Origin of the sequence: Amycolatopsis sp. NPDC101161, from assembly GCF_044768185.1 — a bacterium.
Classification (GTDB): domain Bacteria; phylum Actinomycetota; class Actinomycetes; order Mycobacteriales; family Pseudonocardiaceae; genus Amycolatopsis.
In genome coordinates this window covers 1-57,671 of sequence record NZ_JBIWPI010000004.1, presented here as the reverse complement: position 1 = coordinate 57,671, position 57,671 = coordinate 1, and the positions used below count along the sequence as shown (strand labels likewise).

The following is a 57,671-nucleotide window of genomic DNA, read 5'->3' as shown; positions in this document are numbered from 1 at the left end:
AGGATCGAGTTGCGGACGAACGGGTAGGTCAGCGTCGGGGCGTTGCTGTTGTTCAGCACGTGCAGCCGGACCATGGTGTCGATCGCCTGCAGCGCGTCGAACTCGTCGACGCCGGCGAGCTGGGCCAGCAGGTCGAAGCCGGCGTCCTCGCCGAGGATCGCGGCCGCGTGCAGGATCTCCGGCGCGTGCGGGAACTCCTCCATCCGCCTGTGCAGCACCTGGCCGATCAGCGACGAGCCGAGCTCGTGCGGGTCCGCGCCGGGCAGCAGCCGCGGCCGCAGCGCGTGCAGCAGGTACGGGTTGCCGCCGGTCGCCTCGCGGCACGCGGTCGCGAGCTCGCCCTGGGCGAGGCCGAGGATCTCGGCCGCGCCCGCGTCGCCGAGGCCGTTGAGGGTGATCGTCGCCGGCGTGCAGCCGGCCATCTCCAGCAGCGCGACCTCGCGGTGCGGCGGGTGGCCGATCAAGGACGTGAGTATGATCAACACCGGCAGGTCGAGCACGCGGTGCCGGATGTAGGCGAGGCACCGCATGGACCAGGCGTCGGCGAGGTGCACGTTGTCGATGCCGAGGAACAGCGGACCCCGCTCGGTCGCGTCCCGGACGATCCGGAAGAAGCGGTCCAGCGCTTCGCTCTCGCCGGCCGGGCCGCACTCGGCGGGGAGGCTCGCCGAGCCGGGGTCCAGCGCCTCGGCCAGCTGGCGGGCGAGCCCGCCGGGCAGGTGGCTCTCCAGCCGCGACCCGGTGGCGATCGCGACGGTGAAGCCGGCGTCCGCGGCCAGCGCGGCGGTGGTGTGGAGCGTGGCGCTCTTGCCCATGCCGAACTCGCCGACCAGCACCGCGCTCGCGGCCGTGCCACCGAGCGCGAGGGGGAACAGGCTGGTCAGGCGGCTGAGCTCGGGCTCGCGGCCGGGGAGCCGCGGGGCGGGGCGCTTCGGTACCGAAGCCCCGCTGACGGGGTGCTCGGGATTTACTTCGGTATCCACCGTAAGGACTTTCATGTTGGGTTCGGGCAGACTACTGGAAACCGGCTGACCACGGGAGATCCCGCAGGTCACCGCCGGTACCGGCCACGACCTGAGCAGGGGAGACGATGGACGCAGCGGATGCGAACCAGGTTCTCGCGGTGGCCGGCCGGGCAGCGCGGGCGGCCGTGACGGCCGCGCCCAGCGCGAGCAGCACCAGTGCTCCGGTGACCATCCCCCGCCGGCCGGAAAACCCGCCCGGCTTCGGACCAGGGGCGGCCCCGTCGCCCGGCGGCGGGTAGCCGCGGTCCGCGCCGGTTCGCTCACGGGCGGAGCCGGCGGGCGCCGGGTCGCCGGCTCCGGCCGGGCCACCCGGGGAACCGCCGCCCGGCAGGTACCCGAGCCGGGCCGCCGCCTCGAGGGCCTCGGACACCGGGTGGAACCCCTCGAGGAGCTCCCGGCAACGGGGACACCCGCGCAGGTGGGTTTCGAACTCTTCCGAATCGTCGAGGACACCCAGTTCGTAGGCCGCCGCCTCCCGGTGTTTCCCCTTCACCGGGCCGCTGCTTCCCCGAGCGCTTTCCGCAATTGCCGCATCGCCGTGTACAACCGCGATTTGACGGTTCCCTCGGGAATTCCCAGAATTGTCGCCGCCTGCCGGACCGTGTTTCCGGCGAGGTACGTCTCGACGATGACGGCCTGATATTTCTCGTCCAGTTCCGACAATGCCCGGCTAATCGTTAGTGCGGCTAACGAACTGTCCGCGCGGTCGGTGGACTCGGCGTTTTCCGGGATCTCCAGAGCGACCTCCTGCGGGCGGACCCGGCGATTCCGCCAGCCGTCGATGACGATCCGGCGCGCCACCGTGAGCAGCCAGCCGCGCAGCATTCCGGGCTCGCGTTCGAGCGTGCCGGAGTGCTGCCACGCGCGGATCATGGTCTCCTGCACGACGTCTTCGGTCCACTGTCGATCATGGTTGGTCAGGGCCAGTACCTGGGCGAACAGGGTTGCGCGGAAGTCCTTGTAGAGCAACGGGACGAGATCGTCTCCCGCGTCCGGGCGCGGCGCGACCGCGGTCGCGGACGAGGCGTAGCCGACGGAGCCGCGACTTTCTCTGCCCAGTGCTTCCATAAAGCTCGCAACCTCACCTGACTGGCGGACCGTGGGGCCTCCGGAGCGTAGCGCACAACCACTTAATAGGCCATATGCATTAGTTTCCGCGCCCCATTAGTCCCGGCCCGAACCGCACTGGTTCATTTTCTGTCTTGTGACCCATGTCACAGTCACTAAAAGGTGACGGCGAGAACCGGATCACTCCTTTTCTCCGTAACCACCGGTGAGGACTACTTCGCGAAGGGAGAACGGATGCCGTTCCGATTCGTGGCCTTGTTCGCCGCCACGACCGCGTTCGTGCTCGGCTGCGTTCTCCCCGCTTCCGCCGGCGAGCTGCAGCAGACCGACCGCACCCTGCTGACGCGCCTGAAGCAGCACACGCTGTGGGCGACGCCGGCGAGCCGGCAGGCCGCCGAGCGCGCCACCAACCGGCGCGTGCGCGCGGTCGCCGTGCGCATCGCCGACGACCAGGCGCGCCTCGGCGTCGCCCTGCGCGCGGTCGCCGACCGGCTCGCCTTCACCCTCCCCGGCGAGCCGACCGAGCAGGAACGCGCCTGGGCGGGCGAGCTCGCCGCGGACTCCGGCGACGCGTTCGACCACGCCTACGTCAACCGCCTCCGCGCCGAGTACGGCACCCTCTTCTCCCTCGCCTCCGCCGTCCGCGCCGGCACCCGCGACGACGACGTCCGCGCGTTCGCCCAGACCGCCGTCGACACCGCGCTCGGCCACCTGACGCTCCTCGAAAGCACCGGGCTCGCCGACACCACGTCCCTGCTCGTCTCCGCCACCGAGGCCGACACCCTCGGCGGCGGGGACGTCGCCCTCGGGGCCGGCTTCGTGGCCGTCGCCGCCGTCGCCACGTTCGGCCTGCTCCGCCTGCTCGGAACCCCCGGCAGGACCCAGCCGCGCACCCGGAGGTAAGCCCGCCCATGTCCCCGTCCGCCGCGCTGTTCCCGGTGTCGCCGCACGACACCGGGATCGCCGAGGCCGCCGCGCTGTCCGGCCGCCTCACGTACTTCTGCATGTGCCTGACGCTGTGCTGGGGCGTCCTGGCCGCCACCGGCTGGGTCCGCCGGTTCAACGGCCGGGACGCGCTGCGCACCGGTCACGTGCTGCTCGCCGCGTTCACCCTCGTCACCGGCACCGTGCACGGGCTGACGTTCCTCTTCCTCGAGGACGACCCCTTCGGCGTCGCCGACCTGCTGCTGCCCTTCTACGACGGCACCCCGCGGCACGCGCTGGGCATCCTCGGCCTCGAGCTGGTCATCGCCGTCTCGGTCACCGCGGGCCTGCGCCGCGGCGCGCGCGAAGGCCGCTGGCTGCGCTTCCACCAGTTCGGCTACCTCGCCATCGGGCTGCTCGCCGTGCACGCCTGGCTCGGCGCCGTCTCGAGCGGGCACCTGGCGGTCGTCTGGCTCGCCGGGATCACGCTGCTCGTCCCGCCGGTGCTGCTCTCGGCGCTGCGCGTGCTGCCCGCGTCCGCTCTCGTCCGGGCCGGGCTGATCGAACCCGAGCCCGAAGTCGCCGCGCTGCGCGTCGACGTCGACAGCCACCGCTGCCACTCCTACGGCGTCTGCCAGTCCGAGGCGCCCGGGGTCTTCCAGCTCGGCCACGACGGGCAGCTCGAGTACGAGAAACGGCCCGGTGCCGGGGAAACGCCGAACGTCCGCGCGGCCGCGCGCGCCTGTCCCATGAGAGCCATCCACGTGTTGGGAGCCACCCGATGAGCGAACGCATCGTCATCGCCGGAGCCGGCCTCGCCGGCCTGCGCGCCGCCGAACGGCTGCGCGAACTCGGGTTCGACGGCGAAGTCGTCGTCCTCGGCGCCGAGCCCGACATCGCCTACCACCGCCCGGCGCTGTCCAAGAGCCTGCTGACCGGCGCGGTCAGCCGCGCGCAGACGCTGCTCGCCGACCCCCTCGAAGTCGACGCGGAGTGGTACTTCGACAGCCCGGTCACCGCGTTGTCGCCGAACCGGCAGGTGGTGCACCTGCGCGACGAAGAGGTCCGCTACGACGGCCTGATCATCGCCACCGGCGTCGAACCCCGCCGGATGCCCGGCGCGCCGCACGGCCACCCGCGGGTCGTCGTCGTCCGGACCCTGTCCGACACGACGGCGCTGCAGCGCGCGCTGGCCACCAACTCCGGGCCGGTGGCGGTCATCGGGGACGGCTTCATCGGCTGCGAGGTCGCTTCGAGCCTGCGCGAGATGAACCGCGACGTGGTGCTGATCGGCCGGGCGCGGGCGCTGATGGCCGACGTCCTCGGCCCCGACATCGGCGACTGGCTCACCGCGCTGCACACCGCCCGCGGCGTCCGGCTGGAGCTCGGGACGACGATCCGCCGGTGGCACCCGGGGACCACGTCCGTCGGCCTGGAGTTCGCCGACGGGCGGGCGATCGACGTCGCGTGCGTCGTGGTCGCCGTCGGAAGCGTGCCGGCGGTGTCGTGGCTGCGCGGGGCGAAGCTGCCGCTGGACGACGGCGTCGTCTGCGGGCCGACGTGCCACGTCCTGGGGTCGGACACGATCGTCGCGGCGGGCGACGTCGCCCGCTGGCCCAACCTCCGCTACGACGCGACGCCCCGGCGTGACGAGCACTGGCTCAACGCGGTCGAGATGAGCCGCGCGGCGGCCGAGAACCTGCTGGCCGGGCCGGCCGGGTCGCCGGCGTACACGCCGGTGCCGCGGTACTGGTCGGAGCAGCACGGCGTCCGCATCCAGGTCGCGGGCCGGCCGATGCTCGGGACGGACACGGTGCTGCTGGAGTCGCCGGTGCAGGGGACGCGACCGATCACGGGCTCCGTCCGCGACGGGCGGTTGGTCGGGCTGATCGGCCTCGACAGCCCGGCGGCGGTGCTGCACTGGACGGCGGAGCTGGCCCGCCAGCACCCGGCGCCGGCGGCGGTGCCGCCGCAGCGGCCCCCGGAACTCGACCGGCCCCGCCACCACAGCCGAGCCGCGGCCGGGTACTGACGAGGGCCGGGTCCGAGCCCGGACCCCCGACTCGGGCCCACCGGCGCCCGCCCCTTGCCGACCGGCGCTCGCCCTTGCCGGACCCGCGCTCGCCTTTGCCGATACGCGCTCGCCCTGCCCGACCGGCGCTCGCCCCCTTGGCGACCGGCGCACCCGTGCCGACCCGGTGCCCACCGGCGCCGACCGGCGCCCGCCCTTGGCCGCCCGCCCTTGGCGGCCGGCGCCGGCCAACCCGCGATCGCCCTTGCCGACCCGCGCCGACCGGCGCCGGCCGGCGCACGCCCCTGCCGACCCGCGCACGCCAACCCGCGCCGACCGCCCCACCGGCCCGCCCACGCGGTCTTGAACGACTCCATCAGCACCGCGGAGAACCTGAACGAGTCATTCAAGACGTCCGCAGCCGAGCCGGGCCCGGGCGCTGGGCTACCATCCTCTCCGCGGACGAGCAGGCAGGGCGGTCGCGGGCCGGGGTGACCCGGCCCGAGGAAAGTCCGGACTCCGCAGGGCAGGGTGGTTGCTAACGGCAACCCGGGGTGACCCGCGGGAAAGTGCCACAGAAAACAGACCGCCACGGCCCGCGAGGGCCGGGGTAAGGGTGAAACGGTGGTGTAAGAGACCACCAGCGTCCCGGGTGACCGGGACGGCTGGGTAAACCCCACCCGGAGCAAGGCCAAGAGGAAGCCCCCGGGCTTCTGCGCAGGCGTTCGAGGACGGCCCGTCCGAGCCTGCGGGTAGGCCGCTGGAGCCTGCCGGCGACGGCAGGCCGAGATGGATGGCCGCCGCCCCGCGAGCCGTGAGGCGACCGGGGAACAGGATCCGGCTTACATGCCGGCTCGTCCGCCCCGGGCCGAAGGGGACGCGATGTCCCCTTCGGCCTGTCCCCGCGTGGTTACCCGGTAGTAGGGTGCGCCCATGGCGGGTGACGAGAAGCGGTTCAAGTCGGCGTTCGACTCCCTTCACGCTCTGGCGTACTTCGCGCCCGAGGTGGACCAGGCCCTCACCGGCATCGGCCTGCGGCCCGGCCGGATGCCGTACTTCGCGAGCCGGTCCGCGGCGATGGGCGCCGTCGGGCCCGAGGTCGTCGCCGCCACCTTCTACAACTTCAACCCCGAGGTCGTCGCCCGCGTGATCCCGCGCGCCTGGACCCTCGCGTCGCCCGAGCAGGTCCTCGTGGCCCGGCTCGAGGGCGTCGACCATGCCCTGACCCGGCTCCTGGGCGAAGGCGAGCTGAAGAGCGACCAGGTCGTCGAGGCCGCCGAGCTCGCCCGCGAGGCCACCGCCGGGTGCGCCGTCGAAGGACGGCCCCTCTACGCCGCCCACGCCGGCCTGGACTGGCCCGAGCCGCCGCACCTGTCGCTCTGGCACGCCATCACGCTGCTGCGCGAGCACCGCGGCGACGGCCACATCGCGGCTCTCCTCCTCAACGGCCTGAGCGGCGTCGAAGCGCTCGTCACGCACGTCGCCACCGGTGCCGGCTTCACCGTCGACTCCGCCAAGCTGACGCGCGGCTGGAGCGACGAGCAGTGGGCCGCCGCCGAGCAGCGCCTGCGCGACCGCGGGCTGCTCGACGGCGAAGGCGCGCTGACCGACGAAGGCGTCGCGGTCCGTGACCGCGTCGAGGCGGCCACCGAAGCCGCCGCGCGCGGCCCGTGGGACCACCTCGGGCCGGAGAAGCTGGCCCGGCTGGAGGAGCTCGGCCGGGACCTCACGCGGCGCGTGGTAGCTGCCGGTGCGTTCCCGAAGGGCGTTTTCGCCCGGCGCCGCTCCTGAGCACCAAGATCACGCTATGTAGTGAAAGGCGTGTGAGGTTTTGAGCGCCGTGTGACGGACCGTTCGGAGCGGCAAGATCGACATGGTCGCCGACCGGCCGGAGGACGGTCACAGAGCGGACTCGCGCGACGGGGCCGTTCGGGTCATGTCACACTGTCCCAGGCCGCACGACGGCCACGGTGCCAGTACCCACAGTGAGCAAATCCCGAGCAATGGGGTGAGTTCGTCAGCACACTGAGAATGATGGGTGCCCGGGCTTTAACCCGAGGGCCCTTGCCGCGATGATGGTGGGCGTGGAGTTTTCGTGTGCCGTGCGCGCCACACCGGTTGACACCCCAGCCGTCATCTACGCAGCGCGCTTTGACCACTACCCCTCGTAGCCTCCATTATGTTCGAAGCACCGCCTGAGCCAGAGCCGCGCGGGCCCCACCGCGCACCGGGAGTATCGCGATGATGACCTTGACCACCCTCGACACGCTGGCCGCCGGCGGCGAACTGGGCACGGGAAACGTGCGCCAGTGGCTGCTCGACAACGTCATCCCCCTGGTGCTGCTGGCCGTTGCCCTCCTGCTTCTCTGGCTGGGCGGCGGCAAGGGCGACAACGCCGGTGTCATGCGCCGGCTCGCCGGCGTGGTCATCGCGCTCGCCATCATCGGTCTCGCGGTCAGCGGCGCGGGCGTGAACGTGGGCCAGTGGATCGCCGGCCTGTTCACCGGCTGAGGCGGCGGCGTGCGGATCAGGACTGATGACGAGGTCTACCGGGTCGACGCCGTGTGGCTCGGCCCGCCGAAAGCGACTTTTCCCTGGAGAGCCCGCTACGTGGCGTGGCTCATCGGCATCCCGGCGTTCTTCGTCGTCCTCGGCATCGAACGCTGGGCGGGGTGGAGCTTCGGGTTCTTCTCGACCGCTTGGGCGTTCGTCGCCACCATCGCGATCACGCGGCTGCTCACCGCCAAGATCAGCCACGAGCGCCCGCTGGGCACCGTGGTCGCGATGGCCGGGCGCGAGCTCAACACCCCCAGAGAGGTGACCACGGGCACCGGTGGCGCGGTCAGCGCCAGCCGCGTCCGGGTACGGGCCGAGCGCCCGCTGCCGAAGCACCGCCGGAGGCGGCAGTACCAGCACCACGGCACGCCGCCGGGTGCTGCCTTCACCCAGGGAACACCACGAGCGCGCCGGAGCCGCGGCAACGCGGCTCGGGCCGGGAGGTAGTCGTTGTTCGGTCGCGGCGGTAGCCGAGGAAAACGGGGTCGGGAGACGCACTCGGGCGCATGGCAACCGCCCGAGCAGGTCCGCGCGGCGCGGAACGGCTCGGGGGGCGGCAACGGCCGTCGCCTGACCGGCGAGCAGGCGATCCCCGCGTATACCCCGTCGATCGCGGTGCGAAGCATCGACGGGCACCTCGTCCGCACGGGGTACGAGGTCTACGCCTGGTACCGGCTGGCGCCGCAGCGCTGGTCGTTCCGGTCGGACTCGCAGCGGCGCGACCTGATCGCGGCCATCGCCGGCCAGTACGCCGAGCTGCAGGGCCGCTGGCTGCACCTGCGCGTGACGAACCGGCCGTACCCGATCCGGATGTGGGCCGAGGCGCACGTCTACAACGCCCACGGCCGCCCCGGCGACGTCCCGGGCGCGCTCTCGTTCGACGACTACCTGATCGGCGAGCAGCAGCAGCTGATGGGCCGCTCGATGGCCGAAAAAGAGGTCTACCTGGGCGTCCAGGTGCAGACCCGGCGAATGGTCGACCGCGCGGTCGAGCGCGCCGCGCCGGTGCTGCGCAAGATCCTGCCCGAGGCCGTCGACGCCGAGCTGACCGCGCTGGACTCCGAGGTCGAGCACCTCGACCAGGTCATCGGCAGCGCGGGGCTGGAAGGCCGGCCGGTGCACGCCGAGGAGATGTCCTGGCTGATGCACCGCTCGTGCTCGCTCGGCCTGCCCGCGCCGCGGAACATGCCCGCGGTGCCCGGCGCGGCCTGGGAGCCCGAAGACCTGGCCAGCTTCACCGACGCCGCCGACTACTACGCCGACCCGTACGCGCCGACGGTCACCGTCCGCGGCCGCACCGGCTCCAACGCCGGCGTCTCGCGGCACCTGGCGGTCCTGACCGTCGGGCAGATGCACGGCCTGCAGATCCCCGAGGTCGACGACCCGTGGATCCAGCACGCCGACCGCCTGCCGGCCGCGGTCGAGGTGTCCGCGCGCATCTACGTCCGGCGGCCCGAAGAGGTCGCCGGCGAGCTGCAGCGGCAGATGAACAAGGTGCGGTCGCAGGTCAAGCACTACACCGACGAACACGAGCTGGAACCACCGCAGTCGCTGTCCCGGCAGGCCGGGCGCGTGCTGGAGATCGACGACGAGATGACGTCGGGCTTCACCGCGCTGGCCACCCGCGTCCGGTCCTGGTGGCGGCTGGCGGTGTCCGGCCCGACCGAGCGCGACGCGCTGCGCCTGGCGCAGCAGCTGCTTGACCTCTACAAGCCGAAGATCGCCATCGAGCACCCCGAGGCCCAGTACGCGCTGGCCCGGGAGTTCATCCCGGGCGAGCCGCTGGCCTCGGCGGCGTACATGCGCCGGGGCTCGGTGGTCTGGGCGTCCTCGGCGGTCCCGACCGCGACGGCGGAGGTGGGCGACCGCCGCGGCATCCTGCTCGGCGAGACGTGCACGGCCACGCGGCGCCCGGTGGCCTGGGACCCGTGGATGGCCCAGGAGATCCGCGACGGCTCCGGCCTGACGGCCATGGTGGCGGGCCTGGGTGGTGGTAAGTCGTTCCTCGGCGGCGGCATCGTCTACAAGACGCTGCGCGCGGGGGCGAACTGGACGATCCTCGACCCGTCCGGCCCGCTGTCGCGGCTGTGCGACCTGCCGGAGCTGCGCCCGTACGCGCGGCCGATCAACCTGCTCAACGCCCAGCCGGGGATCCTGAACCCGTACCGGGTGGTCGCCGAGCCGCTGATCGAGCACTTCATGGACGAGGACGACCCCGAGCGCTCCTGGCGCCGCGAGAAGGCTCTCGCGGGCGCGACCCGACGGCGTCTGGTGCTGGACGTCCTGACGGGTGTCCTCCCGTACGAGGTCTCGCGGATGGCCCAGACCCGGATCGTGCTGCTGCGCGCGGTGCGAGCCGTCGGTGGCCGCTTCGACGCGGATCCCGGCCAGGTAATCGATGCGCTCCGGCGGGATTCGTCGGAACACCACGAGCACGCGGGCGTCGTCGCGGACTTCCTCGACGAGATGCGCGAGCGGATGGCGCTGCTGATCCCCGAGACGGACGCGGACCCGTACTCCGAGACGCGCGACGACCGCCTGACGGTCCTGACGATGGCCGGCCTGACCCTGCCGAAGGACGGCGTCCCCCGCGAGTACTGGACGGACGCGGAGTCCCTCGGCGTCGAGATGCTGAACTTGGCGGCGTGGCTGACCCAGCGGTCGGTGTACGAGAAGCCCAAGGAGATGCGCAAGGGCGTCTGGATCGACGAGGCGTTCTTCCTGTCGGAGGTCCCGACCGGGCGCGTGCTGATGAACCGCTTCGCGCGTGACTCGCGGAAGTGGAACGTCCGGGTGCTGCTGTCGTCGCAGATCCCGGCGGACTTCTTGAAGATCCAGGGTTTCGTGACGCTGCTGGACTCGGTGTTCGTCGGTCGTCTCGACGACGACGACGCCCAGGCCGACGCGTTGCGGCTGTTGAAGGTCCCGGTGGGCGTGGGCTACGAGCAGGTCGTCGCGGCCCTTGGTCGTCGTCCTGGTGCACAGCGAAGCGGCCTGGAGCGGGACGTGGAGCCCCGCCAGTTCATCTTCGGCGACGGCGCGGGCGGCGTGGAGCGCATCCGCGTCGACTTCTCCGGGCCGCACTTGGACCACCTGCGGGCGGTCATGGACACGACCCCGGGTTCCAAGGACGCGGCGCCTTCGCGCCGGCCGGGGAACGAGCTGGCGTTGCCGGCGGAGGAGAAGAAGCCGTACGTCGCGGTCCCGCCGGAGGACGACATCGAGCTGGAGCAGGACTTCGAGCTGGCGGCGGAACTGGAGGTCGGCCTCGCCGACGAGAACCTCCTGGGAGCGCCCGATCCATTGGCGTCCGAGACGGGCGAAGTGGAGGGCGGGGTGTCCTCCAACGGGAACGGAAACGGCAACGGCGGGCAGCAGCACGCCCGCACGGGCGGAAAGGGCGGCACCGGCCGGGACGCCGCATGAGCGCCGCCCGGAGCCGAAGTAGCCGCACCGCCTCCGGCAGCGCGAGGCGGACCCGCCGTTCCTCGGCACCCACGCGGGCGACCGCGGAGGGTGCCGCATGAACACCTTGCTGACGTTGGCGGTGCTGCTGACGCTGGCCGCCGCCTGGCACGCGCTGAAGCGCCGGATCAAGGAAGGCCCGAAGGCGCGCCGCGTCCCGAGCCGCAAGGCGACGATGTTCGCCGTCATGCTGGTGCTCGGCCTGCAGGCCATCGCCACGGCGCCCGCGGCCAGCGCGGCGGCGTGCGGCGAGGCGCCGAACCCGGAGCGGCCGGGCGCGGGCATGGTCGGCGCGATCGACCCGCCGGAGGGCCACGGCGAACCGAACAGCGCCTACATCGACTACAGCTACGCGGGCATGGTCTGGAACACCTTCGAGACCAACTGCTCGGGCCTCAACCTCACCCCGGCGGGGTCCACTTTGGACACCTGGGGTGGCAACCAGCTGTTCAACCTGGGCAAGAACATCGTCGGCGCGACCAACTCGCTGCACTACACGGTGCTCGAGGGCGGTCTGCTGAACCCGATCTACGCCGCGGTGAAGTCGGGTGCCGAGAAGGTCTACAACAACATCTACGCCCAGTTGTTCGGCCTGGTCGCGCTGATCCTGTCGATCATGCTGTTCCGCAACATCTGGCGCGGTGACCTCGCCGCGGTCAGCAAACGGGCGCTCTACGCGCTGGCCGGAGTGTGGCTCGCCGCGTCGTCGCTGGCGATGCTGCGCTACTTCGACCCGATCGACAAAGCGATCGTCCAGACCACCACGAACATCCAGGCGGGCTTCGTCGACGACAGCGGCGACCGGATCATCCGCGACATCCTGCCCACCCAGCTCCACACGCAGATCGTCTACAACAACTGGCTGCGCGGGGAATTCGGCACGCCGACGGCGCCGCAGGCGGAGCAGTACGGCAAGCCGCTGCTCGACGCCCAGGCGTTCACCCGCAACCAGCTGGTGAACGGCGACGACGCCAACCAGTCGGTCATCGACGGCAAGAAGAACGCCTACAAGGACATCTCCACCAAGCTCGGCCCCGCCACCGGCTACTTCACCGGCGAGGCGGGCGGCCGCACCGGCGCGGGCTTCCTGTCCCTGGGCCAAGCCCTCGTCTACTCCCTCTTCCAGCTCCTGGCCAAGGCAAGCGTCCTCCTGGCCCAAGTCCTCATCCGCCTCTTCGCCCTCACCGCCCCCCTGATCGGGCTCATCGCCTTGCTGCACCCGGAAATCCTCCGCCGCGTGCTCAAGGTCGCCGGCGGGGTCGCCTTCAACCTCGTCGTGCTCTCGGTCCTCGCCGGCGTGCACGCCCTGCTCCTGCAAGCCATCTTCGACGCCGGGAACTCGCTCAACATGCTCACGCAGATGGTCCTCGCCGGGCTCATCACCGTGCTGCTGTTCATGGTCGGACGGCCCGTGCGCCGCCTGTGGCAGATGGTCGAGATGTCGGTCAGCATGGTCGGCGCCGCCGTGCCGTCGCCGGGCGGCGGGATCTTCTCGCGGTTCCGGCGCAACAAGAACGGCCCCACGCCGCAGGACGAGTTCTGGCAGACCGTGCGCGACACCGACGACGTCGTCGACGGCGAGCAGCGCGGCCCGCTCGGCGCCACCGCCGGCGGTGGCCGGTTCCGGCCCGAAGCCACGATCTTCGCCAACGCCCAGCGCCTCGACCACACCTCCGGCGCGGCCCGCCCGGCCGCCGCCTGGTCCGGCGCCTGGCCGGGAGCCGTCGGAGGCGGCGGTTCCGCGGGCGCGCTGCCCGCCGGCGGCCGTCCGGGCGCCCCCGTGTTCGGCCAGTACAACCCCGCCAACGGCGACCCCGGCGACTACGTCGTCGTCGGCGCCGGCGGGCGGCCGACCACCGCTCGCGAGGAAAGCCGGCGCGTCGACACCTCGCCGGTCGCCGACCGGCGCTGGAACGACGAGCCCGAACCCGTTGTGGTGCCGTCCGATCTGCGCACGCCGGAGTCCGGTTTCAGCGACTACGCACCGCAGGACGTGCCGCGGACGCCGGGAGTGCGGGCACAACCGCGGCGCGTCGACCCCGAAGTCGTCGCGGGCAAACCGGTTTTCGTGCTGTACCGGCCGTCGCGCGGCATCGAGGTCCGCGAAGAGCCGCGGGACACCGACCAAGTCATGGGGCGGTGACCGATGCCGATCCGCACCAACCGCGGCCGCGCCGCGGTCTACCGCCGCCTGTGGGGCTGGCCGCTGCGCTCGCCCCGCCACCTGATGGGGACGCTGGTCGTCCTCGCGATCCTGGTCACCGCGCTCGGCATCGTGCTGCCGAAGGTGGTCGGCAAGCCGCAGGCCAAGGCGTCGCCCACCACCGGGACGCCGACCACGTCCGTCACCGCGACCCCGCCCGGCGTCGCGGCGCCGGTCCCGACGTCGAACCTGCCGACGCGGCTGTCCGCGCCGCTGGCCACCCCGACCACGGCCGCGCCGAACGGGGACGCCGTCCGCGTCGCCAAGGAGTGGGCCGCGGCGTGGGTCAACCACCCCGCCGGCATCACCTCCGAGCAGTGGCTCGCGCAGCTGAAGCCGTTCACGACCGAGGAGTACCTGCCGGTGATGGCGTCGGTCGACCCGGCGAACATCCCGGCGACCAAGGTCACCGGTGAGCCCGTCGTCGGGACGTCGTACACCAGCTCGGTGCAGCTGACGATCCCGACGGACGGGCCGAAGCTCGCCATCACGGTCGTGAACACCAACGCCGGCTGGCGGGTCGCCGACTACGACCAGGCGAGCTGACCGTGCGGCGGCTGGGGCTGTGGCTGGGGCTGGTCGTGTTCGTCGCGATCGGCGCCCTGGTCGTCACCGCCGTCGCCGCCAAGGTCGTCATCGACAACCAGCAGGCGCAGGCCCGGGGTGTGTCGCTGATGAGCTGCGACGCCTCGGTCGGCCCGACCCAGCCCGGCCAGGGCGACCGCGGCACGGTCGACGCGTCGAAGCTCGACGACGAGCAGAAGGGGACCGTCGCGCTGATCATCTCGGTCGGCAAGCAGCGGTCCCTGGCGCCGCGCGCGTGGCAGGTCGCGATCCAGGCCGGGATGACCGAGTCCGGGCTGCACAACCTCACCTACGGTGACCGCGACTCCCAGGGCATCTTCCAGATGCGCCCGTCGATGGGCTGGGGGACGGTGTCGCAGGTCACCGACCCGACGTACGCGGTCAACAAGTTCTACGACGTGCTGCTCGCGGTGCCGGACTGGGAGAACAAGCGCCCCGGCGACGCCGCGCAGGCCGTCGAGCGCTCGGGTTTCCCGGACCGGTACCACAAGTGGGAGCCGATGGCGGCGACGCTGGTGGAGAACGTCGGCCAGGTCGTCGACGTCGTCGCGTGCGGTACCGGTCTCGGCCAGCTGCTGCCGCCGAGCCAGGCCGCGGGGAAGGCGATCAGCTTCGCGCTGGGCGAACAGGGCAAGCCGTACGTGTGGGGCGCCACCGGCCCGAACTCGTACGACTGCTCGGGCCTGATGCTGCGCGCGTACGAGTCGGCGGGGATCATCCTGCCCCGGGTTTCGCGTGACCAGTACCACGCGGGCGCGTTGCTGCCGGTGCGCGAGGCGCAGCCCGGTGACCTCGTCTTCCTGGCCACGGACCCGTCGAACCCGGACACGATCCACCACGTCGCGATGTACCTCGGCGACGGCAAGATCGTCGAGGCCCAGCAGACGGGCGTGCCGGTGCACACGCGGCCGTTCTCGTTCGACGAGGCGGAAGTCGTACCGCAGGCGGTCCGGCCCGGCGTTTAGCATGGGTCGAGAGCCCTTGACCCGAACGGGGCCGGCCGATTCACCCGACGTCGCGGCGCTTCCACGAGCAGGTGGCCGCGTACTGGCAGAGGATGAGCACGTGGGACGCAAATTCGGCAAACGAGGCAAGCCCGGCACGGGCTCGCCCCAGGACCCGGCGGCGCTGTTCGGCGCACCCCAGCCGCCGAGGCAGTCGGCGCGCCCCGCGTCCAGCACGCCCCTGGCCGACCAGCTGGCCCAGGGCTACCCGGGCGTGGACCCGGGGTACGTGGTGTTGCCGAGGTCGTTGGCGGAGGGCATGTCGCTGCCGTGGCAGCACCAGATGGCGGCGTTGCTGGCCCAGTTCCACGCGGAGCACGCTTCGTTGGCATGGCCGATCTACCGGGTGGTGCCCTCGCGGTACGAGCGGTTGGCGGACTTGGACGAGGAGCAGCTAGCGGAGGCGGGCTACCTGGTCGAGATGGACGCCGACGGCGAGATGGTTTACCGCGAGCGGAGTGGGCGGAAGGTCGACGACCCGGAGAACACGTCGGTTCTGGTGTCGTGCCTGGACCCGATTCCCCGGCCGGCTGCGCGTCCTGCGCCGCCTCCTCCCGGGGCTCCGCCGGCGCCTGGCCAGGCGCCGGCTCCGATGAACATCGGTCCGGCGCCGGTGTGGCGGACGGTGCCGCAGCCGCCTCCGGTGCCGCCGTCGGGGTGGGGGCGTTCGTCGGAGGAGGGTGCTTCTGGGTGGTCTGGGCGCCCTGTTGAGCCGGTGAAGGCGCCTCGCCATGCGGCGCCGGAGCCGTCTTCGCCGTTGATTGGGGGCGAGGAGGAGCACCCGCCTGTAGGGGCGCACGATCAGCCTTTCGTTGCACCGGATCCTGCTCATCAGCAGCCATCGACCGAGCGGCAGGCATCTGTTGCGTCGCGGGAGCGGCTATTTGCCGAGACCGAGGAGGAACCCGCCGATGGCGGGCAAACGGTCGCCGGTGCCAAGCAGCAAGCGCCTACCGAGCCGGAGGCGCAGTCGCCTGCCGCGGACCAGCGGCAGTCGCCCACAGAGTCGCAGCTACAGCCGCGACCGGAGTCGGCGGCCGACCAACGGCCATCGGCGGTGGAGTCGCCGCAATCGGCGGCGGCGGAACAGCGGCAATCGGCTGTCGAGTCGGAGTCCCAGCCGCAATCGGTGACCGCGGACCGGCACCAACCGCCCACTGAGCCGGAGTCGCAGCCGCACTCGCTGGCCGAGTCAGAGCTGCGGCGGCAGCCGGCTGTCGAGCCGCAGTCCTCGGTGCTCCCGGAACCGGTCGCCGAGTCGCTGGTCCAGCCGTCGGCCGAGTCGGAGACGCAGCCGCACTCGTCGGCTGAGTCGGAGCTGCCGCAGTCAGCTGTCGAATCGGAGTCACCGGCGCAGCCGGCTGCTGAGTCGCAGCCACGGTCGCCCGCCGAATCGGCGGGGGAGTCGCAGTCGCCATCTGTGGTTCAGCCGGAATCGCCTGTCGAACCGCTGGCAGGAGCGCAGGTGGCTGCTGAGTCGCAGTCTCCGGCTCAGCCGGAACCGCAATCGGCGGAGGTGGACCAGCGGCAATCGCCCGACGAATCGCAGGTGCAGCCGCAGCCGCCTGCCGAGTCCGAGGTGCAGCCGCTTGCCGAGTCACAATCGGCAGCGCAGCCGCAGCCGGTCGTCGAGTCGCTAGCCCAGTCGGAGCCGCCCGTGGCTTCGTCGCCGCAATCGGCGGCCGGTGCCCAGCAGAAATCGCCGACCGAGGCGGCGGCGCAGCTGGGGCCGCAGTCGTCGGCTGAGCAGCAGTCGATCGCCGATTCGTCGGTGCCGCCGCAACCGCCAGTCGAGTCGCAGCCGCAATCGGCGGCTGCGGATCAACTGGCTGCCGAGTCGGCGGTGCAGCCGCCTGCCGTCGTTGAGCAGCAACCGGTTGCCGAGCCGATGGATCGGCCGCAGCCGCCGGTCGAGGTGCGGCCGGAATCAGGAGTTGTGGATCAGCCGCAAGCGCCTGCCGAGTCGGCGGTGCAGCCGCAGCCGGCTGCTGAGTCGCAGTCGCACTCGTCTGCCGAGTCGGCGGTGGGGCTGCAGTCGGGCGATGAGCCGGCCGTGCGGTCGGAGTCTTCCGCTGAGTCGCGCTCGGCACAGCCCCTTGTGCCGGAAGCGGAACCCTCCGTCGCGGACCAGCATGAGTCGGCCGCCGAGCAGCAGTCTGCTCCGCCGCCGATCGGCGAGCCTTCAGCTCAGCAACCCGTTGCCGGGTCGCAGACGCCCGATGGGCCGGAATCGCGATCGTCCGCCGTGGCCCCGCCTCAGGCGCCCGCCGGAGCGCAGCCACCTGCTCCGCAGCAGCTGCCCACCGACTTTGAGGCTCCCGCTGGGGCGCAACCTCCTGCCGCGGGTCAGCATCGGGCGGCCGCCGCCCCGCGGCAACCTGACCAGCCCCAGCACGCCGGGTCGCAGCCGCCTGCCCCGCAGCAGCTGTCTACCGGCCTCCAGCCGCCCGCTGAGGCGCAACCTCCTGCCGCGGACCAGCATCAGTTGCCCGGCGGACCGCAGCAGTCGGCCGAGCCGCAGCAGCCGGGATCGCAACCGCCTGCCGTGGGCCAGCATCAGCCGCCCGGCGGACCGCAGCAACCGGCCCAATCGCAGCAGCCGGGGCCGCAGCCGCCTGCCGCGGACCAGCAGCAGCCGACCACTCCGCCGCGACCTGCCCAGCCGCTGGCTGGGCCACAGCCTCCTGCCAAGCCGCAGCAGCCTGGGCCGCAGCAACCGGCCCAGCCCTCGCAGTCTGAGCTGCACCCGCCTGCCCAGCCCCAGCAGCAGGCGTGGTCGCAGCCGCCTGCCCAGCCGCAGCAGTCCGGGCCGCAGTCGCCGTCCACGCAGCAGCAACCCCCCGCCCAGCAGCCCCTGGCTCAGCAGCCGCCTGCTCCGCAGCAGCAGACCTCGGCTCAGGCGCCCGCTGCCGCCGCCCCTCCCTGGCGCCCGACCGCTCCGACCCCTCCGCCCGTGCGGTCCGGCAAACCCGTCTTCCCGGGCCCGGAATCGACCCCCCCGCCCTTCCCGACCCGACACGCCGCCCCCGCACGCCCTGTCTTCCCGGGCCCCGGCACCATGCCCGCCACTCCGCCCACCGCTCGTCCCGTCTTCCCCGGGCCGGACACCCCACTCCCGCAACCCACCAAAGACCAGCAAGAGCCCGCCACCCCGCCGCGGGGCACTCCACGCGGGTGGTTCGACGAGTTCAACGACCAGCCTCAGGAGCCCCAAGAACCCGAAGAACCGCAGGACTTCGGCCCCACCGGGCAGCCGACCGAAATCCCCTACCGGTACAAGCGCTGAAAATCCGGCCGGGTAGTGCGAACCTGGGTTCATGTCCAAAGACCCGAACCCGGACCCGGGGTGGTACTACAACACCCGCACCCACCAGGTCGAGCACCTCGAACGCGGTCGCGGCGTCGACCTGCTCGGCCCCTACCCCGACGAGGCCACCGCCCGGCGGGCCCTCGACATCGCCAAGGAACGGACCCGGCAGGCCGACGCCGCCGACGCCAACTGGAACGACGACTAGACCGCTAGCCGCGGCCCCAGCACGAACTCCGGGTCCACCTGCGCAGCCAAGTCCGCGCCCGCCCAGGCGCGCGCGTTGCGCAGGTGGAACTCCACCGCCTGGCGCTGGTAGCGCGCCCAGTCGCGCTGCTCCGCGTCGACCGTCGCGTGCATCGACCGCAATGTCGAAAGGTTGCGCGGCTCGAGCTCGGTGATCGGCCGGGCCGTGCCGCGCTCCGCCGCGCGCACGTGCCCCGAGGCCGACAGCCACCCCAGCAACGCCGAACCCACCTGGTCCTGCAGGAACTCGACGTCGTCGGCGTCGGTCACCTTGTTGCCGACCACCACCAGCCGCACGCCGAAGTCGCGCGCGTAGTCCGCGTACTGGCGGTACACGCCCACGCTCCGGACCGTCGGCTCGCACACCAGGAACGTCACGTCGAACCGCGTGAACAGCCCCGACGCGAACGCGTCCGCCCCCGCGGTCATGTCCATCACGACGTACTCGCCCTCGACGTCCACCAGGTGGTTGAGCAGCAGCTCGGCCGCCCCCACCTTCGAGTGGTAGCACTTGACGCCCAGGTCGTCCTCGTCGAACTGACCGGTGACGCCGAGGCGGACGCCGCCCAGCTGCCGGAAACACGCCGAGAACACCGGGTTGTCCTCGAACGGCCGGACCAGCCGGGACCCGCGGCCCGGCGGGGTCGTCTTGATCATCGACGCCGCGTCCGGGATCCGCGGGTTGTCGCCGCGCAGGTAGTCCTTGATCAGCGCCATGTTGTCGCCGAGCGTCGGCCAGGCGAGCGCCTCCTCCTCGGTCGCGCCGAGCGCGACCGCGAGGTGCTGGTTGATGTCGGCGTCGATGGCCAGCACCGGCCGGCCGGCATCGGCGAGGTACGCGACGAACAGCGACGACAACGTGGTCTTGCCGCTGCCGCCCTTGCCGACGAACGCGATCTTCACGGGAAGCCCTTCCTGAGAATGAAGACGGTTTTCATTATTGCTCGAGAACGTACACCCGACCGGCCCGCGCCCGATCGGGCGATCATCGGCCCCTTCCGGGGTTAGGGTTGGGGGGTGCCTCCCCTGGTGATCAGGACACACTCGGCGGGCGGGGACTTCGGTCCGCTGCGCGCCGAGTTCTCGCTGCCGGAGTCGTTCGGTCCCGACGTGCTGGCCGAGGCGGAGGCGGCGGTCCTCGATCCGCTGGCCGAGCGCCGCGAGGACGCGACGGACCTGCCGTTCGTCACCATCGACCCGCCCGGCGCCAAGGACCTCGACCAGGCGATGGTCGTCGAGAAGACCGCGCGCGGCTTCCGCGTGCACTACGCGATCGCCGACCTCGCTTCGTTCGTCCCGCCCGGCGGCGCGCTCGACCGCGAGTCGCGCCTGCGCGGCCAGACGCTCTACCTGCCGGACGGGAACGTCCCGCTGCACCCGCCGGTCCTGTCCGAAGGCGCCGCGAGCCTGCTGCCCGGCGAGATCCGGCCCGCGGTGCTCTGGACCATCGAGACCGACGAAGCGGGCGAGCCGACCGCCACCCGGGTGCGCCGCGCGCTGGTCCGGTCCACCGAGCAGTTCGACTACGAGACGGTCCAGGCCGCGCTCGACGCCGGCAACCCGCACCCGTCGGTGGCCGCATTGCCCGAGCTGGGGCGACGACGGCGCGAGCTGGCCGTCCGGCGGGGCGCCGTCGAGCTGCAGCTGCCGGAGCAGGAGATCAGCGGCAACCCGGACGGCGGCTGGGTCCTCGCGCGCCGGCCGCGCACCGTCGTCGACGCGTGGAACGCCGAGATCTCGCTGCTCACCGGGATGGCCGCGGCGCGGATCATGATCGACGCGCGGGTCGGCGTCCTGCGCACGCTGCCCGACCCGGAACCCGAGGCCGTCGACTGGCTGCGGCGGTCCGCCGAGGCGCTGGGCATCGCGTGGGCGCCCGGCGCGACCGTTTCGGAGTTCCTGTCCCGGCTTGATCCGGGGCAGCCGGCGTCGATGGCGCTCTACGCCGACACGACGCGGCTGCTGCGCGGCGCGGGCTACACGGCGTTCGACGGCGAACTGCCCGCGTTGACGACGCACGCGGGCATCGGCGGCGCGTACGCGCACGTGACGGCGCCGATCCGGCGGCTGGTCGACCGGTTCGCGACGGAGATCTGCCTGGCCGTCTCGGCCGAACGAGACGTGCCGGAGTGGGTCCGGGCGGCGCTGGCGGACGTCCCGGACCGCATGATGGCGTCGGACACGCTCGCCGCGAAGGTCGAGCGCGCGTGCATCGACCAGGTCGAGGCGTGGGTGCTGGCCGAGCACATCGGCGGCGAGTTCAGCGCCGTCGTGCTGCGCGCGGACGAGAACAAGGCGGAGATCCTCGTCGAGGACCCGACGGTGATGGCGAAGTGCGCGGGCGAGAAGCTGACCGCGGGGGAGCGGATCGGCGTCCGGCTGACCGCGGTGGACGTCGAGAAGCGGAAGGTGTCGTTCGAACGCGCATGACTCTCGTCGACGATCTCGGGGAGCCGGTGCCGCTGAGCAGCCCGGCTTCGCGCGTGGTTTCGCTGGTGCCGTCGCTGACCGAAGCGGTCGAGCTGAGCGCGCCCGGCCGGCTGGTCGGCGCGACGGACTACTGCACGCATCCGGCTGATTTGGACGTGCCGCGGGTGGGCGGGTCGAAGTACCCGAAGCTCGACCGCGTGCTGGACCTGGCGCCCGACCTCGTGCTGGCCAACTCGGAGGAGAACCGCCCGGAGGACGTGGAACGCTTGCGCGCCAACGGGATCCCGGTGTGGGTGATGGCCGCGGCGGCGTCGGTGCCGGCGGCGCTGGGCTCGCTGCGGCGGATCCTGACCCAGGCGTACGAGCTGGACGAGCCGGAGTGGCTGGTCGCGGCGGAAGAGGTCTGGCGCGAGACCCGGCCGGTGCGCTTCCACGCGGTGGTCCCGGTCTGGCGCAAACCGTGGATCGTCCTGGGCCGCGACACCTTCGGCGGCGACGTGCTGCGCCGGGTGGGGGTGGCGAACGTCTACGCGGGTTCGCCGGAGCGGTACCCGCGACCGGAGATCGAGGAGCTGAGGGCGCACTTCGCGGCGGACGCGGACCTGCTGGTGCTGCCGGACGAGCCGTACCTGTTCACGGAGGAGGACGGCCCGGACCACTTCCCGGACGCGCGGTACGTCCTGGTCTCGGGCCGTCACCTCACGTGGTACGGACCTTCACTCGTCGAGGCGCACGAAGCCCTTACAGCGTCAATCCCGTCAGGACCGTGACCCGCTCCTCGGTGAAGTCCGCCATCGCCGACGCTGGGCCCTCGCGGCCCACCCCGGAGTCCTTCACCCCGCCGTACGGCATCTGATCCGCGCGGAAGCTCGGCACGTCGCCCACCAGCACCCCGCCGACCTTCAACGCCGCCGACACCTCGAACGCCGTCGGGAGGTCGCGGGTGAACACGCCCGCCTGCAGCCCGAAGCGGGACGCGTTGATCCGCGCCACCCCGTCGGCCACCGACGGCACGCGGACGAGCGAAACCACCGGCCCGAACACCTCTTCGGCCATCACCGACGCGTCCTCCGGGACGTCCGCCAGCACCGTCGGCTCCACCGTCGCTCCCGAGCGGCCGCCGCCGGTCAGCAGGCGCGCGCCCGAGGACACCGCGTCGGACACCCACGTCGCAACCCGGGATGCCGCAGCCTCGTTGATCAGCGGGCCGACGTCGACGCCCTCCGCACGCGGGTCGCCGGTGCGCAGCGAAGCGACCTGCTCGAGGACCTTCGAAGCCAGAGCGTCGAAAACCGCATCGTGCGCGTACACCCGCTGCACGGAGATGCACGACTGCCCGGCCTGGTACATCGCGAACGTCGCGATCCGCTGCGCCGCGAAGTCGAGGTCCGTCCAATCCGGACAGACGAGCACCGCGCCGTTCCCGCCCAGCTCCAACGCCACGTGCTTGCGCGGCACGCGGTCGCGGATGGCCCAGCCGACCGGGACCGAGCCGGTGAACGACACCACCGGCAGCCTCGGGTCCTCGACGAGCCGGGACGACGTCTCGTTGTCCACCGGCAGGATCGACCACGACCCCGCCGGGAGGTCCGTGCCGGCCAGGATTTCGCCCAGCAGCAACGCCGTCAGCGGCGTCGCCGGCGCGGGCTTCAGCACGATCGGCGCGCCCACCGCGATCGCCGGGGCCACCTTGTGCGCCACCAGGTTGAGCGGGAAGTTGAACGGCGTGATGCCCAGCACCGGGCCCCGCGGCACGCGCCGGACCAGCGCGAGCCGGCCGGTGCCGCCCGGGTCGGTGTCGAGCCGCTGCAGCTCGCCCGAGAAGCGGCGGGCCTCCTCGGCGGCCCAGCGGAACGTCGACACCGCGCGCCCGACCTCGCCGCGCGCCCACTTCAGCGGCTTGCCGGACTCGGCGGTGATCAACGCCGCGATCTCTTCGGACCGCTCACCCAGTTCCCGGGACACGTGGTCCAGCGCGCCGGCGCGGACGTGCGCGGGCAGCGTCGCGAACTCGTCGGCGACGTCGTGCGCGGCCTGCACCGCGGCTTCGACGTCCGACTCGGACGGCACGAAGTGCGAGCCCGCCTCGGAGCCGTCGAACGAGTGGCGGATAACGGCGGTAGCGCCACCGGTCACCGGCTTTCCGGCGACCCAGAAGGGGAAAGTCATGCGCGAGCCTCCGTGCGGACAGCGTGCTCGAGGACCGAGAGGCCCTCGTCGAGCAGGTCGTTGGACAGGGACAGCGGCGGCAGCAGCCGGACGACGTTGCCGTAGGTGCCGCAGGTCAGCACCACCACGCCGGCCCGGTGGCAGGCCGCCGCGACGCGCTTGGTGAGGTCGGCGTCCGGTTCCGAAGTTCCCGGACGGACGAACTCCGCGGCCAGCATCGCGCCGCGGCCGCGGACGTCACCGATCACGCCGGTCTCGTCCGCCAGCGCCCGCAGCCGAGGCAGCACAACGCCTTCGATGCGCTTCGCCGACCCCGCCAGGTCTTCGGTCTTCATGGTCTCGATCGAGCCGAGCGCGGCTGCGCAGGCGATCGGGTTGCCGCCGTACGTGCCGCCGAGGCCGCCCGGGCCGACCGCGTCGAGCAGTTCCGCGCGGCCGGTGACGGCGGACAGCGGCAGGCCGCCCGCGATGCCCTTCGCCGTCGCGATGAGGTCCGGGACCACGTCCTCGTCGGTAGAGGCGAACCAGGAGCCGGTGCGGCAGAAGCCCGTCTGGACCTCGTCGGCGACGAACACGACGCCGTTTTCGCGGCACCACGCCGAAATCGCGGGCAGGAAGCCGCGCGCGGGCTCGATGAACCCGCCCTCGCCCTGGATCGGCTCCAAGACGACCGCGGCCACCTGGTCGCCACCGATCTGCTTCTCGATCCGGTCGATCGCCAGCGCGGCCGCTTCGGGGCCGGACAGGCCGTCGCGGTACGGGTACGAGCCCGGCACGCGGTAGACCTCGGGCGCGAACGGCCCGAAGCCGTGCTTGTAGGGCACCGACTTCGCCGTCATGCCCATGGTGAGGTTGGTGCGGCCGTGGTAGGCGTGGTCGAACACGACGACGGCCTGGCGCCCGGTCGCCACGCGCGCGATCTTCACGGCGTTCTCGACGGCCTCGGCGCCTGAGTTGAACAGCACCGACTTCTTCGCGTGGTCGCCCGGCGTCAGCTCGGCCAGGGCCTCGCAGACCTCGACGTACCCCTCGTACGGCGTGACCATGAAACAGGTGTGGGTGAACCAGCACGCCTGCTTGCGGACGCGGTCGACGACCGCGGGCGCCGAGTGCCCGACGTTCGTCACCGCGATGCCGGAGCCGAAGTCGATCAGGACGTTGCCGTCGGCGTCGGTGAGCAGGCCGCCGCTGGCCGAGGTGACGTAGACGGGCAGCACCGAGCTGACCCCGGCGGCCACGGCGTTCGCGCGGCGCTCCTGCAGCTCGCGCGAGGCGGGGCCGGGGATCTCGGTGCGCAGCCTGCGCTGCCGGGGCGCCGGGGCCTGCGGCTCGGCGGTGGTGCTTGCGGTCACGGCGTGCTCCCTGGGGAAGGTCGGTGGACGTCCTCAGGATGAGCGGTAACCGGACGGTCGTCAGCTGGACGTTCTGGCTAAATCGGTGCGTATGATTGGCCGTTATGGCACTCACGCTGGCCGGACTGGCCGCCGACCGCCCGCTCGGGCTGCGGGTGCTGACCGGCGAAGACGTCCTCGATCGCCCGATCGGCTGGGTCCACCCGACGGAGCTGACCGATCCGCAGGCCTTCCTCGAAGGCGGCGAACTGCTGCTCACGACCGGGCTGGCGCTGGACGAAGAGTCGTCGCCGGCCTACGTGCGCCGGCTGGTCGGCGCCGGGGTCGCGGGGCTCGGCTTCGGCGTCGGGCTGAGCCACGAGTCCGTGCCGCGCTCGCTCGTAGCGACCGCGGCCGACGTGGGACTGCCGGTGCTGGAGGTGCCGCGCGAGACGCCGTTCATCGCGATCACCCGGGCGGTGTCCCGGGCGGTGGCGGCCGACGAGTACGCGACGACGGTCCGGATCGGCCGCGCCCAGCAGGAGCTGACGCGCACGGCGGTCGGCAAGGGCGGGCCGGCCGGGGTGCTGCGCAAGCTGGCGAAGCTCGTCGACGGCTGGGTGCTGCTCTTCGACCGGACAACCGTCTCCGAAGCGGCTCCGGCGAGTGCGCGCGCGTACGGCGCTTCGCTGCGCGAAGAGCTAGAGCGGCTTCGCACCGGTACGCGGGTGGTCGCGCTCGACGGACAGGAAGTCGTGCTGCAGACCCTCGACACCAGCGCGCGCCGGGTGCTCGCCGTCGGGGCGGCACTCGACACGGCGGGGCGGCACATCGTCAACACGGCGGTTTCGGTGCTTTCCCTTGCGCTGGAACAGGATCGAGCGCAGGCGGCGGCGCGCGAGGCGTTGCGGACCGGGCTGCTGGAGCTGCTGGTGGGCGGGCAGGCCGAGCTGGCCCTGCGGGTGCTGGCCGTTTCCGGGACCGAAGCGCCGGCCGCGCCGTGGTCGGTGCTGGTGTTCGCGGGTTCGCCGGCCGCGCGGCGCAAGCTGCTCGGCGCGCTGGAGAACGAGCCGGTTTTCGCAGCGCGGCACGGCTCGTCGGTGGTCGCGCTCGGCGCCGCCGAAGCGGTGACGGACGCGGCGCTGCGGATCGGCGGCCTGCACGGGGGAGTGGCCGGCCCGGTGTCCCCGGCGGACTTCGCGGCCGGGCTGGAGCAGGCGGAACTGGCGTGCCGGGTCGCGGAGGCCGAGGGCAAGGTCCTGGTGTCGGCGGCCGAGCACACGGGCCGCGGCCTGCTGACCCTGATCGAGCCCGCGGTGGCGCAAGCGTTCGCGCGCGGGTTGCTGACCCCGTTGCGGGAGCACGACGAGACGGGCCGCGGCGACCTCGAGACGTCGTTGCGCTGCTGGCTGGAGCACCACGGCCACTGGGACGTGGCGGCCGCGCGGCTGGGCGTCCACCGGCACACGCTGCGGAACCGGATCCGGAAGGCGGCGGAGCTGCTGGGCCGGGATCTGGACTCGCCGGGCGTCCGCGCGGAGCTTTGGGTGGCGTTGCAGACCTGAGCAACACGACGGCCGTGTCGTGCGTCCACTTCTCGTGGCCCACAAACGAGCGGTCCTCGCAGCTCTCGCGGTCGTGCTCCTCGGGGCGGGCGGCCTCGCGTTCCTGCCCTGGACGGCCAACCACTTCGGGTACGCGCTGCCCGGCGACCGCGGATTGCCGTACCGCATCCACCACGCCGGCCGGGACTACCGCAGCTATGCCACCTGCGCCGGGGCGGGCTGGTGCCACGACGAGCCGTACTGCGTGCCGCGGCACGACCTCGCCCTGACCGCGGTCGACGAGGTCGGCACGTGGTTCGGCCCGTCGCACGTCGTCTACACCGCCGAGCGGTCCGACGGAACTCCGGTGGGCCTGCTCGTGGAAGCCGCTCCGGACTGCTACGTGGGGTACGTGATGATGGGCGGCCCTTAGCCGCCGGTTACGAGCACGATCGGCGAGTCGCCGCAGCGCCGCAGGGCCGGTCCCGGTTCCGCGCCCGCCGACCACCAGGCCGGGACGTCGGCCTCCCGCACCAGCGACCCCGTCGGCTGGCGGACGCTGTTCGACACGATCACCCGCCCCTGCGCGTTCAGCAGTGCCGCCCCGCGACCCAGCGACCTCAGCCGGGGACGCACCGCCCGCTCGAACTCGCGCACGTACACGTCCGCGCCGACCACGCCCGCGAAAGCGCCGCCGCGGAACACCGGATCGTGAACGTCAGCGTGTACTCGTCGGTGCACAGGTAGTCGACGTACGGGCCGTTGATGTGGCGCCGCCCGGTGTCGCGGGGGACCGTGAACCACGACTGGCGCGTGTAGTCCAGGAAGTTCTCGCTCGCCGGGTCCAGGCTGATGAACAGCTGGGACGGCGGCTCGCCCGTGGAGCACGTCCACCACTCGAAGCCGAACTCGGAATCGGCCAGCACGCGCGGGGCGCTGACGAAACCCGCGCCGATGACCAGGCCGCCCAGCGCCTCGATCACCTGCGGGCGGATCCGGTGCAACGCCGACGCGGACGGGTCGTCGGCCAGCACCGACTCGGCCGCCGCCAGCAGGGGCTTCAGCCGTTCGAAGACCCCTTCCACCAGCGCCGAAACCTGCTCGACGACCTCGTCGCCGGCCAGCGTGCGGGTGTCGTTCACGGTGCTCACCTCGATACGCGGAGTAGGGGGAGTTTACGGGGTGAGCAAGTCCAGGTGCACGTCCGCGAGGCGGTCGAGCGCCCCCAGGATGTGCTCCTCGGTGAGCTTGCGGGCCAGCTCGCCGTCCGCGGCCGCGATCGCCGCGGTGATCGCCGCGTGCTCCTCGTGGGCGTGGGACGCCGGGTCGAGCGGGAGCCACAGCAGGCCGCCGCGCTCGGTCTGCAGCTGGAGCTCTTCGTGCGTCAGCCGGGGTGACTGCGCGGCCGCCGCGATCTCCAGGTGGAACTGCCGCTCCGCCCGCGTGAAGTCGCTGCCGTGCGCCGTGCGGAGGTCGTCGGCCGCGAGCCGCAGCCGCTCGATGTCCTCCGGCGAGCTGCGTTCGGCCGCGAGCTTGGCGGCGGCTCCGGCGATCGCCAGGTAGTGGTCGCCGACGTCGCGCAGGTCCGACAGCGACACCTCGCGCAGCCGCGAGCGCCACGCGTCCGGCGGCGGGTTGGCCGGCGCGCGGACGAAGCTGCCGCCGCTGCGCCCCCGCCGCGTCTCGACCAGCCCCTGCTGCCGCAGGGCCACCAGCGCTTCCCGGACGGTCACGGTCGAGACGCCGAATTGCGCGCTGAGGTCGGCTTCGCTGGGCAGCTGTTCCTGGTCGGCGAGCAGGCCGAGCGTGATGGCGTCGGCCAGCCGCGCCGCCACCGCCTCCGCGCGGCCGACCTGGCCGAGCGGCGCGAACATGGCGGACCGCGCGCTGTGCGACATGCCCTTGCGCATCGTGACCCTTCGCGTCGCCGGCTACCCGTTCGCACCAATCTTGCCTGATGCCCTTGTCCTATTACATATGGACTTATATGTTTTAGCCCCGATCGTCGGAGGAGTCCACCGTGCAGGAGCTGAAGCACTACGTCGGCGGCGAGTACGTCGAGTCCAAGTCGGGCCGGACGGCGGAGATCATCGACCCGGTCACCGGGCGCGCCTACTGCACCGCGCCGATCGCCGGGCCCGAGGACGTCGACAACGCGCTGCAGGTCGCCGCGACCGCGTTCGAGACCTGGCGCTCGACGACCCCCGCGCAGCGCCAGCTCGCGCTGCTCAAGCTCGCCGACGCGCTCGAAGCCCGCGCCGAGGAGGTCGTGGCCGTCGAGTCCGCGAACACCGGCAAGCCGATCGCGCTGACCATGGCCGAAGAGATCCCGATGATCCTCGACCAGGTCCGGTTCTTCGCGGGCGCCGCGCGCGTGCTCGAAGGCCGTTCGGCCGGCGAGTACATGGAAGGCCACACGTCGTTCGTCCGCCGCGAGCCGGTCGGCGTGTGCGCCCAGGTCACGCCGTGGAACTACCCACTGCTGATGGCCATCTGGAAGATCGCGCCCGCGCTCGCCGCCGGCAACACGGTCGTGCTCAAGCCGTCCGACACGACACCGGCGTCGACGCTGCTGCTCGCCGAGATCGCCGGCGAGTTCTTCCCGCCGGGCGTGTTCAACGTCGTCTGCGGCGACCGCGACACCGGCCGCGCGCTGGTCGAGCACGACATCCCGGCGATGGTGTCGATCACCGGCTCGGTCCGGGCCGGCATCGAGGTCGCGCGCAGTGCCGCCAACGACGTCAAGCGCGTCCACCTGGAGCTGGGCGGCAAGGCGCCGGTCATCGTCTTCGCCGACGCCGACCTCGAAGCGGCCGCCGAAGCCATCGCCATCGCGGGTTACTTCAACGCCGGCCAGGACTGCACCGCCGCCACCCGCGTGCTCGTCGCCGACGAAGTCCACGACACGTTCGTCGCGGCGCTCGCCCGGCAGGCCGAGAACACCAAGACCGGCAAGCCGGACGACGAAGACGTCGCCTACGGCCCGCTCAACAACGCGGCCCAGCTGGAGAAGGTGTCCGGGTTCATCGACCGGCTGCCGGCGCACGCGACCGTCCACTGTGGAGGACACCGCGCCGGCGACGAAGGCTACTTCTACGAGGCCACCGTCGTCTCCGGCCTCAAGCAGGACGACGAGCTGAGCCAGAACGAGATCTTCGGCCCGGTCATCACCGTCCAGCGCTTCGCCGACGAAGCCGAGGCGCTCAAGTCCGCGAACGCCGTGCAGTACGGCCTCGCGTCCTCGGTCTGGACCCGCGACCACCAGCGCGCGATGCGCCTGGCCGCGAAGCTCGACTTCGGCTGCGTCTGGATCAACACCCACATCCCCCTGGTCGCCGAGATGCCGCACGGCGGGTTCAAGAAGTCCGGCTACGGCAAGGACCTCTCGCTGTACGGCCTCGAGGACTACACCCGCGTCAAGCACGTGATGAGCGCACTGTGAGGGTCGCGATGCCCAACCAAGCACCCACCGAGACGCGGGAAGAGCCCGTGGCCCCCGGAAGCACGCGCCCGGCGATCCGGCTTTCCGGGCTGCGCAAGCACTTCGGCGACGTCCACGCGGTCGACGGCGTCGACCTCGACATCCCGCCCGGCGAGTTCTTCTCCATGCTCGGCCCGTCCGGTTCCGGCAAGACGACGGTGCTGCGCATGATCGCCGGCTTCGAGCTGCCCACCGAAGGCACGATCGAGCTGGACGGCCGGGACGTCAGCCGGCTGGCGCCGTTCGAGCGGGACGTCAACACGGTGTTCCAGGACTACGCGCTGTTCCCGCACATGTCCGTGCAGCAGAACGTCGAGTACGGCCTGCGCGTCAAGCGCGTCCCGAAGCTGCAACGCCGGGAGCGCGCGCTCGAAGCGCTGAAGACCGTGCGGCTGGACGACTACGGCTCGCGCAAGCCCGCGCAGCTCTCCGGCGGGCAGCGCCAGCGCGTCGCGCTCGCCCGCGCGCTGGTGAACCGGCCCAAGGTGCTGCTGCTCGACGAGCCGCTCGGCGCGCTCGACCTCAAGCTGCGCCAGGCCATGCAGCTGGAGCTCAAGCAGATCCAGCGCGACGTCGGCATCACGTTCGTCTTCGTCACCCACGACCAGGACGAAGCCCTGACCATGAGCGACCGCATCGCGGTGTTCAACGACGGGAAGATCGAGCAGGTCGGGACGCCGGAAGAGGTCTACGAGCGGCCCGCCAGCGCGTTCGTCGCCGGGTTCGTCGGCACGTCCAACCTGCTGGGTGGCCGCGGCGCCGAGTCCGTGATCGGCCGGCCGGGGCTGTTCAGCATCCGGCCGGAGAAGATCCGCATCGACGGCGAGCTGTCCGAGCCCGCCGCCGCGGGGCACACCAGCGCGACCGGCACGGTCACCGACGTCGTCTACGCCGGGGCGACCGTGCGCTACGCCGTCGCCCTCGACGCCGGGGGACAGCTGTCGGTCGTCCGGCAGAACGTCGATGACGCGGCTTTCGCCGACGACCGCGTCCGGCTGAGCTGGCGGAACGAACACAGCTTCCAGGTCCAGTAGTTCCCAGAAGGGTTGCCATGAAGAACAGGAAGACGCGGCTTGCCGGGCTCCTCGGCGCCAGCCTGCTGTTGGCTGCATGTGGCACGTCGGGCACGAGTTCGTCCGCGCCGCCCGGTGCGCAGGGGTTCACCCCGCCGAAGCTGGAGGCGCTCAAGGCGCTCGGGCAGCCGGAGGGCCAGCTGAACGTGCTGGCCTGGCCGGGGTACGCGGAGAACGGCTCGAACGACCCGAAGGTCAACTGGGTGACGCCGTTCGAGCAGCAGACCGGCTGCAAGGTGAACGTCAAGCCGTTCGGCACGTCCGACGAGGCCGTCACGCTGATGAAGACCGGGCAGTACGACGTCGTGTCCGCCTCGGGTGACGCGTCGCTGCGGCTGGTGGCGTCCGGCGACGCCGAGCCGGTGAACACCGCGCTCGTCCCGAACTACGCCGACGTCCAGCCGTTTCTGAAGAACAAGTCCTGGAACAGCGTCGGCGGCGTCTCCTACGGCATCCCGCACGGCTGGGGCGCGAACCTGCTGACCTGGCGCACCGACAAGGTGACGCCGGCGCCGACGTCGTGGTCGGTGATGTTCGACGCGAACTCGCCCTACAAGGGCAAGGTGATCGCCTACGACTCGCCGATCTACATCGCCGACGCCGCCCTGTACCTGCAGGCCCACCAGCCGGACCTGGGCATCAAGAACCCGTACGCCCTCGACGACAAGCAGTTCACCGCCGCCGTCAACCTGCTCAAGCAGCAGCGGCCGCTGGTGAGCGAGTACTGGTCGGACTACCTCAAGGAGTCGCAGGCGCTGAAGAACGCCGACGCCGTCGTCGGCACCGCCTGGCAGGTCACGGTCAACCTGACCAAGGGCGAGGGCGCGCCGCTGGAGGCGTCCGTGCCGAGCGAGGGCGCGACCGGGTGGTCGGACACCTGGATGGTCGCGGCGAAGTCGGCGCACAAGACGTGCGCGTACAAGTGGCTCGACTACATCATCAGCCCCAAGGTCAACGCCCAGGTCGCCGAGTACTTCGGCGAGGCGCCGGCCAACCCGAAGGCGTGCGCGGAGATGACCGACAAGACGCTCTGCGACACCTACCACGCCAACGACGCCGGGTACGCGGCGAAGATCGCGTACTGGACCACGCCGATCCAGCAGTGCCTCGACGGCCGCACGGACGTCAAGTGCAAGGACTACGGCGAGTGGACCAAGGCCTGGACCGAGATCAAGGGCTGACCCCGATCCCCGGGAGCGGCGGGCTGTGTCCCCCCCACTCCGCCCGCCGCTCCCGGACCTCTCCCTGCGAGGTGTGATGACCGCCGTATCGGCCTTCTTCTACCGGAAACCCAAGCTGCGCCTGGGTTTCCTGCTGTCGGCGCCGCTGCTCTGGCTCGGCCTGGCCTACCTGGGCGCGCTCGCCGCGCTGTTCGTCACGGCGTTCTGGCACACCGACAGTTTCACCGGCCAGGTCGTCATCGACTGGTCGCTGGACAACTTCAAGACGCTGTTCACCGACGCCGTGTACCGGACGATCACCTTCCGCACGGTCGGGATCGCGGCGCTGGTCACGGTGATCGACGCGGTCGTCGCGTTCCCGATGGCGTACGCGATGGCCAAGTTCGCTTCGCCGCGCGCGCAACGGATCCTCGTGATCGCGGTGATGACCCCGCTGTGGGCCAGCTACCTCGTGAAGGCGTACGCGTGGCGCTCGATGCTGTCCGGCAACGGCGCCCTGAGCTCGATTTCGCCCGGTTACGGCGTCACGGCGACGATCATCACGCTCTCGTACCTGTGGCTGCCGTACATGATCCTGCCGATCTACGCGGGTCTCGACCGGCTGCCGGACTCCCTGGTGGACGCGTCCGGCGACCTCGGCGCGCGCTCGTTCCGCACGTTCCGGTCGGTGATCCTGCCGCTGACCTTCCCGGCGATCGTGGCCGGCTCGATCTTCACGTTCTCGCTGTCCCTGGGCGACTACATCGCGGTGAAGATCGTCGGCGGCACGTCCCAGATGCTCGGCAACGTCGTCTACGACAACATCGGCGCGGCCAACAACCTCCCGTTCGCGGCGACGGTCGCGACGGTGCCGGTCGTGATCATGCTCGCCTACCTGGCCGCGGTGCGCCGCACCGGCGCGCTCGACAACCTCTAGGAGCGCTCATGCGAACGCTGTTGCGGACGGCGCTGGGGCTCGGCCTGGCGGTGATCTACTTCCCGCTGGTCGTGGTGCTGCTCAACTCGTTCAACGCGGACACGACGTTCGGCTGGCCGCCGTCGAGCTTCACCCTGGAGTGGTGGCGCCGCGCGGCGTCCAACGAAGGGGCGCTGCACGCGCTGTGGACGAGCGTCCAGGCCGGCTTGGCGGCGACGGCGATCGCGCTGGTGCTGGGCACGATGGCGGCGTTCGCGTTGCAGCGCTACCGCTTCTTCGGGCGCAACCCGGTGTCGCTGCTGATCATCCTGCCGATCGCGCTGCCGGGCATCGTGACGGGCATCGCGCTGAACAACGCGTTCCGGACGATCCTCGGCATCAACCTGGGCCTGCTGACGGCGATCATCGCGCACGCGACGTTCTGCATCGTGGTGGTGTTCAACAACGTCGTCGCGCGGCTGCGCCGGATGGGCGGCAGCCTGGAGGAGGCGTCGATGGACCTGGGCGCGACGGGCTTCACGACGTTCCGGCTGGTGACGTTCCCGATGCTGCGCTCGGCGCTGCTGGCGGGCGGCCTGCTGGCGTTCGCGCTGTCGTTCGACGAGATCATCGTGACGACGTTCACCCTGGGCACGGGCATGGAGACGCTGCCGATCTGGATCTACGACAACCTGTTCCGGCCCAACCAGGCGCCGATCGTGAACGTCGTCGCGGCGGTGCTGATCGTGGTGTCGACGGTCCCGGTGTACTTGGCGCAGAGACTGTCCGGGGATACGGCTTCGGGTGGCCGGCTTTAGGTTCCGGGCGCAAAACGGGCAGCCGGGAACGCAACGAGAGCACGGCGTCGGACCCGCTAAGCTGCGGTAGACCCCTGCCGCGGCTTCAAAGAAAAAGCATGTCCTCGCCGGACGGGCAGGCTCCGGGATGACCGGGGCTTTCCGGGTCTTCTCACCTTGTCGAGGTGGGCCGCTGGGTGGTCATCCCGTCGCCTGATCGAGGCCTATCACTTTGAGCCGGGCCCGCAAGCCTGGCATGCTCCCTCGCCGTGGTCTCTGGGTTGCGGGCCCGGCTCAAAGTGATTTTCACGGCCTCAGGCGACGGGATGACCACCCAGCTCCTCTTGTGGTTCGCGCTACGCGCGGAATGAGTCCGTCGCCGCCCGTAGCGCGGCCAGGACCCCAGGGTCCGTCACCGCGTGCCCGGCGCCCTCCAGGAGCTTCAGCTCCGAGCCCGGCCATGCCCGGTGCAGCTCGTACGCCGTGATCGGCGGGCACACCGCGTCGTAGCGGCCCTGCACGAGCACGCCCGGGATGCCCGCGAGCTTGCCCGCCTCGCGGATCAGCTGGCCCTCTTCGAGCCAGGCGCCGTGGCGGAAGTAGTGGACCGCGAGCCTCGCGAACGTCAGCGCGAACGCCGGGTCCGCGTACTGGCGGACGAACGACTCCTGCGGCTGCACGGAAACCGTCGCGCCTTCCCAGGTGCTCCACGCGACCGCCGCGCTGTGCCGGACCTCTTCGGAAGGATCGTCGAGCAGGGCGGCGTACGCGGCCAACGGGTCGTCTCGACGAGCATCCGGGATCGGCGCCAGGAAGGCCTCCCACTCGCGCGGGAACAGGTTTGCGGCCCCGCCGCGGTAGATCCAGTCCAGCTCGCTCTGCCGTACGGTGAACACGCCGCGCAGGATGATTTCGCTGACGCGGGAAGGGTGCGTCTCGGCGTACGCGAGAGCGAGGGTCGCGCCCCACGAACCGCCGAAGAGCTGCCACCGCTCGATTTCGAGCCGCTCGCGCAGCTTCTCCATGTCGGAAACCAGGTGCCACAAGGTGTTCGCGGACAGCTCGTCCGCGCCGGGCGTCGACTGGCCCGAGCCGCGCTGGTCGAACAGGACGATCCGGTAGGCCGCGGGGTCGAAGTGCCGCCGCGCCATCGGCGCGATCCCGCTGCCAGGCCCGCCGTGGAGCACCACGACCGGCTTCCCGGCCGGGTTACCCGCCTCCTGGCACCGGATCCGGTGGCCGTCGCCGACGTCCAGGAACCCTTCGGCACGCGGGGGAATCGGCGGGTACAGCTCGTCCATGCCCGCCACTCTGCCGGAGGGTCCTGGCCGTCGCCCCGACACCCCGCCGCCGAGAGCCGGGACGACGACCAAGAAAGGTGGGAGCCCGCCCCCGCCGCCGGGCTGAGCGGGCTCCCGTCCAGGGGTCAGCCGCCCGAGGCGGCCGGGTCCGACGAAAAGGGGGCGCGGTCACGGCCGCTGAAAACCCGCACACGCAGCATTCCCGTCCTCCTCGTCGAGGGTCCGAATCTTCGTCGTGGCGGCGACGGGCTAAACGCTAAGCCACAGTGCGAACGTCAGTCAAGGACATGATTGAAGTTCATATACGTGAACGCGCGCTGAGAGGACGCTGAGCGGGGTGGTGCCCCTTGCCGGTGGTTAACGGATGAGCCGGTACGTTCCGGTGTCGGGGATCGGAAAAAGCAGGACGGAAAGGCTCGGAATGTCCGCGGTGACCTATCTCGAGGCGATTGTCGTCGGCGCCTTGCAGGGGGTGTCGGAATTGTTTCCGGTGTCCAGTCTCGGCCACAGCATCCTGCTGCCCGCCTGGCTCGGCGGATCGTGGCAGCGCGACCTGAGCATCGGCAAGGATTCGCCGTACCTGGCGGTCCTCGTGGCGATGCACGTCGCCACCGCGCTGGCGCTCGTGCTGTTCTTCCGCAAGGACTGGGTGCGGATCATCCGCGGCCTCTGGACGTCGGTCCGGCACCGCGAGGTCCGCACGCCCGACCAGCGGCTCGCGTGGCTGCTCGTGCTCGCCACCATCCCGGTCGGGCTGGCCGGCCTGCTCTTCGAAGGGCTGCTGCGCGACTTCCTCGGCAAGCCGGTGCCGGCGGCGATCTTCCTCACGCTCAACGGCGGGGTCCTCTACGCCGCCGAGAAGTTCAGCCGGCCCAGCAAGGCCGCCGCGGAAGAGGACACCGTGGACTTCTCCGCCGAGGACACCATGGTCATGCGGGCGGTCAGCGTCGAAGAGGCGACCGACGTCCGGCTGGCGAAGCTGCGCGTCGGCGAAGCGGTGCTGATCGGCGCGGCGCAGATCCTCGCGCTGCTGCCGGGCATCAGCCGCTCCGGCATCACGATGGTCGCCGGGCTGCGCCGCGGGCTCGGCCACGAGGACGCCGCGCGCTTCGCGTTCCTGCTCGCCACCCCGGTCATCCTCGCGGCGGGCGTGCTCAAGATGCCGACGCTGTTCACCCCGGAAAACCACGCTTCGCTCGGCCCGGCGCTCATCGGCAGCCTCGTCGCGGGAGTCGCTTCGTACATTTCTGTCCGGTTCCTCACCGGATACTTCGAAACGCGCACTCTGACCCCGTTCGCCATTTACTGCGTGGTCGCCGGAATCGGCAGCCTGATCTTCTTCGCGGTGTGAGGTGCCCCTGACGCTCGACGCCCCGGCCGTCCTGTGCGTGCTCGTCCTGGGCACGCTCTACGTCCGCGCGGCGCGCCACCGCGAGTGGCCGCCGGGCCGGACGGCCGCGTTCCTCGCCGGGCTGGCGACGATCGTGGTCGTCACGTGCTCGCCGCTGGCCGTCTACGACACGACGTTCTTCTGGGTCCGCGCGGTCCAGACGGTCACGCTGCTGATGATCACGCCGCTTCTGCTGGCCCTGGGCTCGCCGATCCGGCTGCTGCTCGACGCCGTCCCGGCCCGGTGGCTGCGCGAGCACGGCCGCGGCCCGCTCGCCCGCGCGCTGACGTTCCCGCCGGTCGTCACGCTCGCCCTGGTCGTGCCGGTGCTGGTGCTCTACCTGACCCCGCTCTACGACCTCACGCTGCGCTCGCCGGTGGTGGACGGCCTGGTCCGGCTCGCGCTCGTGCTGGCCGGCTTCGTCTACTTCTGGACGCGCCTGGCCCTCGACCCGACGCCCCGGCAGGACCCGCACCTGGTGTCGGTGTGGATCGCGTTCACCGAGGTCGTCTTCGACGGCGCGCTCGGCCTGGTGCTGTGGCTCGGGCCGCTGCTCGCGCCGGCGCACTACGCGGCCGCGCACCCGGGTCAGGGTCCGGACCCCCGCACCGACCAGATCATCGGCGCGGGCGTGCTGTGGATCGGCGGCGACGTCGCCGGCCTGCCGTTCGTGGTGGCGCTGTTCGTCCGCTGGGCCCGCGACGACGAGCGGCGCGCGAAGCAGATCGACGTCCAGTTGGACGAAGAAGCCGCTTCGGGCGCCGCATCGACGTCGGGGCTGTGGTGGGAGAACGACCCGGCGCTCGCCGAGCGGTTCCGGAGCCGGGGTTAGTCGTGGAAAGCGTGCTCCGGTGCCGGGAACTCGCCGCGGCGGACGTCCTCCGCGAAGGCCGTCGCCGCGTTCTGCAGCACCGTCGCGACGTCGGCGTACCGCTTGACGAACCGCGGGGCCTTGCCGCGCCGCAGCCCGGCCATGTCCTGCCAGACGAGCACCTGGGCGTCGCAGTCCGGGCCGGCGCCGATGCCGACCGTCGGGATCTTCAGCTCCGCCGTGACGCGCTTGGCGGCTTCGGCGGGCACCATCTCCATCACCACCGCGAACGCCCCGGCCTCCTGCAGCGCCAGCGCGTCGGCGAGCAGCACGTCCGCCGCTTCGCCGCGCCCCTGCACCCGGTAGCCGCCGAGGTTGTGCTCACTCTGCGGGGTGAACCCGATGTGACCCATCACCGGCACGCCCGCCGACGTCAGCGCCTCGACGTGCGCGGCGAACCGCCGCCCGCCTTCGAGCTTGACGGCGTGCGCGCGGCCCTCTTTCATGAAGCGCACCGAGGTTTCCAGCGCTTGCTGCGGCGAGAGCTGGTAGGAGCCGAACGGCAGGTCGGCGACGACGAGGGCCCGCTTGACCGACCGGGTGACCGCCCGGACCAGCGGCAGCAGCTCGTCGACCGTCACCGGCAGCGACGTGTCGTAACCGAAGACGTTGTTGGCCGCGGAGTCGCCGACGAGCAGCACGGGGATCCCGGCCTCGTCGAACAGCGCGGCGGTGTACATGTCGTACGCGGTGAGCATGGGCCACGGTTCGCCGCGTTCCTTGAGCTCACGCAGGTGGTGGACGCGGACCTTCCGGCCCGGCGCCGGCTTGGCGGCGGGTCCGGTGCCGTAGGGGGCGGGTTCTTCGGCGCTGGCAGACATCGTCGTCGACCGTCCTTCCCTCGAGGCCTCGGTGAGGTCCCCGGGTCGTGGAGCAGAGGCGTCTCAAAGCGTGACACGCCCCCGGACCGGCCCCAACCCGGTGCGACCAGCTTCACACCCCTGGGTAGCAGGGGCCGTCAGCCTTCAGGTTGATGCCCGGGGACAACCAACCCGGGTTCACTTACGTCAATAGCAGGCAAGACCTACGATCAGCCGGGAAAGGCGACGAAAGCAACGATGGGAAACCTCGCGAGCACGCGCCCGCGCCTGCCCGCCTGGAAGGCGAAGGCGGGCGGCATCGTCGCGACCGTGGTCCAGCTGGCCGCGGTGTTCTCGGTGCTGCTCCTGATCACGAACGGCCCGCACGGGCACCTGCTCAACGGCATCGACATGGCGTTCTCGAGCCTGAGCGTGCCGACCAGCGCGAGCCTGGTGATGGTGCTGCTGCTGGTCGTCCTGGGCGGCGCCCTGCGCCGCCGCAAGAAGGCCGCGCTGTACACGCTGGTGCTCTTCCAGGTCGTCGGCCTGGTGCTCACCCTGGCCCTGCAGGCGACGCTGCTGTGGTCGCCCGAGCTGCTCTCGCTCGGGTCGAAGCAGGTCCGGCACATCCCGGTCCAGCTGTGGGCCCTCACGGCCGCCGACGTCCTGTCGGTCGCGCTCATCGTCTTCCTGCTCGCGCTGCGCCCGGCGTTCCCCGCCCGGCTCGCGCCGAGCGCCTGGCGCGACGGCCTGACCGTGCTCTTCGGCGGGTTCCTCGCGGTCATCCTGGTCGGCTGGGCGCTCGCGGAAGCGTTCCCCGGCCACCTCGGCGACTCGTGGGAGCGGTTCGCCTGGGTCGTCAACCACGCCACCGGCGAGAACCTGCAGCTGCGCCGGATCGGCGTCGGCGAGGGGCCGGCCTGGCTCGACGTCTTCCTCGACCTCGGCGCGACCATGGTCGCCACCGCGGCGCTGTACCAGCTCTTCCGCGGCGTACGCAGCCGTCGCCTGCGCACCGACGAAGAAGAGCTTCGCGTGCGCAAGCTCCTCGCCGAACACGGCGAGGACGACTCCCTCGGCTACTTCGCGACCCGGCGCGACAAGAGCGTCGTCTTCTCGCCGAACGGCCGCGCGGCGGTGACGTACCGCGTGCTCGGCGGCACCAGCGTGGCCAGCGCCGACCCCATCGGCGACCCCGAGGCGTGGCCGGACGCGGTCCGCGCGTGGCTCGACGAGACGCGCACCTACGGCTGGACGCCCGGCGTCCTCGGCGCGAGCGAGCGCGGCGCGAAAACGTATACCGACGCGGGGCTGCGCGCCCTGGAGATCGGCGACGAAGCAGTGCTCGACGTCCGCGAGTTCAGCCTCGCCGGGCCGGAGCGGCGCTCGGTGCGCCAGGCCGTCAAGCGCATCGAGCGCGCCGGCTACACCTCCCGCGTCCGCCGGCACGGCGAGATCCCCGACGACGAGATGGCCGAGCTGCTCGCCCGCGCCCAGGCGTGGCGCGGCGCCGAGACCGAACGCGGCTTCTCGATGGCGCTGGGCCGGCTCGGCGACCCGAGCGATGGCCGCAGCGTGATGGTCGAGGCCTACGACGCTCGCGGCGACCTGCGCGGCCTGCTGTCGTTCGTGCCGTGGGGCCGGCGCGGCCTTTCGCTCGACCTCATGCGCCGCGACCGCGACGCCGAGAACGGCCTCAACGAGTACATGATCGCCGAGGTCGTCGCGGCCGGGCAGCACCTGGGCGCGCAGCGGATCTCGCTCAACTTCGCCATGTTCCGCGCGGTCTTCTCCGAGGGCGAGCGGATCGGCGCCGGCCCGGTGCTGCGGGCCTGGCGCGGCGTCCTCAGCGTCGCTTCGCGGTTCTTCCAGCTGGAGTCGCTGTACCGGTCCAACGCCAAGTACGGGCCGGAGTGGGAGCCGCGGTTCCTCTGCTACTCCTCGGCGCGGCGGCTCCCGCGCGTCGGCATCGTCGCGGGCGCGCTCGAAGGGTTCGTCCCGACCGGGCGGTCGCGGTCGCTGCGGCTGGAGACGGTCGGCGACGACTTCGTCGCGCGCGTCCGGGAGATCGAGGAGTCCGCGGCGGTCCCGGCGGCGAAGCCGGTCCGGCGGCCGGAGCAGGTCCGCGTCCGGATGGCGAAGCTGGCCAAGCTGCGGGAAGCCGGGATCGACCCCTATCCGGTCGGGTTCCGCCGCGACGACCAGATCGGCGACGTCGTCCGGAAGTTCAGCGGCCTGCAGCCCGACAGCGCCACCGGCCACCGCGTCCGGATCGCCGGGCGCGTGCTGGCGATGCGCACGCTCGGCGGGCTGTGCTTCGCGCGCGTCAAGGACTTCAGCGGCGAGATCCAGCTGATGCTGGAGACCGGCGAGCTCGACCTCAAGGGCTGGCGGACCGGCGTCGACCTCGGCGACCACGTCGGCGTCAGCGGCCAGGTCGTGACGTCCAAGCGCGGCGAGCTCTCGGTGCTCGTCGACGAGTGGACGGTCACCGCGAAGTGCCTGCACCCGTTGCCGGACAAGCGGAAGGGCCTCACCGACCCGGAGACGCGGGTGCGGCAGCGCTACCTCGACCTCGCGGTCAACCCGGACTCGACGAACATGCTGCGGCTGCGGTCCACGGTGGTCCGCGCGGTGCGCGACCGGCTGCACCACGCCGACTACCTCGAAGTCGAGACGCCGATGCTGCAGACGGTCCACGGCGGCGCGAACGCCCGCCCGTTCGTCACCCACATCAACGCCTACGACATGCGGATGTACCTGCGGATCGCGCCCGAGCTGTACCTCAAGCGGCTGTGCGTGGCGGGTGTCGAGCGCGTCTTCGAGCTGAACCGCAACTTCCGCAACGAGGGCGTCGACGCGACGCACAACCCCGAGTTCACGATGCTCGAGGCGTACCAGGCGTACGCCGACTACGACACGATGCGGACGCTGACGCGCGAGCTGGTCCAGCACGCGGCCGAAGCGGCGTACGGCGCCCAGATCGTGCGCCGGCCCGGCCCCGACGGCAAGGTCGCCGAGCACGACATCTCCGGCGACTGGCCGGTGATCACGGTGCACGACGCCGTCTCGGCGGCCTTCGGGGAGCAGATCGACTCGGGGACGTCCGTGGCGGACCTGCGCCGGCTCTGCCAGGCGGCGGGCGTGCCGGTGGGGGAGGACCCGAGCCACGGCGACCTCGTGCTCAAGGCGTTCGAGCACCTCGTCGAGGGCGCGACCGTGCTGCCGACCTTCTACACGGACTACCCGACCGACGTCTCGCCGCTCACCCGCGAGCACCGCGAAGACCCGCGGCTGGCCGAGCGCTGGGACCTCATCGCGTTCGGCTCCGAGGTCGGCACCGCCTACACCGAGCTGACCGACCCGGTCGAGCAGCGGCGGCGGCTGGAGGCGCAGTCCCTGCGCGCGGCCAGCGGCGACGTCGAGGCGATGGAGCTGGACGAGGACTTCCTGCTCGCGTTGGAGCACGGGATGCCGCCGACCGGCGGGCTCGGGCTGGGCGTCGACCGGCTGCTGATGATGCTCACGGGGGCCTCCATCCGCCAGACGGTCCTGTTCCCCTTCGTCCGTCCGCAGGCGTAACGACTCGGTCGATCTGATCACGCTGGTTCCGCCGGATCCGGCGGGGTCGCTTAATGTGTGCCTCGTGCGCACGGCTCGATTCGCCTCGGCCCTCCTCATGGGACTGGCCGTGCTGGCGTATTCGGGGTGGGTCCTGGAGTTCTTCGTCCCGACGGGCGTCTCGCCGGTGCACGACCCGGTCGAGGCGCTGTTGATGGGCCCGCCGGTGTTCCGCGTGCTGCTGGCGGTCTCGGGGGTCGCGTTCCTGCTCGCCGGGCCCCCGCTGCACCGGCTCGGCCCGGTCCAGTGGGCGGCGCGGTTCAGCTCGATCTCGGTGAGCGCGTTCGGCGTGGTCGCGCTGCTGCAGGCCGCCTACCCGGAAAGCAGCGGCGTGCTCTCGTCCGTGGCGACCGTCGTGCTGGTGGTCGGCGTGATCAGCTTGATCCTGTGGTGGCCGCCGGGCTGGCGCGCGCTCGCCGTCGCCGGGCTGGTGGTCGTGCTGGTCACGTGGGCCGCCCTCGTGCTCGCGCGGCAGCTGGACACCGCCGAAGGCGTGGTCAGCCGGATCGAGCAGGTGGTGCGAGCCGTCCTCTACGGCATGGGCGGGGCGTACGCGTTCATCAAGCCCGCGCCGCGACATGGTCCTCGAGGCGGCTGAAACTGGGCGGCCTGCCCGTGCTGGATCCTTTCGATCTCCGCGAGCCGCGCGCGGCCCGAGTCGGTGACGGCCGATCAGCCCGGCCGCGGTGTACTTGCGCCCGGCCGGTCACACCGAGGCGGCGCTTGACCTCGTCCATCCGCGGCCGATCGCCGAGCAGGTCGACCACGAGCAGCAGCTGAACCTGGGCGGCCGGCCACCCGCGCTTGGCGTAGGGCGCATCGGCGTACCGCCGCAGGACGTGCGTGATGCGCCGCAGCGCGTCGGTCAGCTCCACGCCGGTGAGGCCTTCTCGGTCGGCACCTCCGCGACTGTGTGCACACCACCGCGGAGCTGGGCGCTCCGGGGGAGGTCGGCGTCTGCGGGCTCCTGCCGGCCTTGGCGTTCCTGTTCGGCGTGGCCGCACAGGGGCGCCGCTGCGCGACCTCGGCCCGGAGGAGAGGCCACTCGCGTTCGCCGCCATCCGGCCGCCCCTGAACCTCCCGCAGATCGTCGGCACTGGCCGCGGTGCCGTCTGTTTCCGCCGAAAATGTCGGTGGCCGGTGGGACGATGCCCGCAACGAAGGCGAAGGAGTGGATCGACATGGCGGGAAACGTGCCCCCGGTGGCCGACGAGCGGGACGGGCTGCTGCGCTTCCTCGAGCAGCAGCGGTACGTGCTCAAGGTGGCCGCCCACGGGCTGACCGACGAGCAGGCGAGAAGCACCCCGACGAACAGCGCGCTGTCGGTGGGCGGCCTCGTCAAGCACGTCGCGACGACCGAGGACGGCTGGCTGGACATCATCCTGAAGCTGCCGCAGAAGCCGTTCGGCGACGCGATGGCGGACTACGCGGCGGGCTACCGGCTGGGCGAGGACGAGACGCTGGAGGGCGTCCTGGCCCGGTACGACGAGGTCGCCGCCCGCACCGCGGAGGTCATCGCGGGGATCGAAGACCTCGGCCAGCCGGTCCCGGTGCCCAAGGGCGTGCCGTGGTACCCGCAGGACGTCGAGGCGTGGTCGGTCCGCTGGGTGCTGCTGCACCTGATCGAGGAGACGGCCCGGCACGCCGGCCACGCGGACATCATCCGCGAGCACGTCGACGGCGGCACGGCGATCCCGCTGATGGCGGCCGTCGAAGGCTGGCCCGAGACCGCGTGGGTCAAGCCGTGGCAGGCGGCGGCCACGCCAGCCTGAGCCGGTCAGAACAGGGTCGGCTCGTCGGCCAGCGCGCCTTCGATCACCAGCATCCGGCGCTTGGTCGCGACGCCGCCGTGGGCCGAGAAGCCGCCGTCCTTGCCGCCCGCGGCGAGGACGCGGTGGCACGGCACGATGATCGGGAAGGGGTTGTGGCCCATCGCCTGCCCGACGGCCTGCGCCGACCCCGGCATGCCGAGGCGGTGCGCGATCTCGCCGTAGGTCACGGTCTTGCCCGGCGGGATCGCGCGCGCGACTTCGTAGGCGCGCCGGTTGAACTCCGGCACGCCCGAAAGGTCCAGCGGAATCGCGGCGAGGTCCGGACGCGCACCGTCCAGCAGCGCCACGATGGCCGCGACGGCCGTCCGCGCAGCAGGCGGCGGCGGGCCGTCGACGGCGTCCGGGAAGCGCTTCGCCATCCAGTCGGCCAACCCGGTGCTGGGCAGCGAGGTCCCGGCGACGAGGTCGTCCCGCCACGCCAGCCCGCACGGCCCGATAGCCGTGTCGAACACCGTGAACCCGGTCGTCATGCGCTCAGCCTATGACCGAAGAGGAATTGCCGAGTGGCCGATGCGGCGAGCGCCGCCGGCGCGGGATGATGGCGGCGTGCTCGATCACCTCGTCTACGCCGGCCCCGACCTCGCCGCCGCCGTCGCCCACGTCGCCGAGCTGACCGGGGTCACCCCGGCGCCGGGCGGCAGCCACGTCGGCCTCGGCACCGCCAACCACCTCGCCGACCTCGGCGCGGGGATGTACCTGGAGGTGATCGGCCCGGACCCGGCGCAGCCGGACCCGGACGTGCCGCGGCCGTTCGGCATCGACGACCTGACGGAGCCCGCGCTGGTCGCCTGGGCGGTCCGCACGACCGACCTCGACGCGACGATCGCCGAGGCCCGCGCCCACGGCTTCGACCCGGGCGACGCGCTGGAGATGTCCCGCGCGACGGCCGACGGCGAGACGCTGAACTGGCGCCTGACCCCGCCGAGCGCCCCGGGCACGCTGCGCCCGTTCCTCATCGACTGGGGCACGACCCCCCACCCGACGACGCGCGGCCTGCCGTCGATCCCGCTGCTGATGGTGACGGCCACGCACCCGGACCCGTCCTCGGTCCACACGGCGACCGAGGCGCTCGGCCTGGAGCTCCTGGTCCGCCGCGCGGACAAGGCGACCCTGACGGCGGCCCTCCGTACCGCGGAAGGCCGCCAGGTCGCGTTGAGCTAGGCCTTGCCCTCGCGCCACGCGTTGGTGATCGGCAGCCGCCGGTCGCGGCCGAACGCCTTGAACGTGATCTTCGTGCCCGGCGGGTACTGGCGCCGCTTGTACTCGGCCTTGTCGACCATCCGCACCACGCGGTCGATGGTCTCCGCGTCGAACCCGGCCTCGATCAGGTCGGCGTACCCGCGGTCGCCCTCGACGTAGTCGTCGAGGATGTCGTCGAGCAGCGCGTAGTCCGGCAGCGAGTCGGAGTCCATCTGACCCGGCCGCAGCTCGGCCGACGGCGGCTTCGAGATCGAGTTCTCCGGGATCGGCGGGATCTCGCCGTTCTTCGCCGCTTCGGCGTTGCGCCAGCGCGCGAGCTGCCAGACGTGCGTCTTGAAAACGTCCTTGATCGGGGCGAACGCGCCGACCGCGTCGCCGTAGATCGTCGAGTACCCGACCGCCAGCTCGGTCTTGTTGCCCGTGGCCAGCACGAGGTGACCGTCCAAGTTGGACAGTGCCATCAGCAGCATGCCGCGCGTGCGCGCCTGGATGTTCTCTTCGGCCAGGCCCGTCAGGGAAAGCTGCTCGACGTACACGCGGACCATGTCCTCGACCGGTTCGACGCGGTAGTGCGCCCCGATCCGCCGCGCGAGGTCGGCCGCGTCGTCCTTCGAGTGGCCCGACGAGTACTGCGACGGCATCGAGACGCCGTAGACGTTGTCGCCGCCCAGCGCGTCCGCCGCCAGCGCCGCGCAGACCGCCGAGTCGATGCCGCCGGAGAACCCGAACGTCACCGACGAGAAGCCGTTCTTGTGCACGTAGTCCCGCAGGCCGACGACCAGCGCGTGCCACACCTCGGCCTCGTCCGGCAGCGGCTCGCTGATCACCGGGTGCGCGGTGGGCTCGTACGCGGGCAACGGGTCGGAGCTCAGGACGCGTCGCCGGACGTGCAGGCCTTCGAGCTCGCCGTCGCCGGCGTGGCCGCCCGCGGTCAGGTCCATGTCGAGCACGGCCAGGTGTTCGACGAACTGCGGCGCGCGCGCCAGCACCGTGCCGTCCGCGGCGACGACGAGCGAGTCGCCGTCGAAGACGAGGTCGTCCTGCCCGCCGATCTGGTTGGTGTAGACCAGCGGCGCGCCCGCTTCGGCGGCGCGGCGCGCGATGAGCGGCAGCCGCTGCTCGTCCTTCGACCGCTCGTAGGGCGACGCGTTCGGCGCGACGACCAGGTCGACGCCCGCGCGGCCCAGCGCCGAGATCGGCCCCCCGTCCTGCCAGATGTCCTCGCAGATGACCATGCCGATGTCGAGCCCGTGGAACCGGACGACGTCGAGCGTGGTGCCCGGCTTGAACCAGCGGTGCTCGTCGAAGACGCCGTAGTTCGGCAGGTGGTGCTTGAACTGCCGCGCGACGACCTCGCCGCGGTAGAGCGCGGCGGCCGCGTCGCGCGGGCCCACCTCGTCGGAGTCGAGGTAGCCGACGTAGGTCAGGACCTCACCGCACCCGGCCTCGTCGAGGCGGCGCGCCAGCGACTCGACGCCTTGGCGGGAGGCGGCGGCGAAGGTCTTGCGCAGCGAGAGGTCCTCGACGGGGTAGCCGGTCAGCGACATCTCGGGGAAGACCACGACGTGGGCACCGGCCTCGGCGGCCCGGCGGGTCCAGGAGACGTGCAGGTCGGCGTTGCCGTCGAGGTCACCGACGGTGGGGTTGACCTGGGCGAGCGCGATGCGCAGTTGCGGCATGCCGCCATTCTGTCCCACCGTCACCCGGGAGGCCGAGCGAATGTGGGCGAAATGCCACGCTAGGTCGACGCGACCGCGTCCCGGTGCTTGAGCTTCGCCATCCGCCCGTCCCGGTGGTGCCAGACGATGCCCTCGAACTCCGGGTGCGCGAGCAGCCACGCCATCAGCCCGTCGAAGTCGCGCGGGACGCCGGCGAACTCCTGCGCGCTCGCGTGCGAGACCAGCTTGTGCGCGCCTAGCTGCTCCGGATCGCCGTTGACCTTGGGCCCGCACAGTTCGTAGGTCCCCGGCGCCGCACCGAAAAGCCGTTCCTGCGCCTCTTCGAAGAACTTCGCGAACGCCGACTGCCCGACCGGCTCCCAGCCGACGGTCTTCCCGGTTTCGGGGTCGGTCTGCACGGCCTCGAACCCGTCCGGCGCGGTCTTGCCCGCCTTGACCTCGCGCCGCGCCCACCACGTCCCGGACTCGTCGAGCCGGACGCAGGTGCCGTCGTACTTGCGGGTGGGCACGCCTTCGCCGTCGAGCACCCACTGGCAGGCGGGGTGCACTTCGCGCGTGACGCGCCGAAGGTCTTCGGGGTCACGCCGGAACAGCGTCGGGATCTTGCGCATGCCCCGATTCTCCCGGCCGGGGCAAACGAGAAAACCCCCGCCCGGACCAACCGGACGGGGGTTTTCCGAGCGGACGGCTACTTCCGCTTGATCATGCTCCGGACCTTCTTGATGGTCTGCTCGAAGTCGGAGTCGAACGGGTTGTCGTGCACCAGGTAGGTCCACGTCGTGTTCGCCCGCCGGACGCCCGCCTCGCCGAGGTCGATGCCCTCGTCGGTCAGCTCCGCCTCTTCGAGCGTCTTCGCCGCCCGCGAGTCCGCCTCGGCGATGATCTTGTGGAACTCCGGGATCGCCGCGCGGTGGAACTCGTCCAGCGGCGTCTCGCGCGCCAGCGCCCGCAGGTGGATGCTCTCGCGTACGTCGGTCAGGTACGCCAGGTGGTCCGACCACAGCTGGTCGACGTGGAACAGCAGCACCTCGCGGCACATCTGCTCCAGCTTCTCCTGGTCGTCGAGCTTTTCCTTCAGCTCGGCGAATTTCTCCGGGTGCGCCTTCTCCAGCTGCTCCGCCGCGTACGCGGTGCGAAGCACCTTGTCGCGGTGCACCAGCAGGTCGCGCCGCTGCCGCTCGATCAGCCGCGTGTAGCGCCAGGTGTTGCGGTGGATCTCCAGGTCGACGCCCTCGGCGACGCGCTGGGCGTGGTTGAGCTGCCGCAGCGCCGCCGGGTCCTTGATCTCGCCGGTCTCCTCGTCGTCGACGATGCCCTCGGGCACGTCCGGCGCGTTCGACAGCACGAGCTCGTCGTTCAGGCTCGCGAAGAAGATCGCGCTGCCCGGGTCGCCCTGGCGGCCGGAGCGGCCGCGCAGCTGGCCGTCGAGCCGGCTCGACGGGTACCGCGCGGTGCCGATGACGTGCAGCCCGCCCAGCTCGACGACCTCGTCGCGGGTCGCGCCGTCGGTGCCGCCCAGCCGGATGTCCGTACCGCGGCCGGCCATCTGGGTGGACACGGTGACCGCGCCCTTCTTGCCGGCCTCGGCGATGATCGCGGCCTCTTCGGCGTCGTTGCGCGCGTTGAGCACGACGCACTCGAGGTCGACCTTCGCCAGCTTCTCGGCCAGCTCTTCGGACTCGGCGACGTCCTGGGTGCCGACGAGGATCGGCCGCCCGGTCTCGTGGACCGTGCGGATCTCCTCCTCGATCGCCCGCAGCTTCTGCGACGGCGACGCGAAGACGCGGTCCTCGAAGTCCTCGCGGATGTTCGGGGTGTTCGGCGGGATGACCGCGACCTCGAGCTCGTAGAACTCGCGCAGCTGCTCGGCGACGGCGACCGCGGTACCGGTCATGCCGGCGACCTCGGGGTAGCGCGCGAGCAGCGCCTGGACGGTGATCGAGTCCAGGATCTCGCCGCGGTCGGTCGCGGTGACCTGCTCCTTCGCTTCGACGGCGGCCTGCAGGCCGTCCGGCCAGCGCTGCAGCTCGGCGACGCGGCCGCGGGCGGCGTTGATGAGCTGGACCTTGCCGTCGCGGACCAGGTAGTCGACGTCGCGGGTGAGCAGCGCGTGCGCGTGCAGCGCGACGTTCACCGCGGGCAGCCGGTCGGAGGCCGTCTCGCCGTAGAGGTCGTCGACCTCCAGGCCGAGCGACTTCGCGACGACGGACGCGCCCGCGTCGGTCAGCCACGCGTTGCGGCCCTCGGAGTCGGTTTCGTAGTGCAGGTTGAGCCGCAGCCGCCGGACGACCTTCGCGACCTCTTCGTCGGCGTCGGTGTGGTCGATCGAGCCGGCCATCACCAGCGGGACGCGGGCCTCGTCGACCAGCACCGAGTCCGCCTCGTCGACGATCGCGACCTCGGGGGCCGGCTGGACGAGGTCGTCGACCGACGTCACCAGCCGGTCGCGCAGCACGTCGAAGCCGATTTCGGCGACAGCGCCGTACGTGACGTCCTTGGCGTAGGCCTCGCGACGCTCTTCGCGCGAGTGCGCGGGCTCGACCCAGCCGACCGACACACCGAGCAGGGCGTAGACCGGGCCCATCCACTCGGCGTCGCGCCGGGCCAGGTAGTCGTTGACCGTGACGACGTGAACGCGCTTTCCGCGGATCGCGTAGCCGGCCGCGGCCAGCGCGCCGGCGAGCGTCTTGCCCTCACCGGTCTCCATCTGGACGACGTGCTTGGTGAGCAGGCCCATCGTGCCCAGCACCTGGACGTCGAACGCGCGCTCGCCGAGGGCGCGGCGGGCGGCCTCGCGGCCCAGTGCGCACACCTCGATCAGCTGGTCGTCGCCGAAGGCGGTGTCCTTCAGCTTCTCGCGGAGCTCGCCCGCCCGCTCGGTCAGCTCCGCGTCGGAGAGCTTCTCGAGCTCGGGTTCGAGCTTCTCGACCGCGGGCAGCAGTGCTTCGTAGCGGGTCAGCTCGACGCTGCCCGGCCGCTGGATGATCCGGCGGAGCTTCTTGCCCACCCGGCTGATCAGTGCTGCCACCCCTGGTCTCCCGTTCTCTCTTCGCTCGACCGGCCTGCCCCACCCAACGTGGCGGTGGTGCGTTCGAGTTCCGCGGCCGGATGGGACGATCCAACCGTGTTCCCTCATCCCAGCGCCAGGTCCGGACGTCGCCGGATCACCGCAATTGCGACATCCGTGCTGATGGCGGCCTCGCTGGCCGCCTGCACGTCCAGCGGAAAGCCGGCGCCACCGGCGCCGACGACCGAGTCGCACCCCCCGTCCGGGCCGGTGCCCGCCGGGCTGGAGCGGTTCTACGGCCAGAGCCTGAGCTGGGCCGACTGCGCACCTTACGCGACGTCGGAAGACGCGCGTTCGGCGTTCCAGGCGAAGGACGTCCAGTGCGCCCGGCTGACCGTGCCGCTGGACTACGCGAAGCCGGCGGGGGACACCATCACGCTGGGCCTGCTCCGCCGCAAGGCGACGGGGGAGCGGATCGGGTCGCTCGTGGTCAACCCGGGTGGACCGGGCGCGTCGGGCATGGTCGCGGCCGCCGGGCTGGCCAAGCCGATGACGAGCACCGGGCTCGGCAAGCGCTTCGACCTGGTCGGCTTCGACCCGCGGGGGATCGGGGCGAGCCAGCCGGCCATCCACTGCCTGACCGACCAGGAGCGCGACGCCGACCGCGCCGACGACAGCGAGACCGACGGCTCGCCGGCCGGCGTCCTCAGGCAGGAGTCGCAGGAGAAGGACTTCGCCGCGAAGTGCGCCCAGCGCACTGAAGACGGCACCGGAATGCTGGCCAACGTCGGCACGCGGGACGTCGTGAAGGACCTGGACGTCCTCCGCTCGGTCCTCGGCGACGAAAAGCTCACCTATCTGGGCTACTCGTACGGCACCCGGATCGGGTCGGCCTACGCCGAGGCGTTCCCGAAGAACGTCCGCGCGATGATCCTCGACGGCGCGGTCGACCCCGAGCAGGACGCGGTCGAGTCCCTGGTCGCCCAAGGCCAGGGCTTCGGGACGGCGTTCACGCAGTTCGCGAAGTGGTGCACCGCCCAGCAGGACTGCGCGCTCGGCCAGGACGCGAACACCGCGGTCAAGGCGTTCCAGGCCCTCGTCCGGCCGCTGATCGAGTTCCCGGTGCAGGTCGGCGACGGCCGCAAGCTCTCCTACGAAGATGCGACGACCGGCGTCATCCAGGCGCTCTACCAGGAGAGCCTCTGGGACACGCTCAACTCGGGCCTCAACGAGCTGCGCCAGCAGCGAGGCGCGACGCTGGAGAAGCTCGCCGACATCTACAACGAGCGCGACACCGACGGCAAGTACGGCACCACCCAGGACGCCTTCACGGCGATCCGCTGCGTCGACGACCCGCGCGTCACCGACCCGGCCGTCATCCTCAAGGCGCAGGAGGAGTACGTGAAGGTGGCGCCGTTCCTCGACGACGGCCGCCCGGCTTCGGCGGCCCGCGACGCCTGCGCGTTCTGGCCGGTGCCCAACACCTCCGAACCGCACGTGCCGAACGTCGAAGGCCTGGCGAAGACGCTGGTCATCTCGACGACCAACGACCCGGCGACGCCGTACCAGGCCGGCGTCAACCTCGCGAAGGGCCTGAAGGGCGCGCTGCTGACCTTCGAGGGCACGCAGCACACGGTGTTCCTGCAGGGCGTGAAGTGCGTGGACGAGGCGGGCACGGACTACCTCGTCGACGGCACGGTCCCGCCGGACGGCAAGCGGTGCACCGGACAGTAGGCCTGGCCGCGTGCGCCGTGCTGCTGGCGGCGTGCACGGGTGCTCCGGCGCCCGCGCCGCCGCCAGCCCCGCCTGACCTGGGGAAGTTCACTCAGCAGAAGCTCGCGTGGACCTCGTGCGGCGAGGCCTTGGACTGCGCGCACCTGACCGTGCCGCTGGACTACGCGGCCCCGGACGGGCCCGCGATCACCGTCGGCCTGCTGCGGCACAAGGCCACGAAGCGGCGGATCGGCTCGCTGGTCGTGAACCCCGGCGGGCCCGGCGGCCAGGGCACGTCGACGGCCGCGGCGCTGGCCAAGACGCCCGCGGCCGCGCCGCTGCTCGAGCGCTTCGACCTGGTCGGTTTCGACCCGCGCGGCGTCGGCACGAGCGAACCGCGGATCACCTGCCGCACCGACGCGGAGGTCGACGCGGATCGCGCGGCCGACGTCGAGAGCGATATGTCGCCCGAAGGTGTGAAGACACAGCTCGCCGAGACGACCGCGTACGGCGCGAAGTGCGCCGAAGCGACGAAGTACGGCAAAGAGCTTCTCGCGAACGTCGGCACGCGAGACGTCGTACGCGACCTCGACGTCCTTCGCGCCGCGCTCGGCGACGAGAAGCTGACCTACCTCGGCTACTCGTACGGGACGCAGATCGGCGCGGCCTACGCCGAGGCGTACCCGCGCAACGTCCGCGCGCTGCTGCTCGACGGCGCCGTCGACCCGGCCCAGGGCCTGGTGGACTCGCTGGTCACGCAGGCCGCGGGCTTCCAGGACGCGCTCAACGAGTTCGGCAAGTGGTGCGCCTGCCCGTTCGCGGGCACCACCGAAGCGCTCCAGCGGCTCGTGCGTCCCCTGATCACGAGGCCCCTCCCGGCCGGGACCCGGAAGCTGTCGTTCGAGGACGCGATCACGGGCACGTTCGCCGGGCTCTACTCACGCGGCGACTGGCCCGCCCTGAAAGCCGCGCTCGCGCAGGTGGCCCAGGGCAACGGCCGGACCCTGCTGGCCTTCGCCGACGACTACTACCAGCGCGACCGCGACGGCCACTACAGCGGCGCGATCGACGCGTACTTCGCGGTCCGCTGCGCCGACCACACCCGCGTCACCGACCGGGCCGAAATCGACCGCGCGCACGAGAAGATGCTGGCCGGCGCGCCCTTCCTGGCCGGCGGCACGCCCGACACGAGCGAGCTGGACATCTGCTCGACCTGGCCGGTCCCGCCGACGTCCACCGAGCACGCGCCGCGTCCCGCCGGCCTGCCGAAGCCGCTGGTCATCTCGACGACGCACGACCCGGCGACGCCGTACCGGCAGGGCGTCGACGTGGCGAAGGACCTCGGCGGCGTCCTGCTCACCTACGCAGGCGTCCAGCACACGGTGTTCCTGCAGGGCAATTCGTGCGTGGACCGCGCGGGCATCGCGTACCTCGTCGACGGGACGGCCGCCGAGACCCGCTGTTAGCCGAGGTCCGCTGGCTCGTTCTGCTTGGTGAGCGACAGCTCGATCATCACCGGGCTGAGGTGGTCGCCGGCCGACGGGATCTGCGCCCACAGGCGGACGAACCGGCGCGGCCCGTCGGCCGACACCCAGACCTTGACGACGACGTCGTCGTTGACCTGCGGAAGCACGCCGTGCGCGACCGCCGCGGGCACCCGCCCGCCGACGCGCAGGGCGGCGGCGCCGTCGACGTTCTCCCGGCCCTCGGTCTTCGCGTCGGTGACCCCGTCGAGCAGGCGTTTCAAGCCGGCGGACGGACCGAGGAACCTCCCGACGGCGTACACCTCGGGCAGCGGCGCGGTCCCGGCTTCGGTGCTGACCTGGCCGTCCCGCACGGTGAAGCGGTACTTGGTGTGGCCTTCGCCGTCCTGGACGTCGGCCGTGCCGGTCGAGGCCCCGCCGCCGTCGAGGGTCGCGTCGCCCTCGATCAGCCGCAGCGGGAAGCCCGGCAGCACGCCGTTGACGCCGGCCGCGAAGTGCACGCTCCGGACCTCGGCGAACGACGTCGCAGCATCGCGGACCAGCTCGGACCCCGCCGGGAACGGCCCGCGCGTGTCCGGCGATCCGGTGCAGCCAGCCGTCAGCAGGAGCACGAGCAGGAGGGTCAAGCGGGACATCCCCTGAGCCTACTGAGCGGCCGGGCGTGGCTCGATCCTTTCGGACGATGTCCTTCAAGCCACTTTCGGCGTCACGCGCGCGCGGCGAAACTGCGGAGGTGACTGTCGAGACCCGCCCCGCCCCGAAGCTGCACCGCGCCTGGCTCATCGCCGGTGCCGCGTTCGTCGCGCTGCTCGCCTCCGCCGGCTTCCGGTCCGCCCCCGGCGTCCTCATCGACCCGCTGCACGAGGAGTTCGGCTGGTCCACGGCCACGATCAGCTCGGCCGTCTCGGTCAACCTCGTCCTCTACGGCCTCTTCGCGCCCTTCGCGGCGGCGCTGATGGAGCGGTTCGGCATCCGCCGCGTCTCGGCGACGGCGTTGTTCGTCATCGCCGTCGGCGCGGCCGGCACGGTCTTCATGAGCGCGAGCTGGCAGCTGATCCTGTGCTGGGGCGTGTTCATCGGCGCGGGCACCGGCTCGATGGCCATGAGCTTCGCCGCGACGGTCGCGACCAGGTGGTTCGTCCGCAGCCGCGGCGTCGTCACCGGCGTCCTGACCGCGGCGGGTGCCACCGGCCAGCTGATCTTCCTGCCGCTCATCGCGAACCTCGCGGTGAGCTCGGGCTGGCGGACGGCGTCGCTGGTGATCGCGATCGCCGCGCTGGCGGTGGTCCCGGTGGTCCTGCTGGTCATCCGCGACCACCCGGCCGACATCGGCACCACGGCGTACGGCGCGCCCGCCGACGCCGAGGTCGCGCGCCCGACGTCGAAGACCGGCTCGGCCCGCCGGGCGCTTTCGGTGCTGGGGCAAGCGTCGAAGACGCGGACGTTCTGGCTGCTGGCGGTCGGCTTCGCGATCTGCGGCGCGACGACGAACGGCCTGGTCGGCACCCACTTCGTCCCCGCCGCGCACGACCACGGCATGCCCCAGACGACGGCGGCGGGCCTGCTGGCCCTGGTCGGCGTCTTCGACGTCGTCGGCACGATCTTCTCGGGCTGGCTGACCGACCGCGTCGACCCGCGCATCCTGCTCGGCGTCTACTACGCGCTCCGCGGCCTCTCGCTGGCACTGCTGCCGCAGCTGTTCACGGATTCGGTGCAGCCGAGCATGTGGGCGTTCATCCTGTTCTACGGCCTCGACTGGGTGGCCACGGTCCCCCCGACGGTCGCGCTCTGCGTCCGCGCGTTCGGCGACGCGGGCCCGATCGTGTTCGGCTGGGTCTTCGCCAGCCACCAGCTGGGCGCGGCGTTCGCGGCCTCGGCCGCCGGCCTGGTCCGCGACCAGCTGGGCAACTACGACGTGGCCTGGTACTCAGCGGCCGTCCTGGCGGTGCTCGCGTCGATCGCTTCGCTGGCCATCACCCGCGCGAAGAAGCCGGTACCGATCCTCGCGACGTGACTTGGTCAACCCCGGCGCGTCGTGAAACATCCCGTTAACACGCTGTCGTTAGGGTGCGGCCATGGATCGCCAGCAGGAATTCGTGCTCCGCACGCTCGAGGAGCGCGACATCCGTTTCGTCCGTCTCTGGTTCACCGATGTGCTGGGTTTCCTCAAGTCCGTCGCGGTCGCGCCGGCGGAGCTCGAAGGCGCGTTCAACGACGGCATCGGCTTCGACGGCTCGGCCATCGAGGGCTTCGCGCGCGTCTACGAATCGGACATGGTCGCCAAGCCCGACCCGGCCACCTTCCAGGTCCTGCCGTGGGAGACCCCCGACGGCGGCCCCTACTCGGCCCGCATGTTCTGCGACATCGCGATGCCCGACGGCTCGCCGTCGTGGGCGGACCCGCGGCACGTGCTGCGCCGCCAGCTGTCGAAGGCCGCCGAAGCGGGCTTCACCTGCTACGTCCACCCCGAGATCGAGTTCTTCCTGCTCTCGACCATGCCCGACGACGGCAGCGAGCCGGAGCCCGCGGACAACGGCGGCTACTTCGACCAGGCCAGCCACGCCACGGCGACGCACTTCCGCCGCCACGCCATCGAGACCCTCGAGGCGATGGGCATCTCGGTCGAGTTCAGCCACCACGAAGGGGCACCGGGCCAGCAGGAGATCGACCTCCGCTACGCCGATGCGCTGACGATGGCCGACAACGTGATGACGTTCCGCTACGTCGTCAAGGAGGTCGCGCTGACCCAGGGCGTGCGCGCGACGTTCATGCCCAAGCCGTTCACCGACCAGCCCGGCTCGGGCATGCACACGCACGTCAGCCTGTTCGAAGGCGACCGCAACGCCTTCTACGACGCCGAGGACCCGCACGAGCTGTCGGAGACCGGCAAGGCCTTCGTCGCCGGCGTGCTGCACCACGCCAAGGAGATCTCGGCGGTCACGAACCAGTGGGTCAACTCCTACAAACGCCTGATCAGCGGCAGTGAGGCCCCGACGACCGTCTCGTGGGGCCGCGCGAACCGCTCGGCACTCGTCCGCGTCCCGATGTATTCACCCGGAAAGGCGTCATCCCGACGGGTGGAGATCCGTACCCTGGACTCGGCGTGCAACCCGTACCTGGCGTACTCGGTCATCCTGGCCGCCGGGCTCAAGGGGATCGAGAAGGGCTACGAGCTGCCGCCACCCGCCGAGGACAACATCTGGCAGCTGAGCGACGCCGAGCGGCGCGCCGCCGGGTACGCCCAGCTGCCGCAGAACCTGGGAGAAGCCCTGGCCGAGATGGAGAAGTCCGAACTGCTGCCGGAAGCGCTCGGCGAGCACGTCTACGACTTCTTCCTCCGGAACAAGCGCGTGGAGTGGGACAACTACCGCAGCGCGGTCACCCCGTACGAACTCCGAACCCTCTTGCCGGTGCTCTGATGGGGCGGCGGCCGGCACTCCTCGTCCTGCTGGCCGCCGTACTCCTGTTCGTCCCCGCGACGCCCGCCGTGGCCTCGCCGAAGTTCGACCTCGACTCCGCCGACATCCCGGCGCTGCAGGCCCGGATGGCGTCGGGCCGGCTCACCGCGGTGGGCCTGACCAGCGCGTACCTCGACCGGATCCGCCGGCTCGACGGCAAGGTCAACGCGGTCTTGGCGCTCAACCCGTCGGCGTTGCGACAGGCTTTCGAGAGCGACGCCCGGCGTCGCGCCCACCGCCTGCGCGGACCGCTCGACGGCATCCCGGTGCTGGTCAAGGACAACGTCGACACGCGTGACCAGTGGACGACCGCCGGATCCCGGGCCCTGCGCAGCCACCCGGCGAAAGACGCCACGCTGATCACCCGGTTGCGTGACGCCGGGGCGGTGCTCCTCGGCAAGGCGAACCTCTCCGAATGGGCGAACTTCCGCGCCGCGAAACCGACGTCGGGCTGGTCGGGCGTGGGTGGGCAGACGAACAACCCGTACGTGCTGGACCGCAACCCGTGCGGGTCGTCCGCCGGGTCCGCGGCCGGCGTCGCCGCGTCGCTGGCGCAGGTCGCGATCGGTTCGGAGACCGACGGCTCGATCGTCTGCCCCGCCGGCATGACGGCGACGGTCGGCCACAAACCCAGCCTCGGCCTGGTCAGCCGCACCGGCGTGGTGCCGATCTCCGCCGAGCAGGACACCGCCGGGCCGATCGCCCGCAACGTCGTCGACGTCGCGCTCACGCTGTCGGTCCTGCAGGGGCGGGACCCGGCGGACCCGGCCACGCTCCGGTACCCGGACTCGCAGCCGACGGACTACGCGAAGCTGCTCCGGCCGGGTGTCCTGCGCGGCGCGCGGATCGGGTTGTGGCGCCTGCCGGTGCTCGGCCCGTCGACCGACGCGGTCCTGACATCCGCGAAGAACTCCCTGGTCAAGGCCGGGGCGACGGTCGTCGAGGTGACTCCGCCGTACCAGGACCGGCTCGGGGAGCTGGAGTTCCCGGCGCTGCTCACGGAGTTCCACCGCGACATCGACGCCTACCTCGCGACCCGCCCGCGCGGCCCGCGGAACCTGGCCGAGCTGATCGCCTACAACCGCGCGGACCCGCTGGAGCGGACGTGCTTCGCCGGTCAGGAGCTGTTCGAGCAGGCACTGGCCGCGCCGCCGCCGACCGACCCCGGCTACCTGGCCGGCCGCGCCGAGCTGTCGGACCTCGCCCGCCGTTCGCTGGACGAGACCCTGGCGAAGTACCACCTGGACGCGATCGCGTCGCCGACCAACCCGCCCGCGTGGAAGACCGACTGCGCGGTGGGCGACGACGACGTGATCCCGTCGTCGACCCCGGCCGCGGTCGCGGGCTACCCGGACGTGACGGTGCCGGCCGGGTTTGCCGGACCGCTCCCCGTGGGTATCTCGTTCATGGGCGCGCGGTGGTCGGACGGCCGGATGCTCGCGCTCGCGGCGGACTTCTCCCGGGTGGCTCCCGCCCGCGTTCCGCCGCGCTATCTGGCGACGCTGTCGTCGTAGGGCTCCGGATACGCTCTGACCTGCGGCAATGGCGTTAAGTGACCCCCCTGTTCGGGACCGGTTTCAGGGCATGTAATCTTCTCTTCGTCGCCAGGAACACCGGGTCGCCCCGGGGCCGCAAGCCCCGAAGATCCGGCCGGGCCGAGCGGGTTGACACCGCGGATCGGACCGGGTAATGTTCAGCGTCGGCCCACGAGCGGCCGCCGAATCCCTACGACTAACACCGTAGGCTGAGGCATGCTCGACCAAAAGCTTTGAATATCGCTTGGAACAACTGCCGAGGATAAAGCCGCTGATAAGGCGGTGAGTCCAGAGTGTGTTGCTTGAGAACTCAACAGTGTGCTAGTGAACTAAGCCAGTAGAGCTTATGTATTGAACCTCGTATGAGGTTCCTTTGAGAGCAAGAAAATTTGCCTCGATTAAACTGTTCATTGTTGGAGAGTTTGATCCTGGCTCAGGACGAACGCTGGCGGCGTGCTTAACACATGCAAGTCGAACGCTGAACC

Annotated in this window: 47 protein-coding genes, 1 rRNA gene, 1 other RNA gene and 1 pseudogene (1 of these 50 running past the window's edge); 34 read left to right on the top strand and 16 right to left on the bottom strand. The window is 71.7% G+C overall.

Annotation, left to right across the window (positions count from 1 at the left end; all coding sequences use genetic code 11):
- The 3 genes in view from ACIRSS_RS27665 to ACIRSS_RS27655 are tightly spaced (at most 31 nt apart) and all read right to left on the bottom strand, a layout consistent with a single transcriptional unit that may run on beyond the window.
- Nucleotides 1-983, bottom strand: the 5' portion of a protein-coding gene (locus tag ACIRSS_RS27665) for an AAA family ATPase (protein WP_400899882.1). Its footprint begins 1,789 nt before the window's first position; only the first 983 of its 2,772 coding nucleotides appear in the window; the start codon lies at nt 981-983; its stop codon lies off the left edge, out of view.
- A gap of 31 nt (nt 984-1,014) precedes the next feature.
- Nucleotides 1,015-1,518 carry a hypothetical protein gene (locus ACIRSS_RS27660; RefSeq protein WP_400899880.1) on the bottom strand — a complete coding sequence of 168 codons (504 nt, stop codon included), beginning with the start codon at nt 1,516-1,518 and terminating at the stop codon, nt 1,015-1,017.
- A complete protein-coding gene (locus ACIRSS_RS27655) occupies nt 1,515-2,093 on the bottom strand; it encodes a sigma-70 family RNA polymerase sigma factor (RefSeq protein WP_400899878.1) in 579 nt (192 codons plus the stop codon). Before ACIRSS_RS27655 ends, ACIRSS_RS27660 begins: the two co-directional genes overlap by 4 nt.
- 234 nt (nt 2,094-2,327) lie before the next feature.
- On the opposite strand from ACIRSS_RS27655, the gene ACIRSS_RS27650 reads away from it, so the two are divergent.
- The 13 genes from ACIRSS_RS27650 to ACIRSS_RS27590 all read left to right on the top strand — a co-directional run bounded on the left by ACIRSS_RS27650 (nt 2,328) and on the right by ACIRSS_RS27590 (nt 18,356).
- Nucleotides 2,328-2,996 carry a DUF4142 domain-containing protein gene (locus ACIRSS_RS27650; RefSeq protein ID WP_400899876.1) on the top strand — a complete coding sequence of 223 codons (669 nt, stop codon included), beginning with the start codon at nt 2,328-2,330 and terminating at the stop codon, nt 2,994-2,996.
- Nucleotides 2,997-3,004: 8 nt separating this feature from the next.
- A complete protein-coding gene (locus ACIRSS_RS27645) occupies nt 3,005-3,802 on the top strand; it encodes a ferredoxin (RefSeq protein ID WP_400899874.1) in 798 nt (265 codons plus the stop codon).
- Nucleotides 3,799-5,049: an NAD(P)/FAD-dependent oxidoreductase gene (locus ACIRSS_RS27640; protein WP_400899872.1), complete on the top strand. Its 1,251-nt coding sequence runs from the start codon at nt 3,799-3,801 to the stop codon at nt 5,047-5,049. Before ACIRSS_RS27645 ends, ACIRSS_RS27640 begins: the two co-directional genes overlap by 4 nt.
- Nucleotides 5,050-5,491: 442 nt before the next feature.
- Nucleotides 5,492-5,889, top strand: an RNA gene (gene rnpB / locus ACIRSS_RS27635) — RNase P RNA component class A.
- A gap of 72 nt (nt 5,890-5,961) precedes the next feature.
- Nucleotides 5,962-6,819, top strand: coding sequence for a hypothetical protein (locus ACIRSS_RS27630; protein WP_400899870.1), 858 nt, complete (start codon nt 5,962-5,964; stop codon nt 6,817-6,819).
- A gap of 450 nt (nt 6,820-7,269) precedes the next feature.
- Nucleotides 7,270-7,539: a hypothetical protein gene (locus ACIRSS_RS27625; RefSeq protein WP_093948570.1), complete on the top strand. Its 270-nt coding sequence runs from the start codon at nt 7,270-7,272 to the stop codon at nt 7,537-7,539.
- Nucleotides 7,540-7,548: 9 nt separating this feature from the next.
- Complete coding sequence (locus tag ACIRSS_RS27620; RefSeq protein ID WP_400899868.1) at nt 7,549-8,031, top strand: hypothetical protein; 483 nt, start codon at nt 7,549-7,551, stop codon at nt 8,029-8,031.
- A 3-nt stretch (nt 8,032-8,034) separates the two neighbouring features.
- Entirely contained in the window at nt 8,035-11,010 is a 2,976-nt protein-coding gene (locus tag ACIRSS_RS27615) for an ATP-binding protein (protein WP_400899866.1), read from the top strand.
- A gap of 97 nt (nt 11,011-11,107) precedes the next feature.
- On the top strand, nt 11,108-13,192 hold the full coding sequence (locus ACIRSS_RS27610) for a magnesium transporter (protein WP_400899864.1): 2,085 nt from the start codon (nt 11,108-11,110) through the stop codon (nt 13,190-13,192).
- 3 nt (nt 13,193-13,195) lie between these two features.
- Nucleotides 13,196-13,798, top strand: a complete 603-nt coding sequence (locus ACIRSS_RS27605) for a hypothetical protein (protein ID WP_400899862.1) — start codon at nt 13,196-13,198, stop codon at nt 13,796-13,798.
- Nucleotides 13,799-13,800: 2 nt separating this feature from the next.
- Nucleotides 13,801-14,802 (top strand): C40 family peptidase, encoded by a 1,002-nt coding sequence (locus tag ACIRSS_RS27600; protein WP_400899860.1) that lies wholly within the window; start codon nt 13,801-13,803, stop codon nt 14,800-14,802.
- 100 nt (nt 14,803-14,902) lie between these two features.
- Nucleotides 14,903-18,127, top strand: coding sequence for a hypothetical protein (locus ACIRSS_RS27595; protein WP_400899858.1), 3,225 nt, complete (start codon nt 14,903-14,905; stop codon nt 18,125-18,127).
- A gap of 31 nt (nt 18,128-18,158) precedes the next feature.
- On the top strand, nt 18,159-18,356 hold the full coding sequence (locus ACIRSS_RS27590; RefSeq protein WP_400899856.1) for a hypothetical protein: 198 nt from the start codon (nt 18,159-18,161) through the stop codon (nt 18,354-18,356).
- Here the strand turns inward: ACIRSS_RS27590 and ACIRSS_RS27585 are convergent.
- On the bottom strand, nt 18,353-19,297 hold the full coding sequence (locus ACIRSS_RS27585) for an AAA family ATPase (RefSeq protein ID WP_400899854.1): 945 nt from the start codon (nt 19,295-19,297) through the stop codon (nt 18,353-18,355). The two genes, ACIRSS_RS27590 and ACIRSS_RS27585, sit on opposite strands and share 4 nt — an antisense overlap.
- A 126-nt stretch (nt 19,298-19,423) precedes the next feature.
- Between ACIRSS_RS27585 and ACIRSS_RS27580 the strand changes: the two genes are divergently transcribed.
- Entirely contained in the window at nt 19,424-20,824 is a 1,401-nt protein-coding gene (locus ACIRSS_RS27580) for an RNB domain-containing ribonuclease (protein WP_400899852.1), read from the top strand.
- Complete coding sequence (locus ACIRSS_RS27575; RefSeq protein ID WP_400899850.1) at nt 20,821-21,594, top strand: helical backbone metal receptor; 774 nt, start codon at nt 20,821-20,823, stop codon at nt 21,592-21,594. The genes ACIRSS_RS27580 and ACIRSS_RS27575 overlap by 4 nt, the downstream gene beginning before the upstream one ends.
- On the opposite strand, the gene ACIRSS_RS27570 is transcribed toward ACIRSS_RS27575, so the two are convergent.
- Together ACIRSS_RS27570 and gabT are read right to left on the bottom strand one after the other, a co-directional pair.
- Entirely contained in the window at nt 21,566-22,993 is a 1,428-nt protein-coding gene (locus ACIRSS_RS27570) for an aldehyde dehydrogenase family protein (RefSeq protein WP_400899848.1), read from the bottom strand. The two genes, ACIRSS_RS27575 and ACIRSS_RS27570, sit on opposite strands and share 29 nt — an antisense overlap.
- Entirely contained in the window at nt 22,990-24,345 is a 1,356-nt protein-coding gene (gene gabT, locus ACIRSS_RS27565) for a 4-aminobutyrate--2-oxoglutarate transaminase (protein ID WP_400899846.1), read from the bottom strand. Before gabT ends, ACIRSS_RS27570 begins: the two co-directional genes overlap by 4 nt.
- A gap of 104 nt (nt 24,346-24,449) precedes the next feature.
- On the opposite strand from gabT, the gene ACIRSS_RS27560 reads away from it, so the two are divergent.
- Together ACIRSS_RS27560 and ACIRSS_RS27555 are read left to right on the top strand one after the other, a co-directional pair.
- Complete coding sequence (locus ACIRSS_RS27560; RefSeq protein ID WP_400899844.1) at nt 24,450-25,889, top strand: PucR family transcriptional regulator; 1,440 nt, start codon at nt 24,450-24,452, stop codon at nt 25,887-25,889.
- A 34-nt stretch (nt 25,890-25,923) separates the two neighbouring features.
- Nucleotides 25,924-26,301, top strand: coding sequence for a hypothetical protein (locus ACIRSS_RS27555; RefSeq protein WP_400899842.1), 378 nt, complete (start codon nt 25,924-25,926; stop codon nt 26,299-26,301).
- On the opposite strand, the pseudogene ACIRSS_RS27550 reads toward ACIRSS_RS27555, so the two are convergent.
- Nucleotides 26,298-27,010, bottom strand: a pseudogene (locus ACIRSS_RS27550) (cache domain-containing protein). The gene ACIRSS_RS27555 and the pseudogene ACIRSS_RS27550 overlap by 4 nt on opposite strands.
- 33 nt (nt 27,011-27,043) lie before the next feature.
- Nucleotides 27,044-27,778, bottom strand: a complete 735-nt coding sequence (locus ACIRSS_RS27545; RefSeq protein ID WP_400899840.1) for a FadR/GntR family transcriptional regulator — start codon at nt 27,776-27,778, stop codon at nt 27,044-27,046.
- Nucleotides 27,779-27,888: 110 nt separating this feature from the next.
- Here ACIRSS_RS27545 and ACIRSS_RS27540 point away from each other — a divergent pair, with 110 nt between their 5' ends.
- The 5 genes from ACIRSS_RS27540 to ACIRSS_RS27520 all read left to right on the top strand — a co-directional run bounded on the left by ACIRSS_RS27540 (nt 27,889) and on the right by ACIRSS_RS27520 (nt 33,316).
- On the top strand, nt 27,889-29,310 hold the full coding sequence (locus ACIRSS_RS27540) for a gamma-aminobutyraldehyde dehydrogenase (protein WP_400899838.1): 1,422 nt from the start codon (nt 27,889-27,891) through the stop codon (nt 29,308-29,310).
- Nucleotides 29,311-29,318: 8 nt separating this feature from the next.
- Nucleotides 29,319-30,383, top strand: a complete 1,065-nt coding sequence (locus ACIRSS_RS27535) for an ABC transporter ATP-binding protein (protein WP_400899836.1) — start codon at nt 29,319-29,321, stop codon at nt 30,381-30,383.
- 17 nt (nt 30,384-30,400) lie between these two features.
- On the top strand, nt 30,401-31,603 hold the full coding sequence (locus ACIRSS_RS27530) for an ABC transporter substrate-binding protein (protein WP_400899834.1): 1,203 nt from the start codon (nt 30,401-30,403) through the stop codon (nt 31,601-31,603).
- A gap of 76 nt (nt 31,604-31,679) precedes the next feature.
- Nucleotides 31,680-32,519 (top strand): ABC transporter permease, encoded by an 840-nt coding sequence (locus tag ACIRSS_RS27525; RefSeq protein WP_400899832.1) that lies wholly within the window; start codon nt 31,680-31,682, stop codon nt 32,517-32,519.
- Nucleotides 32,520-32,527: 8 nt separating this feature from the next.
- A complete protein-coding gene (locus ACIRSS_RS27520; protein WP_400899830.1) occupies nt 32,528-33,316 on the top strand; it encodes an ABC transporter permease in 789 nt (262 codons plus the stop codon).
- A 335-nt stretch (nt 33,317-33,651) separates the two neighbouring features.
- Here ACIRSS_RS27520 and pip read toward each other — a convergent pair whose 3' ends face one another.
- Complete coding sequence (gene pip, locus ACIRSS_RS27515) at nt 33,652-34,596, bottom strand: prolyl aminopeptidase (RefSeq protein ID WP_400899828.1); 945 nt, start codon at nt 34,594-34,596, stop codon at nt 33,652-33,654.
- Between the two features lie 421 nt (nt 34,597-35,017).
- On the opposite strand from pip, the gene ACIRSS_RS27510 reads away from it, so the two are divergent.
- Together ACIRSS_RS27510 and ACIRSS_RS27505 are read left to right on the top strand one after the other, a co-directional pair.
- Nucleotides 35,018-35,947 carry an undecaprenyl-diphosphate phosphatase gene (locus tag ACIRSS_RS27510; protein ID WP_400899826.1) on the top strand — a complete coding sequence of 310 codons (930 nt, stop codon included), beginning with the start codon at nt 35,018-35,020 and terminating at the stop codon, nt 35,945-35,947.
- 1 nt (nt 35,948) lies between these two features.
- The gene (locus tag ACIRSS_RS27505; RefSeq protein WP_400899824.1) at nt 35,949-36,818 is read left to right on the top strand and encodes a cytochrome c oxidase assembly protein; all 870 of its coding nucleotides are present in this window, start codon (nt 35,949-35,951) and stop codon (nt 36,816-36,818) included.
- Here the strand turns inward: ACIRSS_RS27505 and panB are convergent.
- Entirely contained in the window at nt 36,815-37,678 is an 864-nt protein-coding gene (gene panB / locus ACIRSS_RS27500; RefSeq protein WP_285999667.1) for a 3-methyl-2-oxobutanoate hydroxymethyltransferase, read from the bottom strand. The genes ACIRSS_RS27505 and panB overlap by 4 nt on opposite strands.
- Nucleotides 37,679-37,915: 237 nt before the next feature.
- On the opposite strand from panB, the gene lysX reads away from it, so the two are divergent.
- Both lysX and ACIRSS_RS27490 read left to right on the top strand, forming a co-directional pair.
- Nucleotides 37,916-41,239, top strand: coding sequence for a bifunctional lysylphosphatidylglycerol synthetase/lysine--tRNA ligase LysX (gene lysX, locus ACIRSS_RS27495; RefSeq protein ID WP_400899822.1), 3,324 nt, complete (start codon nt 37,916-37,918; stop codon nt 41,237-41,239).
- Nucleotides 41,240-41,303: 64 nt separating this feature from the next.
- Nucleotides 41,304-41,876 (top strand): hypothetical protein, encoded by a 573-nt coding sequence (locus ACIRSS_RS27490; RefSeq protein WP_400899820.1) that lies wholly within the window; start codon nt 41,304-41,306, stop codon nt 41,874-41,876.
- Here the strand turns inward: ACIRSS_RS27490 and ACIRSS_RS27485 are convergent.
- Entirely contained in the window at nt 41,839-42,153 is a 315-nt protein-coding gene (locus ACIRSS_RS27485; RefSeq protein ID WP_400899818.1) for a hypothetical protein, read from the bottom strand. The genes ACIRSS_RS27490 and ACIRSS_RS27485 overlap by 38 nt on opposite strands.
- A gap of 306 nt (nt 42,154-42,459) precedes the next feature.
- Between ACIRSS_RS27485 and ACIRSS_RS27480 the strand changes: the two genes are divergently transcribed.
- Nucleotides 42,460-43,050: a DinB family protein gene (locus ACIRSS_RS27480; RefSeq protein ID WP_400901867.1), complete on the top strand. Its 591-nt coding sequence runs from the start codon at nt 42,460-42,462 to the stop codon at nt 43,048-43,050.
- A gap of 5 nt (nt 43,051-43,055) precedes the next feature.
- Here the strand turns inward: ACIRSS_RS27480 and ACIRSS_RS27475 are convergent, their stop codons facing one another.
- Nucleotides 43,056-43,580 (bottom strand): methylated-DNA--[protein]-cysteine S-methyltransferase, encoded by a 525-nt coding sequence (locus tag ACIRSS_RS27475; protein WP_400899816.1) that lies wholly within the window; start codon nt 43,578-43,580, stop codon nt 43,056-43,058.
- Between the two features lie 76 nt (nt 43,581-43,656).
- On the opposite strand from ACIRSS_RS27475, the gene ACIRSS_RS27470 reads away from it, so the two are divergent.
- Nucleotides 43,657-44,271 carry a VOC family protein gene (locus ACIRSS_RS27470; protein WP_400899814.1) on the top strand — a complete coding sequence of 205 codons (615 nt, stop codon included), beginning with the start codon at nt 43,657-43,659 and terminating at the stop codon, nt 44,269-44,271.
- On the opposite strand, the gene ACIRSS_RS27465 is transcribed toward ACIRSS_RS27470, so the two are convergent.
- The 3 genes from ACIRSS_RS27465 to secA2 all read right to left on the bottom strand — a co-directional run bounded on the left by ACIRSS_RS27465 (nt 44,268) and on the right by secA2 (nt 49,017).
- Nucleotides 44,268-45,989, bottom strand: coding sequence for an NAD+ synthase (locus ACIRSS_RS27465; protein WP_400899812.1), 1,722 nt, complete (start codon nt 45,987-45,989; stop codon nt 44,268-44,270). The genes ACIRSS_RS27470 and ACIRSS_RS27465 overlap by 4 nt on opposite strands.
- A gap of 59 nt (nt 45,990-46,048) precedes the next feature.
- Nucleotides 46,049-46,600 (bottom strand): DUF5565 family protein, encoded by a 552-nt coding sequence (locus tag ACIRSS_RS27460; RefSeq protein WP_400899810.1) that lies wholly within the window; start codon nt 46,598-46,600, stop codon nt 46,049-46,051.
- Between the two features lie 77 nt (nt 46,601-46,677).
- Nucleotides 46,678-49,017: an accessory Sec system translocase SecA2 gene (gene secA2, locus ACIRSS_RS27455; protein WP_400899808.1), complete on the bottom strand. Its 2,340-nt coding sequence runs from the start codon at nt 49,015-49,017 to the stop codon at nt 46,678-46,680.
- A gap of 156 nt (nt 49,018-49,173) precedes the next feature.
- On the opposite strand from secA2, the gene ACIRSS_RS27450 reads away from it, so the two are divergent.
- Together ACIRSS_RS27450 and ACIRSS_RS27445 are read left to right on the top strand one after the other, a co-directional pair.
- Entirely contained in the window at nt 49,174-50,730 is a 1,557-nt protein-coding gene (locus ACIRSS_RS27450) for an alpha/beta hydrolase (RefSeq protein WP_400899806.1), read from the top strand.
- A complete protein-coding gene (locus ACIRSS_RS27445) occupies nt 50,715-52,175 on the top strand; it encodes an alpha/beta hydrolase (RefSeq protein ID WP_400899804.1) in 1,461 nt (486 codons plus the stop codon). Before ACIRSS_RS27450 ends, ACIRSS_RS27445 begins: the two co-directional genes overlap by 16 nt.
- Here the strand turns inward: ACIRSS_RS27445 and ACIRSS_RS27440 are convergent.
- The gene (locus ACIRSS_RS27440; RefSeq protein ID WP_400899802.1) at nt 52,172-52,828 is read right to left on the bottom strand and encodes an LppX_LprAFG lipoprotein; all 657 of its coding nucleotides are present in this window, start codon (nt 52,826-52,828) and stop codon (nt 52,172-52,174) included. The two genes, ACIRSS_RS27445 and ACIRSS_RS27440, sit on opposite strands and share 4 nt — an antisense overlap.
- Nucleotides 52,829-52,926: 98 nt before the next feature.
- On the opposite strand from ACIRSS_RS27440, the gene ACIRSS_RS27435 reads away from it, so the two are divergent.
- From ACIRSS_RS27435 to ACIRSS_RS27420, 4 genes are all read left to right on the top strand, one after another.
- Nucleotides 52,927-54,207, top strand: coding sequence for an MFS transporter (locus ACIRSS_RS27435; protein WP_400899800.1), 1,281 nt, complete (start codon nt 52,927-52,929; stop codon nt 54,205-54,207).
- Nucleotides 54,208-54,268: 61 nt separating this feature from the next.
- Nucleotides 54,269-55,612: a type I glutamate--ammonia ligase gene (glnA, locus tag ACIRSS_RS27430; protein ID WP_086676528.1), complete on the top strand. Its 1,344-nt coding sequence runs from the start codon at nt 54,269-54,271 to the stop codon at nt 55,610-55,612.
- Entirely contained in the window at nt 55,612-57,165 is a 1,554-nt protein-coding gene (locus ACIRSS_RS27425) for an amidase (RefSeq protein ID WP_400899798.1), read from the top strand. Before glnA ends, ACIRSS_RS27425 begins: the two co-directional genes overlap by 1 nt.
- A 431-nt stretch (nt 57,166-57,596) precedes the next feature.
- Nucleotides 57,597-57,671, top strand: a 16S ribosomal RNA gene (locus ACIRSS_RS27420); the annotation flags it as partial.

Bases quoted from the DNA above. Each gene is read 5' to 3' on its own strand.
- ACIRSS_RS27655 (WP_400899878.1), bottom strand. From the start codon at position 2,093: ATGGAAGCACTGGGCAGAGAAAGTCGCGGCTCCGTCGGCTACGCCTCG.
- ACIRSS_RS27650 (WP_400899876.1), top strand. From the start codon at position 2,328: ATGCCGTTCCGATTCGTGGCCTTGTTCGCCGCCACGACCGCGTTCGTG.
- ACIRSS_RS27645 (WP_400899874.1), top strand. From the start codon at position 3,005: ATGTCCCCGTCCGCCGCGCTGTTCCCGGTGTCGCCGCACGACACCGGG.
- ACIRSS_RS27640 (WP_400899872.1), top strand. From the start codon at position 3,799: ATGAGCGAACGCATCGTCATCGCCGGAGCCGGCCTCGCCGGCCTGCGC.
- ACIRSS_RS27630 (WP_400899870.1), top strand. From the start codon at position 5,962: ATGGCGGGTGACGAGAAGCGGTTCAAGTCGGCGTTCGACTCCCTTCAC.
- ACIRSS_RS27625 (WP_093948570.1), top strand. From the start codon at position 7,270: ATGATGACCTTGACCACCCTCGACACGCTGGCCGCCGGCGGCGAACTG.
- ACIRSS_RS27610 (WP_400899864.1), top strand. From the start codon at position 11,108: ATGAACACCTTGCTGACGTTGGCGGTGCTGCTGACGCTGGCCGCCGCC.
- ACIRSS_RS27605 (WP_400899862.1), top strand. From the start codon at position 13,196: ATGCCGATCCGCACCAACCGCGGCCGCGCCGCGGTCTACCGCCGCCTG.
- ACIRSS_RS27590 (WP_400899856.1), top strand. From the start codon at position 18,159: ATGTCCAAAGACCCGAACCCGGACCCGGGGTGGTACTACAACACCCGC.
- ACIRSS_RS27575 (WP_400899850.1), top strand. From the start codon at position 20,821: ATGACTCTCGTCGACGATCTCGGGGAGCCGGTGCCGCTGAGCAGCCCG.
- ACIRSS_RS27570 (WP_400899848.1), bottom strand. From the start codon at position 22,993: ATGACTTTCCCCTTCTGGGTCGCCGGAAAGCCGGTGACCGGTGGCGCT.
- ACIRSS_RS27560 (WP_400899844.1), top strand. From the start codon at position 24,450: ATGGCACTCACGCTGGCCGGACTGGCCGCCGACCGCCCGCTCGGGCTG.
- ACIRSS_RS27545 (WP_400899840.1), bottom strand. From the start codon at position 27,778: ATGCGCAAGGGCATGTCGCACAGCGCGCGGTCCGCCATGTTCGCGCCG.
- ACIRSS_RS27535 (WP_400899836.1), top strand. From the start codon at position 29,319: ATGCCCAACCAAGCACCCACCGAGACGCGGGAAGAGCCCGTGGCCCCC.
- ACIRSS_RS27530 (WP_400899834.1), top strand. From the start codon at position 30,401: ATGAAGAACAGGAAGACGCGGCTTGCCGGGCTCCTCGGCGCCAGCCTG.
- ACIRSS_RS27525 (WP_400899832.1), top strand. From the start codon at position 31,680: ATGACCGCCGTATCGGCCTTCTTCTACCGGAAACCCAAGCTGCGCCTG.
- ACIRSS_RS27520 (WP_400899830.1), top strand. From the start codon at position 32,528: ATGCGAACGCTGTTGCGGACGGCGCTGGGGCTCGGCCTGGCGGTGATC.
- pip (WP_400899828.1), bottom strand. From the start codon at position 34,596: ATGGACGAGCTGTACCCGCCGATTCCCCCGCGTGCCGAAGGGTTCCTG.
- ACIRSS_RS27510 (WP_400899826.1), top strand. From the start codon at position 35,018: ATGTCCGCGGTGACCTATCTCGAGGCGATTGTCGTCGGCGCCTTGCAG.
- panB (WP_285999667.1), bottom strand. From the start codon at position 37,678: ATGTCTGCCAGCGCCGAAGAACCCGCCCCCTACGGCACCGGACCCGCC.
- lysX (WP_400899822.1), top strand. From the start codon at position 37,916: ATGGGAAACCTCGCGAGCACGCGCCCGCGCCTGCCCGCCTGGAAGGCG.
- ACIRSS_RS27480 (WP_400901867.1), top strand. From the start codon at position 42,460: ATGGCGGGAAACGTGCCCCCGGTGGCCGACGAGCGGGACGGGCTGCTG.
- ACIRSS_RS27475 (WP_400899816.1), bottom strand. From the start codon at position 43,580: ATGACGACCGGGTTCACGGTGTTCGACACGGCTATCGGGCCGTGCGGG.
- ACIRSS_RS27465 (WP_400899812.1), bottom strand. From the start codon at position 45,989: ATGCCGCAACTGCGCATCGCGCTCGCCCAGGTCAACCCCACCGTCGGT.
- ACIRSS_RS27460 (WP_400899810.1), bottom strand. From the start codon at position 46,600: ATGCGCAAGATCCCGACGCTGTTCCGGCGTGACCCCGAAGACCTTCGG.
- ACIRSS_RS27440 (WP_400899802.1), bottom strand. From the start codon at position 52,828: ATGTCCCGCTTGACCCTCCTGCTCGTGCTCCTGCTGACGGCTGGCTGC.
- glnA (WP_086676528.1), top strand. From the start codon at position 54,269: ATGGATCGCCAGCAGGAATTCGTGCTCCGCACGCTCGAGGAGCGCGAC.
- ACIRSS_RS27425 (WP_400899798.1), top strand. From the start codon at position 55,612: ATGGGGCGGCGGCCGGCACTCCTCGTCCTGCTGGCCGCCGTACTCCTG.